The following is a 57,671-nucleotide window of genomic DNA, read 5'->3' as shown; positions in this document are numbered from 1 at the left end:
ATGCGGACATTGAGGCGCACGACTACATGTTGTTGGTTGGCGCGAACAATGCGGGCAAAAGTACAATCCTTAATGCTCTGCGCGCGTTTTACGATGACGCCAAATGGACGGCAGATGATTTTCCGAAGGCCGGTGCAACCGACAACGAGTCATGGGTGCAGTTGAAATTTCGCCTTAATGACGATGAGTGGGCGGGGCTTGCGGACGAGTACAAAGAAGATGTGGCCGATCAGAGCCTTACCGTGCGCCGGTACTTTAAGTCCGATAACAAGGCTCGGGTTCAGAAGGATCAAAGCAATATTTTTGGCTTCACTAAAGGACAGCTTAGTGATGCCTTGTTCTATGGCGCGAAGAATGTAGGAACCGCTAAGGTCGGGCAAGTACTTTATGTACCAGCGCTGACTACGCCGGCCGAACAGACTAAGATGAGCGGGCCGTCTCCGCTGCGTAATATGCTCAACTTTTTGCTGAAAAAGGTGGTGTCTAAGAGCGAGGCCTACAAAGAAATCACTACAGCGTTCGAGAAGCTGAATCACGAGGCCCGCAAGGATGATGGGTTTTTGAGTGAGATTTCTAGGCCTCTTAATACGGCAATATCAAGTTGGAGCATCAAAATTGATCTATCCGTGAATTCGGTAGCGCCGGAGGATATCTCGAAGTCACTGGTAAAATTCGCCTTCGTCGATTCGTCACTCGGCGACGTTGGTTTTGATCTTGAGCGCTATGGGCACGGCTTTCAGCGCTCGGTTATCTACGAATTGATACGCTTGGCGCCGACCTTCAAAGACGAGAAGAAGGCTGACAAAAAGGAATTCAACCCGTCTTTCAACCTTGTATTGTTCGAAGAGCCGGAGGCATTTTTGCATCCGAGTCAGCAGGAAAGCATGGCCTTCCATTTACGTCGCCTTGGCGCAGAAGAAGGGCAGCAAGTTATTATCACAACACATTCGCCTACATTTGCAGGAAAAGCTGCCGAACAGATTGGGCAAATTGTACGGGTGCAGCGCTCTAATGGGGCAACGCTGACGTTCCAGCCTAAAGGGGCCAAAATCACTGAATTGTTCGAGCAAGGTGGCGACTTATTGAAGGCACTTCAAGCTTTCGTTGCCGATGTAGGTATCCCGGAGGACCGGAAAAAGAACGCTAAAAAGATGATTGCCAACCCGCCGCAGGGAGACATCGGAGCGCAAGAGGAGCAGTTTCGCTTCCAGCTCTGGCTCGATGGTGAGCGTGCATCGCTGTTTTTCGCTGATAAGGTACTCCTATTAGAGGGCGCTACCGAGCGGGGGCTGTTTAACTATCTTCTGGCTAACGACTGGCACGACCTTGGCACGCAGCGAATCTGTCTGGTTGATGTTCTGGGTAAGTACAACTTCCATCGATATATGGCGCTAATGGAGGCCTTTGGCATTCCACACGGGGTCATGCTGGATGATGACAATGGTAAAGAACACCAAAGTGCAGTGAATGACCTCGTAGAAGCGTCCGTAAACGGCCATAGCCTCGCCGCACCTGTAAAATTTGCGGATTGCTTGGAGACATTCTTGGGTCTGCCGGTCCCAGCAAAGGACAGGAAGCCTATAGAGATTCTCAAGGCTGTCACTGGTGGGCAAATTGCAGCCGATAAACTGGAAGCATTGCGGACAGCCTTTTGCAAGGCTTTAGCAATCGCCTGACAGCAACACGGTTGTGCCAGTCTTTCAAGGCCAGCTTTGGTTTGCACAATCCAAAACGCGCTATGACGGATTGTTTTCTATCCATATACGGATGGTTGAAAATCCGTAGTGCGGATGCCTTCCTATCCACAGCACCTATGACGCGCTGAAATTATCTTGGATTGCTACATGCTTTATCGTGACTGGAGAAAGGAGGACGGCAACAAATGAAAGACAGATCGCATGACACGGCGATGGCCGAGCACTTCCGCTCCGATCCGACCTATGCAGCGGAGCTGCTTGCCGAAGTCCGCCGCGACGGCACCCCGACCGAGTTGGCCATTTGTAATTGCCCAGAACCGATAATTGGTTTTTTATTAATGGCCAATTCACAGCCAACTGGGAGAGGCTAGACGGCTCTGTGCCGCCGCTTATGGCTTGTCTGATCTTTGATGCTGGCTGCCAGCGCGACGAGGCGCTGCGGGTCGCGTGTTTCGCACTCCCAAATTACCAAGGCTGTCCATCCAGCGGCGGCCAGCTCGACCATGTGGCGTGCGTCACGCGCCACGTTCCCATCCAGCTTCCGATTCCAATAGTCCGGCCGGGACTTGGGCCGGTCGGCCGCCTTGCAGCCGGGATGCTGATGCCAGAAACACCCATGCACGAACAGCGCCACGCGGCGGCTTGGAAACACCAGATCAGGAACGCCAGGAAGGTGCCGGTCATGGAGCCGGAAGCGCAGACCGGCGGCGTGGAGGAAACGCCGCACGACCATTTCCGGGCCGGTGTCGCGGGAACGCACAGCCCGCATAGTGCGGCTACGCTGCTCCGGCGTCTCGCTCATTGGCGAAATTCGATTTTCAGGCTTGGGTCCGTTTCGACTTCTTCCACGATCTCGTTATAGCGCGTTACCACGTCGCCCACGGCCACGCGTCGGCCTTCGGCCGCGAACTTGCCCAGCTCGTAGAGGTTCAGGGCTACGAACTGTTCAACCTCGAAAACGTCGATGCGTTCGCCCAAGCCGGCATTCTCGGCCAGCCCTTCGGCAACCGTCAGCCCTCGTGCTGTCGTGACGATGATTGGTCGGTGGCCGTTGTCGATGTTGTCGCGGCAGCGGCCAATGACCGCCTCGCCGGGTGCCGTGGTGACGTGGATAGCCACATCGCCAATGAAGAAGTCGCCATTGCGCCCGGATTGGGCGTCAGACGTGGAAAAGCTGTTGTGCTCGAAGTTGCCGACGCCAAGGGCGCAATCGAGTTTGGCCCCTACCAAGTGTTGCAACACTGCGCCAGCATACTGCATCCCTGGCGTGTTACGCTGCCGTTCTTCGGCTTGGGCAATCATGTCGCGCACCAGCGTTCGCAGGCTGCGCGAGGCGTCCAGGCGAATCTTGAAGGGCTTGGCCGAAAAGAACTCATGCACGCGCTCAATCCAGAACGCTTCCACGGCATCGAGATCGACCGCGCCGCCGGCGGCCAGTCCGTTGAGGAAGGCCACATATTCGCGCATGTTGCTGATGCTGCCTCGACTGGTGCGGCCGCCTTCAGCGGCTAAAACGCGGGTGATGCCGTGGCGGTTCAGAACCGCTTGCACCGCGCCACGGCCCAGGCCGAGAACCTGGCCGCCTGCTTCGGTCAGCAGCTCGTCCTGGTTGAGCGGCAGACCCTTCCGGGCATGCTGCGTGACGACCAGCGCAACGCATAGCGGGCCTTTGCGGTTGAACTTCCGATCTTTGTTGAAGTCCCTCAGAGCCGTTACCAAATCCGTCATTACGCTGCCTTCTTCTCGACCGCAAGGGCCGCCGCTAACAGCGGTTCGAGGATGTGTTCGGCCAGGAAGCGCACGACCGGCACGGCCACTCCATCGCCAGCCAGGTGATAAGCGTCGTTGTAGTTCTTGGGCAGCGCGTAGGTGTCCGGCAGGCCCATGAGGCGGGCCGCTTCACGCGGCGATAGCAGACGCGAACGAACGCGCTTGCCCTCGATCACCATAATGGTTTGGCGGCTTGAACCGCCGGTAGGCGTTCGCAGGCAACCGGCCACGTCATCGAAACGAATTTCAGCGCGTTGCACCTTTTCGCCGTTCGGGCCATCGGCGCGGGTACGCTTGTAGATCGTGCCCACCTGGCGGCCGCCGGCTTTCTTGGCTGCCTCGACTTTTGCCAGGTTGAGCGGGTTCATCATGCCGAGCAGCTTCTTCGTTTCGGCGGTCGTGTGCCAGGTGACGCCGTGCGGCTCATCTTCCACGAGGTCGGCAAAGATCGACGAGCGGGCCGGTGGTGCCGGCAGGTGCCACCACTCCCAGGAGCTTTGCGCACGCTTGGAGAGCTTGCCGTAAGCCTCGACCAGGGCGGAAGGATGCCATTCCCCTTCCGGGCCGTTGGCGATCAGGGCGCGGGGAATCGGCAAGGATTTGCGCACGGCGATGATGAACAGACGCGGGCGGGACTGTGGCAGGAAATGAACGGCGTTGATGACCACGGCACCGAACCGATAGCCGTTGTTCGACAGGGCCGAACTGATCGCGGCAAAGTCCTTGCCATCGTGCGAGCTAAGGGCACCGCACACGTTTTCCAGCACGACCAGGCGCGGCGCTCGATCTTCATCACCCAAGGCTCTGATCAGCTTCCAGAACGGCCAGAAGGTGCCAGAGCGGTCGCCCTTGAGACCGGCACCGGCACCGGCCAGGGAAAGGTCTTGGCAAGGGAACGAGGCCCAGGCCAGATCAGCGCCGGCTGGCAGGTCGGCAGTAGTCAGCGCAGCGACGTCGCCCACGCGCAGATGATCGCCCCCCCAATTCGCGGCGTAGCTGGCCGCCTTCTTCGGGTCGAAGTCGTTGGCGAACAGGCATTGCCAGTCAGGGCCAAGACCGGCGCGGGCCATGCCGCCGCCGGCGAAAAATTCGTAGAAATCAGCCATTGGCTCCCCCTGCGCCTTGCGGGCGCGATAACGAAGCGAGACGCGTCAAGCGTTCCGTCACGGCTTCGGTAATCCAAGTATTGCGAGATACGTTGCCGGCCCTGCGCGAGCATTCGGCATCAATGGCTTCCAGCACCTCAGGAGAGAGGCGCAGATTGATGCGCTCTAGCGCACTAGAACGCGAATCTTTGCGGTCGGCTTTCATAGGCGCCATTGTGGTGCCATCTTGGCGCACAGCCAAGAGCATTTTATGCCATTTTTGGATTGTGCAATCCAACAACGTTCCTGCGGCAGAAGTTCTACAGTGGATAGGGCGGCAAAGAGTGACGGATAAGGCGCTATCCGCATACGGATAGGTGAGCATCCGATGCACGGATGCTTTTGTATCCGCAGCTCATGGCCGCGCTGAAATTGTCTTGGAATCGCACATATTCTATGGTGCTACCAGCAAGGAGGACGGTGCCAAATGAAAGATAGATTGCATGATGCGGCGATGGCCGAGCACTTCCGCGCCGATCCTACCTATGCAGCGGAGCTGCTGGCCGAAGTCCGCCGCGACGGCAATCCGGCCGAGCTGGCCATTCTGTTGCGGCAGATGGCCACGGCCTCGGCAGGTGATGAGAGGTCGGATGACGCCGATACAGAGCGCGGTCTACCCCTCTGATTTGAGCATGGTATTTTTCATGGTTCGGCAAATAGGCATGGTGTCAAGACACTGATTTATATGGGGTTTTTCAGGTGGTTTACAATTGAGTGGGAATGATCCCGCGTCCGGCATAGGCCTGCACCGGAGAACATCGAGATACATCTAAGCCCGCGTGATTGCGGGCTTTTTCTATTCTTGGACATTGTCTGAAGCGCTTCGAGTCGCTAAGCGGGACTTTCCGAAATCGGTATAAATATCGGCTCTTGTTTGAGGTACGGCGGAAATGCCGCGTTTGCGTTTTGAAGCCACAGTCTGGTTGATCTGGACGGTGCCGCGCTCGAATGCCAGCGAACAACCCGCAAGATACAGCAGCCAGAGACGCGCTTTCGGATAGCCGATTTCAGCGACGGCCTTATCGAAATTGCTATAGAGACGCTCGCACCATAACCGGCATGTCATGCCATAGTGTTCGCGCAGATTCTCGATGTCGTGGACTTCGAAGCCATGTCCTTCCAGGTTTTCTACCGTCATTCCCAGATGATCGAGTTCTCCTCCCGGGAAAATGTACTTCACCAGTGCTTTGTGCTCGGCGCTTTTGCGTTTGAAGGATTTCTTGTCCTTTTTCATGCGTCGCGTGATTGCATGATGCATGTAAAGCCCACCGGGGCGTAGAAGCCGGTTCACAGCGCTGAAATAGCTGTCGTAATTGGCGATACCGACATGCTCGAACATTCCCACAGAGGAAATCTTGTCGAACTGACCGTCAAGCTCGGCATAGGATTTGACGTGGATGGTAATCCTGTCTTCCAGTGCTGCTTCTCTGATCCTTTCGCGCGCCAGCGCCGTCTGGGCTTCCGACAATGAAACGCCGGTGCCAATGACGCCAAAATTCTGTACCGCATAGATCAGAAGAGCGCCCCAACCGCAGCCAATATCCAGAAGACGGTCACCCGGCTTCAATCGTAGTTTTCGGCAGATGAGCTCCAGCTTGTCCTTCTGGGCCTGGTCGATATCATTTGCCCAATCCGTGAAGTAGCCACACGTGTAAACCATCCGCTCGTCCAGGAATAAGCGGTAAAACTCATTGGAGACATCGTAGTGATGCGTGATCGCCTCCTTGCTTGATCCGCTGACGAAAGGTTCCTTGCCGTCGAGAACTTCGCGCCCACTGGCTTTACCAGCAAAAAGAAGAGCTGGAAGGTCCTTGAGTAGTTGCCATTTTGGCAACTCCTTCAACCTGTTCTTTACGCTTCCGTTGGTTTTTGCTTTGGCGAGATCGAAGATTGTACCATTGCTGATATCCACCCGACCTGAGGTCCAGATATCGATCAGTGAATCGTAGTTCGGTTTGAGAAGGAGTTGCCGAACGATCGTCGGATCATTGATCACCAGGGACGGACCGTCGAATGCACCTATGCGCGTACCGTCCCATAACTCCACATTGAACTGTGGGCGCAGCGTTTCAACAACTGTCCGAATGATGCGAACAGATCTGGCTTCAACGGTCATGCCATGCCTCTCTATTGAGGTTTCCGACGGTGATCTTCCCACGCCGACCCTATCCTAAGGTGCTAGCGATTGCAGTCATAAAATCGTGACAGTTCCTGCCATGCCTTCAGCGAGAACAGCGTGTGATAGGAAGGATTGCCTGCATGTCGCATTTCGGTCAAAAGAGCGGCGTTAACTTGCGATTCAGGAAAAGAACAGGCGATGGATAAACGTTCAAAGACAAGTCGATGGCTTGCAATATTCTTGATCGCAGGCTGTGTTCTGAGTTTTCCGGCTGACTTGCATGCCCAACAAGCTGCGGGTGCAGAGGTTTCAGTAGGCACTGAAGAGACATCGCACCATCCTGCACCGGCAACTGCTACCTTTGGCCAGACGCAGTTCGTTCTAAGCGGCGATCCCATCGTCCCTCCGCGCGATTATGCAAAAGGGTCGGAGATACCGAATCCTGATGAATACGATCCCAACGAGTCCGGAACGATTTTTGATATCGTTTATTTGGGCATTGTCGATGGCAGGATGCGTTTTGAAATCCGTGGTTACACCGCCAGGGATCTGCAAACCCCGAATACGGGGCAGATATTGGATTTCCCGCCTGACCAACATGCCATCGAAATCAGAAATATCCGGATCGACGTGGAGGCTGCTGACCCGGGAAGCCTGACCTATAAGGCAAACAGGTTTTCTGACGGTACGGGTAAGTAGCTGGTGTACCCAGTCGATATATCTACGGGCTGGCACTTTTTGTTCATTCAATTCGGCGTTGTTGAGAAGTGTCTGAGAAGTGTCTGACACGTCGAACTATGAAACGATATAAAAACGGCGCGTACAAATTTGTGATTCGACGAGCGGAAATTGCTGCGCAATGGAGCACTTTAAAAGGCAGAGGGCATGGAATTTCCCCGTGACATCGTAGATACGGCCAGCAATTTGTGGCTCGAAGTCTCAGAGGCCGACGAAAAAATAGCACCTGTTGACGCAATCGCGCTTGCTATACTCAGGGAAAGGCAGCGATGCGCGACGATTGCGCTTTGCGTGTTTGACGATGAAGAATGGTCAGACGATTATCGCATGGCTGGCGGGTTGGCCGCAGATGCTATACTTGCAGGCAACAGCAATGTTGCAGATTAGAATGATCGAATCACGGTCGAAACCTGTCGCGCACGGAAACGGAATGAAATGGTAATCGAACGTTTAGGGGCAGGGATCGTTTGCCTGGTGTCCATGATCGTAGTTGGATGCACGACTGCACCGCAGAATTATGCGGCCACTCTCTCGCCGCACGACCCGAAATGGGTTTCGCCACAATGCGAGGAAATTCGTGCAGAGGCCGTGAATTATCAGGCGAGAGAAAAGAAAGCCTCCGATTTAGCACCGGGGCTTCTCATAGGTCCCTACGGGCTGGCTATTGCTGCGGCTATAAAAGAGAACGATGAGAAGAAACGAAAACTGTTCGTTCGCGAGATGCATCTCCGCTGTTCCAGTGCGCCTCTGCCCAAGGAACTCGAAAGTACGCCAAGCGTAACGAACCGGTCAAAACAGGCGGATACATTTCGATAGATCGCAAGGTTCTTCAAGTTGTTCGACTTTGATAGTCTCTTCAATAGTGAGTTCAGATGTCTAAATTCGTACCTGTAATCGCGCTGCATGGCGGCGCCGGAACCATTCTCAAAGCCAATATGACGCCGGAGAAGGAAGCGGCCTATCACGCCAGCCTGCGCGAATGCCTGCAGGCCGGGTTGGATGTGTTGCGGGGTGGCGGGAAAGCGCTCGACGCCGTGACGGCATCCGTCATTGCCCTGGAAGAAAATCCGTTGTTCAACGCCGGTCGCGGGGCTGTTTTCACGACGGATGAAACGCATGAGATGGATGCCGCCATCATGGATGGTGCAACACGTGCATGCGGCGCGATTTCGGGAATTTGTGGGCCGCGCAATCCCGTTCTTGCGGCACGTGCTGTAATGGAACAGACCGAGCATGTATTCTTTGCAGGGGAAGGGGCGAGACGGTTTTGTGAAACTGCGGGTCTCGAAATGATGGCTCCAGAATGGTTCTCGACGGAGCAGCGCCGCAAGGCGCTTCATGACGAAATGGAGCGCCGCCGCAGCGGTGCCGCGGACGACGGAGACCCTGCCCGTAAGCATGGGACGGTTGGCGCGGTAGCATTAGACAGCTTCGGGCATCTGGCTGCGGCCACCTCCACGGGTGGCATGACCGCCAAGACACCGGGACGCGTTGGTGATAGTCCGGTTATAGGCGCTGGAACGTGGGCAGATGACCAGACGGTTGCGCTGTCGGCCACCGGCCATGGCGAATATTTCATTCGCTGGGCCGTGGGCCATGAAGTGGATGCGCGCATGCGCTGGGCAGGGCAATCGCTCAATGAAGCGGCTGGCGCTGTCGTCCGGGAACTTGGCGAAATCGGCGGTTCAGGCGGTCTTGTCGCTGTGGATCGCAATGGGAACGTCAGCCTGCCCTTCAACAGTCCGGGCATGTACCGCGCGTGGTGCGGTCTGGACGGTGAGGTTCACACTGGAATCTATCGGTAGCGCCGAAAGAACTTCCTGACCCTCGCGGAGGCAGGTTCAACGAGCATCGACTCGGCCTCCTATATTGATCGACAATATTGGTCTCGCTGGCGCTGCGGGACCAATGTCATATGACGATCCAAAAACAGGTGGCCGAAAATTTCAAGCGGCCGTTTTATCTCGCTATTCCAAATTGGAATGGCAAGTCTAAATTTGCATTGGCCAAACCCCAAAATTGCTGCCTATAAATTTCAAATAATAAAAAAGACAGTCAAGAGAGATTGCTCGCCGGGTTTTCTTCAAGCTCTTGAAAAGGCAAGAAGATCTGCTTCGGGCAATGTTGGCTGGCGCGCATTTCCAACGAGCGCAAAAATGGGGAAAATGAATGACGGAAGCCAAGCGCGTTCCGGAGGGAGAGGTTTATCCTTCCGCCAAAAATGCGCAGCAATTCAAAGGCTTGAATCCAATCGAACTCGGTGGAGCGGAGGCCGTCGTTCTTCCGACGCACGAATTCCGTTTACGGGTTAGCGATCTGCATGAGCTTTCCGTTCTGGAATATGGCAATCCCCGGGGCATCCCCGCGGTGTTCCTGCATGGCGGCCCCGGTGCGGGCGTTTCGGCCAGTCAGGTCGCCAGTTTCGATCTCGATACCTATCGCGTCATTACCTTCGATCAGCGCGGCGCGGGACGTTCCACCCCTGTCGCAGAAATTGCTGAAAACACCACGCAGCATCTGATCGCGGATATAGAAGCCCTGCGCGAAAAACTGGGTATCGAGCGCTGGTTGGTAGCCGGCGGCTCCTGGGGATCGTGTCTCTCGCTTGCCTATGGCATTGCGCATCCGCAACGCTGCCTCGGCTTTCGGCTGCATGGCATATTTCTAGGCGGACAGGAGGATATCGACTGGTGGTTCCACGGCTGCCGCGCCATCTTCCCCGATCACTGGCAGGAATTTGCCGAATTTATACCGGTGAGCGAGCGCGGCGATCTGCTGGCCGCTTATTATAAGCGTCTCACCTCGGGCGGTCCGGCACAGGAGCATGAAGCGGCCCAGAGCCTGCGTGGATTTTCGGCACGCACACAGACCTTCGAACCGAACACGGATCACGTTTCCAAACTTCTGAAGCCGGAAGCGGCCTTGGCTGTATCGCGCATTTTCACCCATTATTGCGTCAACCGCGCTTTCTTGCCGGAGAATTATCTCATCGAGAATATCGACCGTATTCGTCACTTGCCCGCGGAAATCGTACAGGCGCGCTACGATACGGTGACGCCGATGATGACGGCGTGGAAGCTCAAGGAAGCTTGGCCGCAGGCCGGTTTCACCATCGTCACCCTTGCCAATCATCAGTCGACAATCGGTCCGATGGCCGATGCACTGAGCGCCGCATCGGCCCGGCTGGCAGGACAGTTGGCGTGACCCCATTCATCAATCTCTGGAATTGAGGAAAGTTCGATGTTCGATACAACGACCGCCGACATATCGCTTTCGATGACGCACTACATCGATATCTGCAAGGCGGTGAAGCCCGCTGTCTCCCCGGACGGCGAGCTTCTGGCCTATCTCAGCGACGAAAGCGGCACGGCACAGGTCTGGACGCGCCCACTTGCCGGCGGCACGCCGCGCCAGCTCACCAATCTGCCGGAGCCGGTCGGCAATCTTGCCTTCAATCCCAAAAGCCGTGACCTGCTCATTACCACCGACTGGGGCGGTGACGAACGCCACCAGCTCTGGCTGATCGAAAACGCCGAAGGCGAACCGCGTCTTCTCACCACCGATACGACGGTGGTTCATGCCTGGGGTTGCTGGTCGCCTGACGGCACACAGATCGCCTATGGCGCCAATTATCGCGACCGTTCGCATATGGACATCCATGTCATGACCGTCGCCACTGGCGAGACGAAATGCATTTACAAGGGCATCGGCTGGCGCACGCCTGCCGCTTTTGCGCCCGATGGCAAGTCGCTTCTCGTCAATGATTGCCAGCGCGCCATGACGGATCAGGATTTCTGCCGCCTCGATCTCGAAACCGGCGCTTATGAGAATATCCTGCCTCATGAAGGCCGGGCGCTCTATCAGGCGCCGAAATTCTTCAAGGACGGCTCCGGCATTGTGATGATTGCCGACCAGCAACGCGAATATCTCTCGGTCATGGTCAAGCCGGATGATGCGTCGACCTTGACCGAGCTTGCCGCCTTTGACGGCCAAGATGTGGAAGCGCTCGCCATATCGCCGGATCAGAGCAGGATAGTGCTCATCCTCAATCGTCAGGGCTGGAACGATCTGGTGCTGATCGGCCGTGATGGCGCGGTGCTGAAAGAGTTTGAATTGCCGTTTGCTGCGGTGGTGGCTTCGGTCGCATGGACGCCGGACGGCACATCGCTGATCATGCCGATGGAGGGTGCTGCGACGCCGGGGGATATCTGGCGCTGCGACGTGGAAAGCGGCGTCTTCACCCGCCTGACCGATGCGCCGAAGGCCAAGGTCAGATTACCGGCGTTCCTCGAACCGACGGTAACGAGCGTTGCAGGTTTCGACGGTCTGGACATTCCCTATTTCATCTACAAGCCAGAGCGTACGCCGGGTCCGAATGGCTATCCGGTGATGATCATCGTGCATGGCGGCCCCGAAGCCCAGTGGAAGCCGGATTTCCGGGCGGACATCCAGCACATGCTGGCGCACGGCATTATGGTCATCGCGCCGAATATTCGCGGCAGCACCGGTTATGGCCGCGCCTATCAGCATCTGGATGATCGCGAATTGCGCATGGACAGCGTTGCCGATCTCAAGGCAGTGCGCATGGCGGTCGCGGCGCGCAGCGATGTGGATGAGAACCGTATCGGCGTGTTTGGCCGCTCCTATGGCGGGTTCATGGTCTTGTCGGCCATGACTGAATATCCCGATCTCTGGAAGCTGGGCGTCGAATATTACGGGATCGCCAATTTCCTCACCCTGTTGCAGACCACTGGGCCGTGGCGCAAGGAACTGCGCGCCATCGAATATGGCCATGCTGAAACCATGCGTGAGGAACTGGAGCGGTTCTCGCCCATCAACCGCATCGGCAATATCGCAGCGCCGCTGATGATCGCCCACGGGCTGGAAGACCCGCGCGTCACGCCATGCGAGAGCGAGATGGTCTATTCGTGTCTGCGCGGCCTTGGCAAGCCCGTCGAATATCTGCGTGTGCCGCATGAGGGCCATGGCTTTGCGCGCATCGAAAATCGTCGCCGTGTGTTCGGTGCGCTGGCCCGTTTCATTGACGAGAACCTTTAAAAGCATTGTTGGGAGAGTACGCCGTGAAGAATGGTGAAGAGATCTGGGATCTGGTGGACGCGAAGAAGGCTGATTTCGAAGCCTTGAGCGATCGTGTCTGGGGCATGCCCGAGATCGCCTATACCGAATACAAGTCCTGCGCCGAACATACCGGAATGTTGAAGGAGCAAGGTTTCCGCATCACCGAAAATGTGGCTGGTATCCCGACCGCCGTGATGGGCGAAGCGGGCGAGGATGGGCCAGTTATCGCCATCCTGGGTGAATATGACGCTTTGCCGGGCTTAAGCCAGGAAGCGGGCATTGCCGAACCGCGTCCGATCCCCGGCACGGGACATGGCCATGGCTGCGGCCACAATCTTCTGGGCTCCGCCGCTATTCTGGCGGCGACAGCCGTCAAGGACTGGCTGGAGAAAACCGGCAAGAAAGGGCGCGTGCGCTATTATGGTTGTCCGGCAGAAGAAGGCGGTGCGGCCAAGTCGTTCATGGCGCGCGCAGGCGCTTTCGATGATGTCGACATTGCGATCTGCTGGCATCCGGCTTCGTTTACGCAGGTCGATGACGCGCAGTCGCTTGCCAATACCCGCATGGATTTCGAATTCACCGGACGGGCCTCCCATGCCGCCGCGGCACCGCATCTGGGGCGTTCGGCTCTGGATGCGGTGGAGCTGATGAGCGTCGGCTGCAATTATCTGCGCGAACACATCCCTTCCGATTGCCGTCTCCACTACGCCTATCTCAATGCGGGCGGCATCGCGCCGAATGTCGTACAGGCCAAGGCCAAGGTGCGTTATGCCATCCGCGCCACCGACCTGCCCGGCATGTTTGCCCTTAATGAGCGCGTCAAGAAAGTTGCACACGGCGCTGCAATGATGACGGAAACGACTGTCGATATTTCCATCATGAGCGCAGTTTCGAACCTGCTCGGCAATACACCGCTCGAAATCGCGATGCACTCCAACATGGAGCGTCTGGGCGGGGTGCCGTTCGATGATGCGGATCGTGCCTTTGCGGCCAAGATTCAGGCGACGCTTTCAAAGGAGGACATCGAGACCGATTATCTGCGTGTCGGCCAGCCTTTGGCGGAAAATGAGCCGCTTTGCGACTATGTCCTGCCGCGCGAACAGAAGGGTGTGCCGATGATCGGCTCCACCGATCTGGGCGATGTAAGCTGGGTCGTGCCGACTGTTCAGGCTCGCGTGGCGACGCATGCAATCGGCTCGCCCGGCCATTCCTGGCAGATCACCGCGCAAGGCAAGATGCCGGCCGCGCATAAGGGCATGGTCTATGCCGCCAAGGTAATGGCCGGCACCGCGCTCGATGTTCTACAGGACGAGAAAATCCTGAACGACGCCAAGGCCGATCACAAGGCCCGCACGGCGAAGACACCCTATACCTGCCCGATCCCGCCTGAAGTCAACCCGCCGCTCCAGCCGCGCCCGGTTGATTGACCGAAAGCCGTTCGTGCCGCGCGTTCGCGCGCGGCGCCTCTTGTAAAAGTCTAATCATAAAAGGGGATAAAAATGCCAAGACAGAAGACATCCATCCTGCGCCGCACCACAGCGCTAGCACTTGCTGCCGGTATGGGCGCTATGACGTTCACGGCTGAAGCCGCATCACCGCCCAATGCGCTCGTCATGGCTTGGAATATCGACGCTATCAGCACTTTCGATCCGGCACAGATCGGCGAAGCCGCAACCAATGAAATTATCCAGAACATCTGCGACCCTCTGGTTGATTTCGATCCGGCTGACGAAACCAAGATCGTGCCGCAGCTGGCAAAAAGCTGGGACGTTTCGCAAGATGGCTTGCAGATCACGTTCCACATGCGCGACGACCTGAAGTTCGACAATGGCGACAAAGCGACGGCGGGCGACATGGCCTGGTCGCTCCAGCGCGCGGTCAAGCTCGGTTTCGGAAATGCCGCAACGCTGACGGAATATGGTTTCACCAAGGACAATGTGGATCAGACCATCTCGGCACCGGACGACAACACGGTCGTTTTCAAGCTGGACAAGCCTTACCCGGTCAATCTCATTCTGGCAGCAATCGCCGCCAACCGTGTCGCCAGTCTTCTGAACCAGAAAGTGCTGATGCAGAATCAGGTCGATAACGACATGGGCAACAAATATCTGGCCACCCGCTCGGAATGCGTTGGCCCTTACAAGCTGATGCGCTGGAACCCGGCTGAAGTGGTTATCCTTCAGGCGACGGACAATTACTGGGGCGAAGCGCCGAAGCTCAAGCAGGTGCTGATCCGCCATGTCTCGGAAGCGGGAACCCAGCGACTGCTGCTTGAAAAAGGTGACATCGATATTGCCCGCGATCTGACGCCGGAAGACCTGCGCGATCTGGAAACGCAGGACAAGGTAACTGCTTCCCGTTCGCTGAAACCATCGCTGTTCTACTGGAACTTCAACAATGCCGATCCGATTTTTGCCAATGAGAAGGTGCGCCTCGCGATGCGCTATCTCATCGACTATGAGGGTCTCGGCAAGACGGTCATCAATAATGTCGGCGTGCCGCGTGCGAGCTTCGTGCAGCTCGGCGCCTTCGGCGCGCTGGACGAAAAGGAAGGTCAGCCTTTCAAGCTCGACGTGGAAAAGGCCCGCGAATTGCTGAAGGAAGCCGGTTACGAGAAGGGCTTCGAAACGACGATGTTCATCAGCACCGCGCCTTATGCGGCTCCGATTGCCCAGAGCATTCAGGATGCAGCTGCCAAGGTGGGTGTGAAGATCAAGATCGAGCGCATGGCCAATGCGCAATTGTTCAGCCGAATTCGCGGTCGCGAGTTCCAGACCTCGCTGATGGGTTGGCAGACCACCGTTCCGGATGCGCATGGCAATGCTTCGCGCCAGATTTTCAACCCCGACAACCGGGCTGAAGCCAAGCAGACCATGTATCCGAGCTGGCGCGCAAGCTATTTCAATGAGGCCGTGAACAGGCAAGTCGACGCTGCCCTGTTCGAGAAGGACGAGGCCAAGCGCAAGCAGATGTATATCGATCTGCAAAAAGAGATGATGGAGAAGGGGCCGCACGCCTTCATTTTCCAGATCTACAATGTCGCTGGCGTCAACAAGGCCATGAAGAACTGGAGCTGGAACGGCTTCCGCGTCTACTACGATCTCGCCGCGAAATAACGAGAATGGTACTCCCGGTGGCTTCCCTCGAAGCTGCCGGGACCTGTTTCGACGGATGACCATATGGCCGCTTGCTTCGCTACTTTGGCCCGGCATCCCGTTTTTCTCTTTCCGGGAATTTGCAGATGACGACGCACGAAATCATGGAAGATGTGGAGGAGGCCGACCGTAATGGGGAAGCCGGACCTGTGCTTCTGTTTCTCGCCGCCACCGCGCGTCTGATCGTTTCAGTGGCAATTACGCTTCTGGGACTGGTCACGCTGACCTTTTTCATCAGCCGTCTTTTGCCGCTCGATCCGGTCATTGCCATGCTGGGAGACAATGTTTCCCAGGAAGCCTATGACACGATGTATCGCAAGCTGGGGCTCGACCAGCCGTTGATCGTACAATACGGCCTGTATCTTAAGAACGCGCTGCTGTTCGATTTCGGCAACGCACTGACTTCCGGCCGTCCGGTGCTGGAGGATATCGGTCGCGTTTTTCCCGCCACCATTGAACTTGCGACTGTAGCCATCGTCATCGGCACCACGCTCGGCATTCCGCTCGGCGTTTTCTCAGCCATGTATCGCAATTCGTCGCTGGACCATGCCGTGCGCATGGTTAGTCTGCTCGGTTATTCTACGCCGAATTTCTGGCTGGGCCTGATGGCTCTGCTGATTTTCTACGCCACACTCGGCTGGATCGGTGGGCCGGGCCGGATCGATTTTATCTATGAATATTCCGTTGAACCCACCACCGGTTTTCTGCTTCTCGACAGCGCGATGCAGGGCCAGTGGGATGCGTTCTGGAACGCGGTAAGCCATATCATCATGCCCGCGCTGATCCTCGCATTCGGTTCGATGGCCTATATCAGCCGCATGACGCGCGGCTTCATGATCGAGCAGCTCAATCAGGAATATATCATCACCGCTCGCGTCAAAGGACTGTCCTGGGCGCGCACCGTCTGGGGCCATGCTTTCCGTAATGTCGCGGTTCAGGTCGTGACGGTCGTGGCGCTATCCTATGCGTTCCTGCTGGAAGGCGCGGTGCTGACCGAAACGGTGTTCGCATGGCCGGGCTTCGGGCGCTACCTCACCAATGCGCTTCTGGCGGGCGACATGAACGCGGTGGTCGGCTGCACGCTTATCGTCGGCATTCTGTTCGTCGGCATCAATCTGATCAGCGATCTTCTGTATCGCGTTTTCGATCCCCGCACACGATAGGAAACAGCCGATGAGCACGCACACCAGCACATCGCCGGCGCAAGCTTCCGGTTCCCTGCGGGACTGGCTGACCGCCCCCGTACCCACGTCTGCCTTTCAGGCCAATATACAGCAGTTGCGCCGCTCCTGGTTCAAGCTGATGGCCAACACATCTGCCGTCTTCGGTCTGGCAGTGATCGTGCTTCTGGTGTTGGTGGCCATTTTTGCGCCCCTCATCGCCACGCACGATATCGGCGCCAATAATCTCGCCAATCGGCTGCAACCGCCGTCATGGGAACATTTTTTCGGTACGGACGAACTGGGGCGCGATATTTTCAGCCGCCTTGTTTATGGCTCGCGCATCACACTTTATATCGTGACGCTGACCGCCATCATCGCGGCCCCCATTGGTCTCGTCGTCGGTACGACTGCGGGCTATATGGGCGGCTGGGTTGATACGGCGCTGATGCGCATTGTCGATATTTTCCTTGCCTTTCCCAGTCTCGTGCTGGCACTGGCCTTTGCCGCAGCGCTCGGGCCGGGCATCGAGAACGCAGTCATTGCCATTTCACTCGCCGCATGGCCGCCGATCGCACGCCTTGCTCGTGCCGAAACATTGACCATTCGCTCATCCGATTATGTGGCCGCTATTCGCCTGCAAGGGGCTTCCACCATGCGGGTGATTGCGAAACATGTCGTGCCGATGTGCATCCCCTCTGTGGTGATCCGCATCACGCTCAACATGTCGTCGATCATTCTCACCGCCGCCGGTCTTGGTTTTCTCGGACTTGGCGCGCAGCCGCCAAGCCCGGAATGGGGAGCGATGCTTTCCAGCGGTCGCGAATTCATGATGACCTCGTGGTGGCTTGCCGCTGTGCCAGGCACCGCGATCCTGCTGGCGAGCCTTGCCTTCAACCTGTTCGGCGACGGCTTGCGTGACGTCCTCGACCCCAGAAACGGATAAGATCAATGACAAAACCATTGCTTGAAGTCGACGATCTGTGGGTGTCGTTTCCCGGTACGGACCGCAGCATCGATGTCGTTCGCGGCATCAGCTTTTCCATCGGACGCGAAAAGGTCGGCATCGTAGGCGAATCCGGCTCCGGCAAATCGATGACCGGGCGCTCGATCCTCAAGCTGACGCCAAAGGCGGCACAGATCCGCGCTAGGACTTTGCGTTTCGGCGAGATTGACCTGCTGTCGGCCAGCGAGCGCCAGATGCGCAGTGTGCGCGGCAACCGGATTTCGATGATCCTTCAAGACCCGAAATATTCACTCAACCCGCTGATCCGTATCGGCGATCAGATCATGGAAGCCTATCGTCTGCACCATCGGGTGAAACCGGCGGAAGCACGGCAGAAAACGCTTGCCATGCTGGAGGCTGTGCATATTCGCGATCCCGAACGTGTCATGCGTCTGTTCCCGCACGAGATTTCCGGCGGCATGGGCCAGCGTGTGATGATCGCCATGATGCTGATCCCCGAACCGGACATGATCATTGCCGACGAACCGACTTCCGCGCTCGATGTGACGGTACGGCGCCAAGTTCTGACCGTGCTCGACGAACTGGTCAGCCGTTCGGGCACCGGGCTGATGTTCATCAGCCACGATCTCAATCTGGTGGCGGATTTCTGCGACCGGGTGCTGGTCATGTATGCGGGGCGCATCATGGAAGACCTGCCCGCGAAGGATCTGCATAAAGCGCGCCACCCCTATACACAGGCGCTGCTGGCCAGCCTTCCGCGGCTCGACCATCCGGTCGATATGCTCAAGGTGCCCGAACGCGACAAAAGCTGGCTGACCGAGCCGACGCTGGTGGGAGAAAACGCATGACACAGGCAGCCAATTCCCCATTCGTGGATGTTTCGGATCTCTCCATCAGCTTCGGCAAAGGACGCAAGCGCGCCACCGTCGTCAGGAAGGTGAAGTTTCATATCGAACGCGGCGGAGCTTACGGTCTGATCGGTGAATCCGGTTGCGGTAAATCCACGATCCTGCGCGCTTTGGCCGGTCTCATCCCGGATTATCAAGGCAATTTCGTCTTTGATGGACAGAAGATGGGCGGCGGGCGCGACAAGGCATTTTTCCGCCGCGTGCAGATGGTGTTTCAGGATCCTTATGCATCGCTGCATCCGCGCAAGCAGGTGCACAAGGTGCTGGCGGAATCGCTTGCCATTCACGGCATGGATCGCAGGGACGAGCGTATTCGCGACATATTGCAGGCGGTCGGGCTCGGCCCGAGTTTCCTCTATCGCTATCCGCATGAACTGTCTGGCGGCCAGCGCCAGCGCGTCGCCATAGCGCGTGCCTTGATCATCGAGCCGGATGTGCTGCTTCTCGATGAACCGACTTCCGCGCTCGACGTTTCCGTGCAGGCGGAAATTCTCAATCTGCTCAAGGTGCTGCGCCGCGAGCGCAATCTCACCTACCTCATGGTTTCGCACGATCTCGCGGTGGTGGCGCATATCTGCGAGCGTGTGGGTGTCATGCACAAGGGCATCATTCTGGAAGAATTGACGGCGGACGATCTGCGTCATTCGCGCGCCAAGGCTGAATATACGCAGGAATTCCTGCAAGCCAGCGTGGAAGCCGTCGCACATAATCAGACTAGGGAAATACGGGTATGAACTATCATGCAGTGGCCAATCCGGGACAGGAATGGGAGCGTCTGAAGAGCCCCGCTGCGGCGGGCTGGTCGGAAGCCGGACTTCGTGCCGTTGACGCCTGCGCGGACGGGCAGGAAACCGATGCCCTGATGATCGTCCAGGGCAACAAGATCGTCCATACATATGGCGACATCACGCATAAATATCTTTGCCACTCCATTCGCAAGAGCATCCTTGCCGCGCTGATGGGCCAAGATGTGGCCGACGGCACCATTGATCTCAGCCTGACGCTGGAACAGCTCGGTATTGACGATAATGAAGGCTTGAGCGACGTCGAAAGACAGGCGACGGTCTACGATCTTCTGACTGCGCGTTCGGGCATCTACCATCCGGCAGGCTACGAGACGCCATGGATGCGGATGATCAAGGAGAAACGCCATTCCCATGCGCCAGGCACCTTCTGGTGCTACAACAACTGGGATTTCAACGCGCTTGGCACCATTTTCGAGCAGTTGACCGGCAAATCCGTGCATCAGGCTTTTGACGAACGCATCGCAAAGCCGCTTGGGCTTGAAGATTTCGCACTTGGCGGCGACAAGCCGGACGGCTGGCACGATCGCTTTACAGAGAGCCGGCACGCCGCCTATCCGTTTCGCCTCTCAACCCGCGATCTGGCGCGTTTTAGCCAGCTTTATCTGCGCGACGGACGCTGGAATGGCGAAGCCATATTGCCGGATGGCTGGGTGCGGGAATGTGTCATGCCGTATTCCCACGCCGGTGCGCGGGGAGCTTATGGGTATATGTGGTGGCTGGAGCGGGATGGTGTGTTTTTTCCCGGCGTGGTGACGCCGAAAGGCAGTTATGCGGGCTTTGGCGCCGGCGGTCATTTCTGCATTGTGCTGCCTGCGCTCGACATGGTGATCGTGCATCGTGTGGACACGGACATCGCCGGACGCCAGTTGAACCGGCACAAGTTCGGGCGTCTCCTCAAGCTCATTCTCGATGCATTTAAAGGGTGACCCCATGCTGCGAGAGGAGATGACCGTCGCAACCGCGATCGCTTCGGCATGCGCGAGGCCTGCAACGAGCGACAAAGCGCGTGAACTGGCACGCGATGCCATTCTGGACACTCTGGCCTGCATGGTGGCAGGCCGCGACGATGACAGCACACAGAGCGTGGCCATGGCTTTTGCCGGTCACAACATGGGCGGCGATGCGCCGCTGATCACCGGAGGCAAGGCCAGCCCGATGCTTGCGGCACTCGTCAACGGCACCGCGGCGCATGCGCTCGACTTCGATGATAATTTCCTGCCGGGTATGAGCCACGCCTCGGCGGTCATTGTACCCGCAATCATGGCTCTTGCCGAACTGGACAAGACGACGGGCGCTCGCCTGATTGATGCCTATCTGGCGGGCTTACAGGCACAGGCGCTTGTGGGCGAAGGACTGGGGCAGGCCCATTATACGGCTGGCTGGCATGGCACCTCGACGGTGGGCAGTATAGGCACAGCTGTTGCTACCGCCCATATGCTTGGGCTCGACATTATGGCGACGGCACAGGCGATTACCATTGCAGCCAGCTTCGCTTCCGGCACCAAGGGCCAGTTTGGTACGCTGATCAAGCCGTTCCATGCCGGTATGGCGGCGCGCAACGCTGTTGAGGCTGCCTTGCTCGCAAAGGCGGGAATGCAGGCTCGACCGGACATTCTGGAAGGCGAGCAGGGCATTCGAGAACTGTTCGCGGGTGATCCGCGTCTCGGCTGGAACATAGAAGAAATCCTCACCGACAAACCGCATGTGATTGAAACGACAGGCGTGATGCCGAAACGGCATCCCTGTTGTGGCTCCACGCATATGATCGTCGACGGGTTGCTTGATCTGCAAGCCGAGCACAAATTCGCCGCAGACGATGTTGCAGCAGTCGATGCGCTGGTCGGGATCGCGAACTATCGCAATCTCGCCTATACGCAGCCGACCGATCAGATGCAGGCACGCTTCTCCATGCAATATTGCGTGGCTCGCGCCCTGCGACAAGGGTATCTCGCGCTGGCGGATTTCACGCCGCAGGCGGTTCAGGCTTTCGCGGGCGACCCGCTTTCCGGCGTTGTCGTCATGCGCAGCTATCCGGAGGAGGAGGAACGGGCATCGGCGGAAAAACTACCGCATGTCGCCACCGTCACGCTGAAGGACGGTCGCGTGCTGCGTACATCGCGCGGCTTTGCCGTCGGCACTTTGCAACAACCATTCAGCGCAGACGATCGCATGCGCAAGTTCCTTGACTGCTGCTCGGCGCTTCCCGCCGCAAGCCAGATCTATGCGGACTTGCAGCGCCTTGACGGTGTCTCCGACCTAAAAGCCGTAGCCGCGCTCTTTCCGCTGGGGTGAGCCGTTCAGCCCGGCTCCCGCGCGGGGTTTTCGGCAGCGTGCCCGCTTTTCTGGGAAACCAGCAGCGAGGCACGTCGCCAGAAAAGCTCCGCCTGCTTGTTTCTGAACTGGGGCGTTCGATAAACGCGAATATCAATCAACAGGTCGGTATTCGTTTCGCCTGCCCGTACCAGAACGCCGCGCTTCATTTCATCGTCGACGAGGCTCGCCGGCAGCCATGCCACCCCGTAGCCCGAGACTGCCATTGCCTTCAACGCAACAGACATTCCGTTTTCGTAAACGGTATTCAATTGAAAACCGTGCTTTTCGAACAGCCAGGGCAAGGCAAGGGAAAAGAACGAATTTCCACGGTAGCTGAGGAAGTCTGTAGGCCGTGATTTGTCCTTGAGATTGTGCAGCGCCAGCCCCTGCGGTGTGGGGGCGGATACCGGAATGACCGTCTCGGTTCCCAACGGCAGAAACGGATAACTTCCAAGATCGTCCATCTGGGGAACGGCCGGATGCGCATAGGTTAGAAAGAAGTCGCAATGCCCGCTGACGAGCGTCGAAATATTGCCGACGAACGATGAATGTGGATCGGCAAAACGGGTGCGGAACGAAGCGCCGGAGGCTTCGATCCGGGCCATCCAACGCGGGAAGAAGGTGAGCGACAACGTATTTAGAGTTGCGAAGGAAATGATTTCCCAAGTGGCACTATAGCCGTCACTGACACTCTTGCGGGCGCTGAGCAGCACTTCGAGGGCATCCTGGGCTCGCGGAAGAAAACTTTCTCCCGCCTTTGTCAGGCCTATCGGATTTGACGAGCGGTCAACCAGTGGGAGGCCAACCCAGTCTTCAAGCTGCTTGATGCGTTTGCTGAGCGCAGATTGCGTAATATTGCGGTCTCCAGCCGCGCGGGAGTAGCTCCTGTGCTCGGCGAGACTGACGAAATCTTCAAGCCATTTCAGTTCCATAGTCCGTACCGATGCATGAGATAACCACAAGTGAGCCCGTTCCGGTTATAACGCGATCCGGCTCGGTTGAGGTAGACCTCATCTGATGTTTTGGATCAAACGGTAATCTGGCTGAGAGCGGCGAATATCAGCATGGCGCTGGACCGCAGTTTCGCCAGCCCATTTTATGCGACATTATGGTGGCGGAGGGCTTTCCGTTTCGGCTACAAATCGTGACTACTCGCACCGCATTCCGCCTAGCGGCGATGACCCAGACCAAGGACTGTTTCAATGACGACGATTTTCGATGCGCCGGAAGAGTTTGCCTCGACCGCTCTTGCCGGGTTTGCCAGTCTCTATAGGCGCTATGTTCGTCACGTGCGTGGTGGCGTTGTTCGCTCGACAAAGGTGCCTCAAGGCAAGGTTGCTGTGGTCGTGGGAGGCGGCTCCGGTCATTATCCGGCGTTTGCGGGGTATGTGGGGCCGGGCCTTGCGGACGCCGCTGTTGCTGGTGACGTATTCGCCTCACCGTCCACAGCGGCAGTGGCCCGCGTGTGCCGCCAAGCGCATAGGGGCGGTGGTATTCTTCTGGGCTTTGGCAATTATGCAGGCGATGTTCTCAATTTCGGCGTTGCTGCTGAGCGCCTGCGTGCCGAGGGGGTCGACGTACGCATCGTTCCCGTGACCGATGACGTGGCCAGTGCCCCGGCGGATATGCACGAGAAACGGCGCGGTATCGCTGGTGATCTGGTTGTGTTCAAGATTGCAGGTGCCGCTGCTGAGGCCGGTCTGTCGCTGGACGAGGTTGAACGGCTTTCACGTCACGCGAATGCGAACACCGTGTCTTTCGGCGTTGCTTTCAAAGGCTGCACCTTGCCCGGCGCTCCACGCCCACTCTTTACCGTACCGGAAGGTCAGATGGCTCTGGGTCTCGGCATTCATGGTGAACCGGGGATCAAGGAAGAGGCGATCCTGCCTGCCTCCGGTCTGGCGAGCCTGCTGGTGGAGAAGCTACTGGCGGAACGCCCCAAAGGAACGCAAAAAGTCGGCGTTGTCCTGAACGGCCTCGGCGCGACCAAATACGAAGAACTGTTTGTTTTGTGGACGGCGATTGCGTCGCTTCTGGAAAATGCCGGGCTTGATATCGTAGCTCCGGAGGCGGGCGAATTTGTTACCAGCCTTGATATGCAAGGCTGTTCGTTGACCCTTCTATGGCTTGATGACGAACTGGAGCGCTACTGGACGGCTGCTTGCGATACGCCGGTTCTGCGGCGCGGGGAAGCAATTGCAGTCGAGCCTGCGGACGATCTCGTTACCAATGAGGACGCAGTTCCTGATGTTGCTCAAGCGGATGAAGCAGGCCGCGCAGGCGGTTTGTGTGTTCAGGGCATTCTGAACGCTGTCGCTGACACGCTGGTCGAGGCCGAAGAAGAGCTTGGGCGCATCGATGCCTATGCGGGCGACGGCGATCACGGTCAGGGTATGCGGCGTGGTTCCGCTGCTGCAAAAGATGCCGCCGATCATGCGGTCAAGGCTGGAGCCGGGGCTGCAAGTGTGTTGGCTGTTGCGGGTGATGCATGGGCGGACCGGGCTGGAGGAACGTCCGGAGCGCTATGGGGACTTCTGCTGCGCTCATGGAGCGCAGAACTGTCCGACAATGGCAGCATCGATGATGGTGCAGTCGTTTGCGGCGGCAGGCGCGCGCTTGATGCCGTGACAAGTCTTGGTGGGGCGAAACCCGGTGACAAGACATTGGTCGATGCTTTCGTGCCTTTTGTGGAAACTCTCGAAAGCGAATTTGCATCAGGTGTGCCGCTGGCCGACGCATGGAATAAAGCTGCGGCGGCAGCGAAGGCAGCAGCCGAAGCGACAGCACCGCTTGTTCCGAAACTCGGTCGGGCAAGACCGCTGGCGGAAAAGAGCATCGGCCATCCCGATGCCGGCGCCATTTCACTGGCGCTGGTTGCGGAAACCATCGGCAAGACGCTGAAGAACTGATTGGGCGATTCAGGGGGCTGGCTTAAACTCAGCTCCCTGATGTGAGGCAATTGCTTGAATAGCGGTCAAGCCGGGAGGATTTGGTAGAAACTATCAAGTTTTCCCGGTTTCGAGTGAGCTACCAGCATGGTCAGTTTTTCCTGATCGAAAACGCGAAACCAGTCTTCCCACTCTACGATTTCAAGCCCGCCAGCGTCCAATGGCCGTTCGACGTCAGCAACAAATTCCGGCTCAAATACAATTCGCAGGACCGGAGCAGCATCGGGGTCTGTGGAGGTGTTGATAAAAGCCGGATTCCCGTTGCGAGCGGCCACCCAGTCCCGAATGGCTTCATGTGTGTCGAGGGTGATCGTTTCACTCATGGGAACGGTCCTCCGGTTGCAATTGTTGAAGATATACTTGGGTCGGTTGACCAGTGATTCACATGCGAGCTTGTTATTTGCCATCGTAGTCAGATAGGCGGCTGCGGTGTTCTGAAAAGACGTTGCTTCGTTCACTTTCTTCGTGAATCTGCAATCGGGATAAAATCTTTCAGTTCGTCCTGTTGACGACGGCTTTGCGTTCATTCATGTCGTAAACCGACTATTTGCTGTTACAGCCTGGAAATCCCCAAATGACCGAACGTCTCTCCCTCGCACGCGACCGCATCAATGTTCTTCTGCTGGAAGGCATCAGCCAAACGGCGGTCGATTACTTCAAGGCCTCCGGTTACACCAATGTCACGCATCTGCCGAAGGCGCTGGATAAGGCTGACCTGATCGAAGCAATTTCGTCAGCACATATTGTCGGTATTCGCTCCCGGACGCAGTTGACCGAAGAAATCTTTGCTGCGGCTAACCGTTTGATCGCGGTCGGTTGCTTTTCGGTCGGGACCAACCAGGTTGAACTGAAAGCCGCACGCAAGCGTGGTATTCCGGTCTTCAATGCGCCATTTTCGAACACCCGCTCGGTGGCGGAACTGGTGATTGGCGAAATCATCATGCTGATGCGCCGTATTTTCCCGCGTTCCGTATCGGCCCATGCAGGCGGTTGGGACAAGACGGCAACTGGCAGCCGCGAAGTGCGCGGCAAGACGCTCGGTATTGTCGGCTACGGCAACATCGGTTCGCAGGTCGGCAATCTGGCCGAGAGCCTCGGCATGACGGTCCGCTATTTCGACACTTCCGACAAGCTGCAATATGGCAATGTCAAACCGGCTGCGAGCCTTGATGAATTGCTCAAGACTTCGGACGTTGTCAGCTTGCACGTGCCGTCCAACAAGTCGACTTCAAAGCTCATTACAGAAGCAAAACTGCGCAAGATGAAGAAAGGCGCTTTCCTCATCAATAATGCGCGCGGTACGGTTGTCGATCTGGAAGCGCTGGCAAAGGTCCTGCAGGAGGGGCATCTCGCAGGTGCCGCCATCGATGTTTTCCCGGTTGAGCCGGCTTCCAACAACGACAAGTTCGTCTCGCCGATTCAGGGACTGGAGAATGTCATCCTGACGCCGCATATCGGCGGATCGACGGAAGAAGCTCAGGAACGGATTGGCACGGAAGTCACCCGCAAACTGGTCGAATATTCCGATGTCGGCTCGACCTTGGGCGCCGTCAACTTCCCGCAGGTGCAGTTGCCGCCGCGCCCGACGGGTACGCGTTTCATGCACGTGCATGAAAACCGCCCGGGCATTCTCAACAGCCTCGTGAATGTTTTCTCGACACATAACATCAATATCGCCAGCCAGTTTCTGCAGACAGATGGTGAGGTGGGTTATCTTGTTATGGAAGCTGACGGCGTCGGTGATGCCAGCGAAACGGTCTTGCAGGCCATTCGCGAAATTCCTGGCACCATCCGTGCCCGTTTGCTCTATTGAGCTTATTCGCAGCGCCAATTATCTTTGGCGCTGCAATTTCTCATAACGCTTGATGAGACGGTCGCGGCGCAATCGCGAAAGGCGCTGTATCCAGAAAATACCGTCGAGCTGGTCTATTTCGTGCTGGTGGCATACGGCGAGCAAGCCATCCGAGTCCTCGGTTTGTTCGTTCCCATCAAGGTCCTGATAGCGGATTTTGATACGGGCGTGGCGCTCGACGTCATCGACAACACCGGGCATCGAAACGCTGCCTTCCTGATGATGGATTTTATCGTCTGAGGCCCAGGTAATTTCAGGGTTCACGTAGAATTTCGGCTCCGATTCAGGTAGTTCCAGAACCACGAGACGCTTAGCGATACCGATATGCGGCGCGGTGATCCCGATGCCGGGCGCAGCCCACATCGTGTCGAGGAGATCGTTTCCCAGTTCCTGCAAAGCGCTGTCGAACAGGGTGACAGGTTCGGCTACGGTGCGCAGTCGTTTATCCGGATAGCTTACAATCGGGCGAACAGTCATCGGACCTCACATTTTGCTGCGGATATTTGCTTATCCACACGCTGTCTTTGGCCGATTTTCATTGTGACTTGCAAACATTATTGCAGGGGACGATCACAATCCCCGCGCAATAACGAGACGCTGTACGTCGCTGGTGCCTTCATAGATCTGGCAGACGCGAACATCGCGATAAATGCGCTCAACCGGATAGTCAGCCAGATAACCGTAGCCGCCGTGAATTTGGATGGCGGCGGAGCAGACTTGTTCGGCCATTTCGGACGCGACGAGTTTGGCCATTGAGGCTTCCGTCAAGCAGGGTTTGCCTGCCTCACGCAATGCAGCTGCATGCAGCACCATCTGCCGGGCCGCCTCAATTTTTGTTGCCATGTCCGCGAGACGGAACGCGACTGCCTGATGCTCGATGATTGGCTTGCCGAATGTAACGCGTTCCTTGGCGTAAGCACATGCGGCTTCAAACGCTGCGCGCGCCATGCCGACTGATTGCGCAGCAATGCCGATGCGCCCGCCTTCCAGATTGGCAAGTGCTATCTTGTAGCCTTCACCCTCTTCGCCCAGCCGATTTTCCGCTGGAATGCGCATGTTGGTGAAAGCGAGCGCACATGTATCGGACGAATGCTGGCCCAGCTTGTGTTCGACTGAAACAACCTCGTAACCCGGCGTATCGGTCGGCACAATGAAAGCCGAAATGCCTTTCTTTCCTGCCGTTGGATCGGTAACGGCAAACACAATCACGACGTTGCCGTTCTTGCCCGATGTGATGAACTGTTTGGAGCCGTCAATCACATAATGATCACCATCGCGGCGCGCACGCGTTTTGAGCGCGGAGGCATCCGAGCCTGCCTGCGGCTCCGTCAATGCAAACCCGCCGATCCATTCGCCAGAGGCCATCTTGGGCAGAAATCGCTGTTTCTGCTCTTCGGTGCCGAAACGCAGGATCGGAGCACAGCCAACGGATGAATGGACCGACACGATGGTAGAACACGCTCCGTCGCCAGCCGCTATCTCTTCCAGCGCCAGCGCATAGGCAACCGTCCCGAGATCGGAGCCGCCCCATTCTTCCGGCACAAGCATTCCAAGAAAGCCAAGCTCTCCCATTTCGGTGAGTTCTGCGCGCGGAAAAGCGTGTTCCCTGTCGCGTATGGCAGCTCCCGGCGCAAGCCGTTCCTGTGCGAATTGTCGGACGGCCTCGCGAATCTGCTCCTGCGTATCGTTCAAGAGCATCAAACGATCCTTTCTATGCCGACAGCGGTCGCTTCGCCACCGCCAAGGCAAATGCCGGCTACACCGCGCTTCAATCCATGGGTTTCAAGAGCCGAGAGCAAGGTGACAAGAATGCGGGCACCCGACGCGCCGATTGGATGGCCCAGCGCGCATGCGCCACCATGAATATTGACCTTGTCGTGCGGCAGATCGAGATCGCGCATGGCGGCCATGGCAACGACTGCAAAAGCTTCATTGATCTCAAAGAGATCGACATCACTGAGATTCCAGCCGATTTTCTCGGAAAGCTTGCTTATCGCCCCAATAGGAGCGGTGGGATAAAGGTTCGGCTTGTCGGCATGGGTTGCATGGCCGACCAAAACCGCACGCGGCGTAAGTCCGCGCTTTTCCGCCTCTGATGCGCGCATGAGGACGAGTGCAGCCGCTCCATCCGAGATTGAGGAGGAGTTGGCCGCCGTCACAGTGCCACCCTCGCGAAATGCCGGGCGAAGGGTCGGAATCTTGTCCAGCTTTGCCTTGCCGGGTTGTTCGTCGATCGAAACTTCAACGTCGTTGCGCCCGGTCCTTACGGTAACGGGCGTGATTTCGGCGGCGAAAAGACCGTCCTTGATAGCATTCTGCGCACGCGTCAGCGAGGCAATGGCGAATTCATCCTGGGCTTCACGGGTGAACTGATAGGCTTCCGCGCAATCTTCGGCAAATGTGCCCATCAGTCGGCCTTTTTCATAGGCATCCTCCAGCCCGTCGAGGAACATATGGTCGATAATCTGGCCATGCCCCATGCGATATCCGCCGCGCGCCTTGGGCAGCAAATAGGGGGAATTGGTCATGCTTTCCATGCCGCCCGAAACGATCACATTGGCGGAGCCAGCCAATAGCAGATCATGTGCCAGCATAGTGGCCTTCATGCCCGAGCCGCACATCTTGTTGACGGTCGTCGCGCCGGTGGAAACAGGTATTCCGGCCTTGATCGAAGCCTGACGCGCTGGAGCCTGTCCCTGACCGGCAGGCAGAACGCAGCCCATATAGACGTCTTCGACCGCTTCCGGTGCAAGGCCCGCGCCTGCAAGTGCGCCACGAATGGCGGCGGCACCAAGATCGATTGCCTGGGCATTGGCGAAATCGCCTTGAAAACCGCCCATGGGAGTACGGGAAGCACCGACAATGACAATAGGATCGCTGTTGGACATGATGGTTCCTCGCTGGTTCTTTCTGGATGCAATTCTGGATGGAAAACCGGTTTCCACTTTTCCTGGAATTGCTTTATTTCGCTGCCATGCGCAGTGCGCCGTCCAAACGGATGACTTCACCGTTGAGCATCTGGTTTTCCACGATATGGCGGGCAAGTGCCGCATATTCCTCCGGGCGTCCAAGGCGCGGCGGGAAGGGCACGGAGGCGCCGAGCGCATCCTGCACTTCCTGCGGCATGCCGGCCATCATCGGTGTGGCAAAAATTCCGGGCGCAATGGTCACGACGCGGATGCCGTGACGCGCAAGTTCGCGGGCGACCGGCAACGTCATTGCAGCAACGCCCCCCTTGGAAGCGGAATAGGCAGCTTGGCCGATCTGGCCGTCAAAGGCTGCAACTGAGGCGGTATTGATGATGACGCCGCGCTCCCCACCTTCACCGGGTTCGTTCCTTGCCATGGCTTCGGCGGCAAGGCGCAGCATATTGAACGTACCGATCAGATTGATCGAAATTGCGCGCGCGAAGCTTTCCAGTTTATGCGCGCCGTCGCGACCGAGAACCTTTTCGCCGGGCGCCACACCGGCACAATTGACGAGCACATCGACGCGCCCGAAAGCCTCAAGTGCGGCGGCAACAGCTGCTTTGCCATCCGCGTCGCTGGTAACATCGGTGCGGTGAAACTTTGCAGCCGCACCAAGTGCTTTGGCTTGGGTATCTCCTGCTTCCGCATTCACATCAAGAAGCACGACCTTGCTGCCTGCATCGACAGCCATTTTCGCAACCGCGGCACCGAGGCCAGAACCGGCGCCGGTAATCAGAAATACCTGATCCTTAATCTGCATATTCTTGTCCTCAGGCCTTCGTTTGTTGCTGTTTGTCGATTTCTGCCTTGCGCAGGAGAAACCGTTGAATTTTTCCACTTGGCGTCTTGGGAAGTTCGCTCAGAAAGTCAATTTCACGCGGATAGGCATGGGCGGAGAGCCGTTTCTTTACATGTGATGCCAGCTCATCCTTCAGTTCCTGCGTACCTTCGAAACCAGGCGCAAGGATAACGAATGCCTTCACAATTTCCGTTCGTTGCGGATCCGGTACACCCACGACGGCCGCTTCATTGACGGCTGCATGTTCGAGAAGGGCGCTTTCCACGTCGAATGGTCCAATGCGATAACCGGAAGATGTTATAACGTCATCAGCACGACCGATGAAGCTGATGGAACCATCCGGCTCGAATTCCACGGTGTCTCCAGTGCGATAGTAACCGCCCGCAATGGCTGGCGTTTCTTGGCGGTAATAACCGGAAAACCAGAGAAGCGGCGATTTTGCTATATCGACGGCAAGAATGCCGGGCTGGTTTGGGCCAAGTTCATTGCTCTGTTCGTCCAGAACCGCGATGCGATAACCCGGCATGGCGTAACCAGCAGAACCGTGTCGAACGGCGTGCTCTAGGCCATGATGATTGTTCACGACCATGCCGAGTTCGGTCTGGCCGTAATGATCATAAATAGGTGCATCAAGATGTGCATCGAACCAGCGAATAACCTCCGGGTTAAGTGGTTCTCCAGCACTCGAAACGACGCGCAATCGGCCTTTGACGCGCTTGGCTGCTTCCGGTCCTTCCGCCATCAGCAGCCGGAAAGCCGTCGGCGATCCAGCAAGGCTCGTAACACCGAGGCGCTCAATAATGTCGTAGGTGCTTTCCGCCGTAAAGCCGCCTTCATATAGTGTGGTTGCCATGCCAAGCTGTAATGGACCGGTCACGGCATAATAAAGACCATATGCCCAGCCCGGGTCGGCAATATTCCAGAAAACATCGTCAGAACGCAGACCAATGGCATCGCGCATATAGGCGGCGAATGCCATCAGCGCATAAAGCGGGACTGGCACGCCTTTTGGAAGACCAGCCGTACCCGAGGTCGACATCATCATGAACAGATCGCTGCCAGTACGAAGTACCGGGGGGCAGTCAACCGAAGCGGACGCAGTCGCTTCGCGAAAATCGATGTCACCGGCTGGCAGGCTTTCACCGGCTGCGAGGACGGTAGCGACGTTGGGGCAGTTTTCGATTTCTGAAAGCTTGGCGCGATTGGCCGTGTTGGTGACGACCAGTTTTGCACTGCTGGTTTTCAGTCGGTGTTCGATCGCTTTCGGGCCAAAGGCAGTGAAAAGCGGCTGATAGACAGCGCCGATACGCCACGCGCCGAGAATGGTTGCGATGAGTTCTGGCGTGCGCGGCAACAGACCCGCGACGACATCGCCAGCGCCGACACCTGCATCTTTCAACATGTTGCCGACACGAGCGGCCATGTCGCGCAACTGTTCGAAGGTGAATTCGGAAAGTTCGCCATTGGCTGCAATAGCGCGCAGAGCTACCCGGTTGTCGCCAGTATGCCGATCGCAGCATTCAACACAGGCATTGATGCCGGTTTCAGGATTGCCGTGAAGCTTTGCGATAGCATCTTCAATACGAAACTGCGCAACGGCGTCATCATAACGCGCCAGTCGCGCTGAAACGGGCGTTTCAGTCATCCAGTACAACCTCCCTGACCGCCACCTCCTCGTGGCCAACCATGCCTAGAGGTTAATCCGTTAGGCATTGCAAACAATGACATTAGATGCATTAATGTGTGATCGATTTTACAATGGGAGCCCGCATGGAACGCCATAATATTGCGCCGGGCTTTGTTGAGGATGCGCTGGAAAGCGTGCGTATCCGGGGGATAGATACAGCTCCCTTGATGGCAAAGATCGGTCTTCCGGAAACAGTGACCGAACCTGTAACCAATGTGGAATACGGTCGCCTGTGGTGGCTGATTGCCGAAACTATCGATGACGAATTCTTTGGCCTTGCGGCCAGGCCCATGCGTCCCGGCAGCTTCAATCTTCTTTGTCATGCCGTATTGCATGCAGGCACGCTAGAACGTGCCTTGCGACGGGCCTTGCAGTTTCTCAATGTCGTACTGGATGATCCGCATGGCGAATTGCGCATTCGCGACGGTATGGCCCATATCGTGCTGACCGATGCAGGCCCCCCGCGACCGGCCTTTGCCTATCGTGCCTATTGGCTGATCCTGATGGGGATGGCCTGCTGGCTGATCGGACGGCGCATTCCATTGCGGACGCTTGATTTTGCTTGTCCAGCGCCGGTTCATCGGCAGGACTATCATAAGTTTTTCGGGGCGCCGGTCCTGTTCGACCAGCCGGTGACGCGACTGGTTTTTTCTTCGTCCTATCTGTCGCTGCCGATCATTCGCAGCGATGTGGCGCTGGAAAGTTTTCTGCGTGAGGCTCCAGCCAATATTTTGATCCGTTATCGCCACGATAACGATCTGTCAGCCAGGGTGCGCGCGCAGCTGAGTGCCTTGCCAATTGCAGACTGGCCGTCCTTCAAAGAACTTGCAGCCGGGCTGGGCATGTCTGTACCGACCTTGCGGCGCAGGCTGCGGGGGGAGGGGCAAAGTTTCGGCACGATCAAGGATGAGTTGCGCTTCGTGACTGCCGAAAGGCTTCTGCAGGAAAATCGCTTAAGTGTAGCGGAAGTTGCCGCCGAACTCGGATACAGTGAACCGAGCGCCTTTTATCGCGCATTTCATAAATGGATGGGGCAAAGCCCGGGGCGGTTTCGAACCATACAGCAGGAAGAATAAAAAATGCCGGGCGCAAGGCCCGGCATCTCTTTGCCTGGGAGGCTGTATCAGTCTTCCCTGATCATGCTGTCCTTGCTGGTATCGCGCATGCGCAGGTACACAATCAGGGATATGCCGATCATGACGGTGACATACCAGTAAAAGCCGCGTTCCCAACCGCCATTCTTGAAGCTCAGCGCAACGTATTCGGCAGTCCCACCGAAGAGGGTATTGGCCAGCGCATAGGGCAGCGCCACGCCGAGTGCACGAATGTGGGCCGGGAAAAGTTCCGCCTTCACCACAGCGTTGATGGAAGTGTAGCCGGTGACGATGATCAGTGCGCCCATGACCAGCAAACCGGCCGTGATCGGGTCGCGGGTCTGTTCGAGCGTCGTGAAGATCGGGTAGGTGAATAGAACACCGGCCGCGCCGAAAGCAATCATCAGCGGCTTGCGGCCGATCTTGTCCGACAAAGCGCCGGCGACGGGCTGCAGACACATGAAGACGAACAATGTGACGGCGTTGATCTGGCTTGCCACTTCACGGCTGAACCCGGAGGTGTTCACCAGAAACTTCTGCATGTAGATCGAATATGCGTAGAAGGCGAGCGTACCGCCAGCGGTCAGAAGCATGACGAGAGCGGTTTCCTTGGGATGGTGCTTGATAAGCGTCCAGAAACCGGATTTTGGTGCGTCCTTGGCTTTTGCATTCTTGAAGCTCTCGGTTTCCGCAAGGCCGCGACGCAGCCAAAACACCACAACCGCGAGCAGTGCGCCGATGAAGAACGGAATTCGCCAGCCCCAGGACTCCAGCGCCGAAGTTTCCATGGTCGACTGAAGCACGATCAGAAGCAGGATTGCGAGAAGCTGTCCCGAAATGAGCGTGACATACTGGAAGGAAGAGAAGAAGCCGCGACGATCCTTGCCTGCCATCTCCGAGAGATAGGTGGCGCTTGCGCCGTATTCACCGCCGACCGACAGGCCCTGCATCAAACGTGCGAGCACGAGGAGGGCAGGGGCTGCAAGGCCAATGGTCTGGTAGTCCGGCGTTAGTGCGATAATCAGCGAGCCTGCACACATCAGCGTCACAGACAACGCCAACCCTGCCTTGCGGCCCTTGCGATCTGCATAAATGCCCATGATCCAAGCACCGATAGGGCGCATGACGAAACCGACTGCAAAGACTGCGGCCGCGCTCATGAGCTGGGCGGTCTGGTTATCGGACGGGAAGAAGTGCGGTGCAAAATAGAGCGCAAATGCTGCATAGACATACCAGTCGAACCATTCGACCAGATTGCCGGTCGAGCCGCCGATGATAGATTTCAGCCGTCCGTTGGTGCTTCGCACGTCACTCCGTTCGTTTGTAATTGAGACCATGGTTGCTCCTTCAAATCTCTCGATTTTTGAATTTCACCCTTTGTTTGGAAACCGGATCGGCGAAACGGTTTCGGGGTGTTTTTCCATCGCCTCAACTCGTCTCTGCACTCTTTTTTAGATCGTGAGAGAAGGGCTGTACGGCGCTGGTGAATATTCTCAGTCGGCGCTCCGCTTAAGCTTCGAACACGCAATATCAGCGATCCGGTCGATAAGGGGGGTCCCGGAAATTGATTGCGGTGTTGGTGCTGTGTTGAAGTTGGTCACGGCTAAATTCCTCCCTTCGAAACTCCCTATTTCGAAGTGGCGTTAACATGCTGCAGGGGAGGAAACATCGCCAGATAGAAGGGCTAAAAATTTTAAACAATTGAAATCAAATGAAGTTTTCCAATTCTCGTCATAATTTCCCGGAAAGTCTGTGCAAGATTTTGCGTGACTCTTCGTTCATGTTTGCATAAATCGGCACAAATGAAGACGCTGCCGAAGATCGCAAAGCTCACTTTGGTTGCCCTCGCTTTCTTGCTGTCACTTGGCGTGTGGTTTTCCGCCGGGCTGTGGGCTGAACGCGGGGCGTTTGATCGTCTTCGTGAGGATGCGACGCTTATAGCGCGTCAACAGACCCGTCTGATCGACAGCGAACTGGCGAAGTTCCGGTTGCTGCCCGTCGTTTTGAAGGAATACAGCGATCTGCGCGATGTGCTCGCCGGTGGCTCGCAGGATGCCACCAAGCGTCTCAATCAGAAACTGGAGCTGGTGGCTCATCAGATCGGGTCACCAATCATCTATGTCATAGCGCGGGATGGTACTGTTATCGCATCCTCGAACGCCGACACACCAGAGAGTTTCGTAGGACGTAATTATGATTTCCGCCCTTATTTCAAGGGCGCGATGGCGGCGGGCTCAGCTGAATATTATGCCATAGGCGACTTGAGCGGGCGCTTTGGTCTGTTCTTGGCGCGGCGTATTGGCGATGAGGCTGATCCTGTCGGTGTGGTCGTGATAAAATTCGAGTTTCACAGGCTGGTTCAGACATGGTCCAACGATCCCGGGCAAACCTTCGTTGTCGATCCCCGCGGCATCATACTCGCCTCTACGGATAAGTTCGAAGATTTGCGTTCGTTTCAGCCGATATCAACCACAGAACGCACGCGGATCATTGAAAGCGGGCAGTTCAATGCTGCGGATATGAAACCGAGCAGTTATCGCTTTGCACCGGAAGGAATGATGATCGGGCCTTCAGGCGCGCATTCAATCGCTGTCAATGAACCTATTGCAGGAACGGCGCTGAAACTGGTCCATATAGAACCGACGGGACCAGCATTGCGCGCCGCAAACGATCTTGCGCGTCTGGTGACGGTGGCGGCGGTGCTCGTTTTCGTCATATTAGCCGGGAGCATTTATTGGCGGATAAGCCGCGCGGCGCGTGCTGCGGCTTATCGCTACGAGCTCGAAAGTGCGGTTGAGGAGCGCACGGCGGCATTAAGTGCAGAAATGGCGGAACGGGAGCTGGCCGACAAGCGCTTTCGCGATGCCCGGGAAGAGCTTGCCCAGGCGAACCGGCTCGCCTCACTTGGATCAATCACCGCAGGGCTGGTGCATGAAATCAACCAGCCGGTGGCGACCATTCGGACACTTGCGGAAAACGCGCAGCATCATCTGGCGAACGGGAAGCTCGACAAGGTTGCCAGCAACCTTAATACGTCCGTGGAGCTCACGGCTCGTATAGGCATCATTACGCAGGAAATGCGTCGGTTTGCCCGCCGCCGGAGCGGTATTGTTCGCCCACTTCCGCTGAACGAGCTGGTGGATGGCACAATGCTGCTGATGGGAGACAAATTCCGGAACGCCAATGTCAGACTGGATATACCCGAGCGGTCCGACATGGTGATACTTGCCTGCCGCATCCGATCCGAGCAGGTGCTGGTAAACCTGTTGCAGAATGCATTGGATGCGGTGGCGACCAGCCAAAATCCTCACGTTGCATTCAGCATCCGGGAGGAAGGGGACCAAATTTCCCTTGTCGTGGACGATAATGGCAAGGGGATTGAGCCCGAGTTGGCGGATGAGATCTTCAGCCCCTTTGTAACCGGAAAAGCGGATGGGCTTGGCCTGGGACTGGGCATTGCAAGAGACCTCATGACTGAAATGGAAGGCACATTGCATGTCGTTCCATCACAGCTTGGCGGGGCGGCTTTTTCCGCCACTTTGAAGCGGGCAAAGAAGGAGGGACACTGTGACGGAAAGTGAGCCTTTGCGGGTGATGCTGGTCGACGATGATGCGGCATTTCGTACGGCCCTGGCAGATTCTTTTGAGATCGCAGGTCTCGATATCGAGGCGTATGGTGACGGGCAGTCGGCTTTGAGCAGTCTGACGCCCGATTATCCGGGGATCGTCGTGACCGATATTCGCATGCCGCGCGTCGATGGACATGCGGTGATGGAAGCATTGCTGGCACGCGACCCGGAACTGCCGGTCATTTTGATGACCGGGCACGGCGACATTGGAATGGCCGTGGCATCTCTCAAAAAGGGTGCGTTCGATTTTATCGCCAAGCCGTTCGCCGCCGATCATCTCATATCGAGCGTGCGCCGCGCACTGGAAATGCGCCGGCTGGTATTGGAAAATCGTCGCCTCCGCCGGGCGGCGGCAGATGCCGAGCAGGATTATCCCTTGCTTGGCGAAACGCCGGTAATGATGCGGTTGCGCGATACGACCCGCCAGCTTGCCAGCGTCGATGTCGACGTGTTGATCGAAGGCGAAACCGGTACAGGCAAGGAACTGGTGGCCCGCCTTTTGCACCGCTGGAGTGCGCGCCATGCACGCGGTTTCGTAGCCATCGATTGTGCGGCTTTGCCTGATGCAATAGCAGACGAAGTGCTGTTCGGCAGTCGCATCCAGCGTGGAAGAATAGCTGATGCGGACCGGGGCACGTTGTTTCTTGACGAGATAGACAGCATGTCGCCAGCTGTTCAAGGTAAGCTCCTCCGGGTTGTAGAAGAGCGTGAACTGCCCTCGCTTTCGGGTGAGCCGCGTGCAGTGAATCTAAGGATCATCGCGGCTGCGAAGGGAAATCTGGAAGAAGCTGTGGCCTCCGGTCGCTTTCGTTCGGACCTGTTCTATCGCCTTGAAACGGTGAGACTCCGTGTTCCACCGCTGCGTGAGCGGCGGAAGGATATCGGTTTGCTTTTCTCCTATTTTCTTGATGAAGCAGCAACCCGGTTTGGCCGACCGCGACCGCCCATCGATGCAGCGATGGAAGCAAAGCTCAATTCAGACGAATGGTCAGGAAATGTCCGCGAGTTGCGCAACTACGCCAAACAAGTCGTGCTGGGACTGCGTCACGATCCTATCGCGGAACCCAACCCGCCTTCATTGTCGGAGCAGATGGATCGTTTTGAGGAAAGTGTCATTCGTGCGACGCTGGATCGTTTCAGCGGGGACGTTGGCGCCGCAGCCGAGCTGTTGCGATTGCCGCGCCGAAGCCTCTATGCCCGCCTGCAAAAGCTTGCCATTGATGCATCGACTTTCAGGAAGCGCGATTGAAATTTCGTGTAGTCGTTCAGACAACACGTCGCTACTGCCGCTTTCCGAATGCCGAGCTGAATAGATCTAATGTGTCGCGACTGAACGTTGGCGGCTGATCCATGCAGCGCCGATATTTCCGTGCAGAAAGCCGTTCGAGAGCGGTACGTCGGGATAGATTTTTCGCAGGCGCACGGCCCCTTCATCTGGACTTATTAGCTGTTTCAGGACCTCGTCATGGATGCGGGCCACTGCCACCATATCGCAATCCTGGGGTGACAATCTAAAACGCTTGATCCCTGCATCTTGAAGTTGGGGCAGATCCTCAATCAACGACTGACAGGTATGAGAGAGCGTTTGCACACCGTTGAGAGCCAGGAAGGGTTGGCTGTCCAGCGTCTTGACTGGCAGCCCGTCCGGTTCTTCACCGCATACGAATTGACAATTGTCCTTTATATGCCCCTTGGACCGGGCATGCGCGCAACGGGCTGAAATGGCGAGCGGCACGCGTCCGAAGGTGAATATCTCGAAAGCAATATCCGGTGCAGCTTTGACAATCTCCCGGATAGAGCTGATCGGTAACTCGGGCGGAAGACAAATCGACTGCGCGCCGCGGGCGGCGAGAACCTTGGCGGTTGCTGCATTATAAACATTGACCAGCGGACCGACCATGTGCGGCACACCTGACAACAGTCCCAACGCAGACAGATCGTTCGCCTCAACAGGCAATGTCGCTTCCCTGATTGTTTGACGGACCTGTTTTGCTTCGCGCTCAAGCATGACCAGAGCCAGCGAACCCAGGCTCACTATCTTTCCTGCCCGCTGCAGCCGCTCTGTCACTGCGTCCATATAAGGCGTGAGGAAATGGAACCGCTTGGAACAGACGATTTCACCGACCGTCACATTGGTAATTGGCGCTTCGTCGGCGATACGGAAGTAAAAATCGCGCCATTTCGGGCCATCCCACAGAAAGAGAACGGGGCCGAGGCTAAGGCTCGCTGCTGACATGTCTATCTCCAGCGTTTGTCGTAAGCGCCTGAAGTCGTCTGCTGGCCTTCGCTCAGCAGTCGCAGGCGCGAAAGCAAGGCTGCGCGGCTTTCGGGAGACGCAGCAAGTGTCTGACGCAGCGTGGATACGACCTCGCCAACATAAGCCTTGCCGCGCTGGCGTCCTTCAATCTTGAGCGCCGAGACACCTGCCGCCCGCAACTCGTCAATATGGTTCATGACGTCGAGTGAAACGGGGTCTTCGAAAGCATAGCCTTGCTCATCTGCAATGTTGAACCGACCCTTGCAAAGCGTCGGGTAGCCGGTGGGTTCCCCCACTGGAAAACGATTGATCGTGTATTCGCCGAGTTCGGAAACGAGTTCCTGTCCATCCTGCCGGTAGCGGACATGGCTGGCCGGCGAACAAACGCCGTTCATGTTGGGTGATCTGCCCGTTGCATAAGAAGACAGTGAGCAGCGCCCTTCTGCCATCACGCACAATCCGCCAAATACGAAGACCTCCATCTCGCAAGCGATCTTGCGGCCCAGCTTCGCAATGTCGGGGATTGTCAGAACGCGGGGCAGCACCACACGCTTTGCCTTGAACGCATCCACGAGAAACTGGATTGCGTCTGCATTGGAAGCGGAAGCCTGTACGGATACATGAAGCCGCTGCGTGGGATGTTTCTCGGCCGTATAGGCCATCAGTCCAAAATCAGCGAGGATTACAGCATCGGCGCCGAGAGCCGAGGCATCGTCAACGGCCCGATACCAGATGTGTTCATCGCCCGCGCGCATGAACGTGTTGATGGCAACGAAGACCTGCGTTTTGCGGGAATGGGCGAACTGGATTGCGTCTCTTAGCTCATCGCGATTGAAGTTAAGGCCGGGAAAATTACGCGCATTCGTTTCGTCGCGAAAACCACAATAAACGGCATCTGCGCCAGCACCTACCGCTTCGCGTAAGGCCGACGGCGTGCCTGCAGGGCAGATCAGTTCCATCCGGCAGTTTCCTCGCCCAAGGCTTTGCTTCGCACATAATTTGCGATTCCGCGCACCATCGGCGCAAATGGCCCCGCGCTTGTGCCGAGATCGGACGGAAGATCGATGTTGCAATCATCCAGCGCGTTGCGAAGCGCGAGCATGGCTTCCATGTCGCCCGTCACGGTAATATCCCGCGAGAAGAACAGCGCGTCCCCATCCAGTTTGCCCTCCAGGAGCGCAAGCAACATAACCAGCGGCCCTTCGATGCCCGCATCGGCCAATGTCGCCTCATCATCGCGCACGATCGTGATGCGCGGCTTGTCCGGCTCGATCACAAAAGCGAACGGTATGTCGGACGGGTGAAAACGGAAACGCTTCGTCGCATAATCCCCGAGACGTTCGAAGAGACCGGGGTGGGCGCGCATCACGTGAAAGAAAATGCGCGAGACAAACGGGGCGATCAGAAACGGCGGAACAAGCCGGGCTGGAACAGCCACAGCCGAGGGTATTTTCATCATCATCCAGCTCCGGTGAGCCTTACAAGGTGCAACCAGAACTAGGCGATTCATTACAAGGACAGTTTGATCCAGATCAAAGACGGCGAAAGAATTCGATATTCAAGAATGGGCTATGAAAATATCCCAATCCTTTCCCCCTTATTACGACTGCCTGCAAAGCTTCTTGTTGGAGCTTGAACGACGCAACGATCTGGTCAGGATCAGGCGTCCGGTATCGCTCGTCCAAGAGATAACAGAAATCCATAAACGAGTGCTTGAGAATGATGGTCCGGCGTTGCTTTTCGAGAAGCCCGTCGAAGCAGATGGGCGCCAGCACTCGATACCTTTGGTAGCTAACCTTTTTGGCTCCAGGCGGCGTATTGCCTTGGGGCTTGGCCGTTCTGCCGAAGAGATTCCCGACCTTGCCGAGATGCTTGCGGAACTGCGCGCGCCCAAAGCGCCGCGTTCGGCAGGCGAAATATGGAGCAAGCTGCCTTTGGCGAAGGCCGCATTGAACATGCGCCCCCGTCATGTCCGACATGCGCCGGCACAGGAAAAGATACTGGAAGGCGAAGCCGCCAATCTTGATCTGCTGCCGATCCAGTGGTGTTGGGCGGGCGAGCCCGCACCGCTTGTAACTTGGCCGCTGGTCATCACACAGGCACCGGACGATCCATCCGATGTCAATGTCGGAATTTATCGAATGCAGAAGCTTGGACATGACAAGCTCATCATGCGCTGGCTTGCCCATCGGGGCGGCGCACGCCATCACCGCATGTGGCAACGTCGCGGCGAGGATATGCCCGTTGCCGTGGCCATCGGGGCCGACCCGGCGACAATCCTTGCAGCCGTCATGCCCTTGCCTGAAGGGATGAGCGAGCTTGCCTTTTCAGGCCTGCTTGCCGGACGGAGGCCCTCCATGGTCGATGCGCGTACCGTGCCGCTTTGCGTGCCCGCCTATGCCGAGATCATTCTAGAGGGACGGGTTTCCACATCTGCAACCGCTCCGGAGGGGCCTTATGGGGATCACACCGGCTACTACAACAGTGTCGAGGAATTTCCGATCATGCAGGTGACGGCGATCACTATGCGGAAGAATCCCGTCTATCTTTCGACCTACACGGGCCGCCCGCCAGATGAGCCCTCAAGGCTTGGCGAAGTGATGAACGAACTGTTCGTGCCGATTGTGCGAAAACAATTCCCGGAAATCGTCGATCTGTGGCTTCCCCCGGCAGCATGTTCATATCGCGCAATGGTGGTTTCGATCGACAAGCGCTATCCCGGTCAGGCGCGGCGCGTCATGATGGGACTTTGGTCCATGCTGCCGCAGTTCAGCTACACGAAGCTCATAATCGCGGTCGATCCCGATATAAACATCCGCAATTGGGATGACGTCATGTGGGCGCTTGCCACTCGTTTCGATGCTAGCCGCGACGTCGTTACGTTGACCGACACGCCAGTGGATTATCTCGACTTCGCATCGCCGCGTTCGGGTCTGGGCGGAAAGCTTGGACTTGATGCGACCAACAAGATTGGCGCTGAAACCGAACGGGAATGGGGCGCAGTGCTGAAGATGGGCGATGATGTGATTGCTCGCGTGGATGCGATGTGGAGCGAGCTGGGATTGGATAAGGAAAACATGCGGTGAAACGGGTTGTTGTTGGCATTTCCGGCGCATCGGGCGCTCTCATCCCGCTCAAGCTGCTTGAGCAGCTTTCAGTCTTAAGCGATGTCGAGACCCATTTGGTAGTGTCGGACGCTGCTCAGCAGACTTTGCGGCACGAGTTGGGTCCTGATGGTTATGCGCTTTTGCACAGGCTTGCGAACAGAAGCTATTCTGTCGGAGACATAGGTGCTCTGATCGCGAGTGGATCAGTCGCAACCGCTGGTATGATCGTCGCGCCGTGCTCCATGCGGACACTCGCAGCGATCGCAACGGGGCACAGCGACAGCCTGTTAACCCGCGCCGCCGACGTTCATCTGAAGGAACGACGCAAGCTGGTGCTCATCGCACGAGAAACTCCGCTGCATCTGGTCCATCTGCGCAATATGTGCACGGTGACTGAATTGGGGGCGATTGTGATGCCGCCGGTTCCAGCCTTTTACTTCAAACCACAATCGGTCGACGAGGTGGCCGATCAGATCGCGGCGCGCGCCATCGATCTGATCGGTATTGGTGAAAAGAAATCGGGAAGCTGGGCGGGTATACCAGCCGTCCGATAACAGCGTGTGCAGATCTATGCGAAAGGTTCCGTTGGGCTTTTCGCTGGCTGGGTGAACCATTTCGGTCCGGTTGCCATCATATGGATATGGTCTTCCAGACGGACGCCGAACTGGTTCGGGACCACGATCATCGGCTCGTTGGAGAAGCACATGCCTTCAGCAAGCTGAAGTGAATTGCCGCGAACGATATAAGGAGCTTCGTGAATTTCCAAGCCAAGGCCGTGACCGGCGCGATGCGGAAGGCCCGGCAATGCGTAATCTGGTCCCAGTCCGTGTTTGATGAGCGTGGCGCGAGCTGCATCATCAAGGGTGGAACAGGCTGCACCGAGCTTCGCCGCGTCGAAAACGGCTTGCTGCGCTTCACGTTCGATTGCCCATATACGTGAGAATTCGGGAGTTGCCTCTTCGAGCATGTAGGTACGCGTGAGATCGGAATGATAGCCATCAATGCGGCAGCCGGTATCAACGAGAATAACATCGCCTGGCTGATAGAATTGTTCTCCATCTGCGCCATGCGGCAGCGACGTCGCAGTTCCAAAGGAAACGATACAGAAGGTCGAGCCGCCAGTAGCGCCGAGGGCACGGTGCTGTTCATCGATAAAACGCACTACTTCGCTTGCGGCGATACCGGGTTTGATGAGCGCGTGGGCGCGGCGATGGACTTCAAGTGTCAGATCCATCGCGTACTGGATGATCGCGATTTCTTTGGCTGACTTGCGGATACGTTGTTCACGGATCAGTTCGCCGCCGTCGAGCAGCCGGTCCGGCTGGATTTCTTGCCGGAGAGCGTTATAGAAAAACAGCGGGATAGCATCATCGACTGCAAGTTTAGCACCTGCCGGGAGGAGCGATGAGATCAACGCTGCGGGGCTTTCTTCTTCCTGCCAGATGTGGATTTCCCCCGTCAGATGCGGCAGGCTCTCGACCCGGCTCCGTTCGAAACCGGGAACGATATAAATAACTTCCGAAGGGGTAACGATCGCGCCCAGAAAACGTTCGCTGATGTGCCAGACGAGCCCGGTATAATAACGCAAGCTTGCCGTTGGGCCCAGCAAAAGCGCGCCAATTCCGCGTTCTCTCAGTTTGCCTTGCAACAATGTTATTCGTTCAAGATACTCTTCCTGTCCGATGCGTGGAAGAGACGACGGTGAAGTCATAATGCATACCTTTATGATTTATCTGGCAAAGCCTTCGCCTGGGCGCTGCTTTCTGACCGACAGATATATCACGGCTTTCATCATCTGAAAGCTGTCTCTCCAGCCTTGTATCCAAAAGCTGTTGCTTTGATCGTCGGCCACATTGCATGCCAGATCGAAAAACAATAAATGGGGCACACTGTGGTAGTGAAATTTCGGTAAAAATGGTGCAGTATCAAGAATAGGTCAGCGTCTGTGAGGTGTCATGCGTGAATTGTGGCAATGGGTTTCTGCCCTTGGTTTTTCGTTTGTTATCATCGTAGCGGCTCTCGTCTATCTCAACATGTCAAATCGGGAGACACCGGGTGACACGTTTAACCTTTTCACGAAAGTCGGTGCTGTTGCAGCCGCATGCGTCGCCGCTTTTGCAAGCTTTGCCGCTGCAGCAATTATTGATTGATTTCTACTACTTATAGCTTCAGCGAAGAAACTGCTGCTTCGCTTTTATGCACGTAATCAATGGCATCTTGTTGTCGCTGAAACAGCAGAATGAAGAGCAGGTCCGTCAGCACCAGTTGTGCATCACGTGCTGTAATTGACGATGACCGTACACGTTCTTCGTCAGCAACCGTGTACAGGCGAATATCAGCGATTTCATTCAGCGGGTTTTTGTTGAGGCCCGTAACAGCAATCACTGTCGCGCTCCACTTCCTAGCTTGTTCAGCGATGCGAAGGGTTTCGACGCTCGTCCCGGAATAGGATAGGGCAAACAGCACATCGCCCTCATGCAATGTGGAAACATTGGCCATTTGTATGTGGCTGTCGCTGTCATGCATCACATTACGGCCGAGCTTCATCAGCTTGTAGGAAAAGTCACGCGCGACAAGGGATGACGCACCGACGCCGGCAAGGTGAATACGCCGGGCGCTGATCAAGGCTTGCAATGCGCAGTCAATGTCTTGTTCATTGTTGGCGGAAATCGTCTGCTGCATCGATTGCAGCTTGCTGCCGATCAGTTTTTGCAGGACCGTAATATAATTGTCGCCGGTTTCAATCGTGCCATGCACCACGCCTGCGGGAACCTGCCACTCCTTGGCCCGAGCCTCACTGACGGCGAGTTTGAGTTCCTGATAGCCGTCAAAGCCGAATTTCTGGCTGAATTTGACAACGCTCGACTGGCTGCGTCCGGTTGCTGCTGCCAGGGCGGAAGAGGAAAGCTTCAATACCTGTTCCGGATGATCGACGATAAACTGGCCGATCTTTCGATCCGCAACGGTCAGTTCGTTCAGTTTGGCGCTGATCTTTTGTAGAATCGACATGTGCAATTATTCCCCATTCCGGTGTCGGAAGGTTCGATATTCGATAACCTTGGTTCGTAAGACAATTTGCATTGCTTTGGAATATAAAATTCCAACATGAAAAATTATGAGGAATTATCTCACGGTATGTATTCGAGTACGTGGCAGCACTTTGGCGAGCATATCACGGTAGATTCACGGATGGACCCGGAGGTCACCTTCCAGCATGGATTGAATAAATTATTCCATTATCAAGTTGACGAGAAGAATTTTTAATCCTAGCTTATTAACCATAAGGCGGCGCGCTTTGAACGTCGCTCGACAGGTAGGCAGGGGCATGACAGAGCAGGCATTATTATCTGAACTGGATAAGCTGGTTTCAGAAGAGCGCAATCCGCGCACCATGGATATCGATCTCCTGGCCAGTCTTGCTATCGTGCGCCGCATTAACGACGAGGACCATCTGGTACCTGTCGCCGTTGAAAAAGTTCTGCCTCAGGTCGCGCAGGCTGTCGACAGAATTGTGAACGCCTTTCGGAGTGGCGGTCGGCTTATTTATTTGGGTGCCGGGACCAGTGGGCGTCTTGGTGTTCTCGATGCATCGGAATGCCCGCCGACATTCAGCGTGTCGGAAGACATGGTGATCGGGCTGATTGCGGGTGGCGCGGACGCATTGCAACATGCAATCGAAGGCGCGGAGGATGATCCATCCCAGGGAGAAGCCGATCTGCGCAATATAGGGCTGGCGTCGAACGACGTCGTTGTAGGAATCGCGGTCAGTGGGCGCACGCCCTATGTAATAGGGGGGCTGGCTTACGCGGCATCAATTGGTGCTACGACTGTAGCGCTTTCCTGCAACCCTAACTCCACGATTGCGGCTATGGCTGAAATCGCAATATCGCCGGTTGTCGGACCAGAAATACTGACGGGCTCGACACGGCTCAAATCCGGCACAGCGCAGAAGCTGGTGCTCAATATGCTGACGACGGCGAGCATGATCCGAATAGGGAAAACATACGAGAATCTCATGGTGGATGTCAGCGCCACCAACAACAAGCTTATTGCGCGTGCGTCGCGAATTGTCATGCAGGCAACAGGCTGCGGAGCGGAGGAGGCGAAACGCGTCCTCGCCCTCACGGATAATGACGTCAAGCTCGCGATTCTTATCACCGTCACCGGAATGCCGGTGGATGAAGCAAGAAAAGCATTAAAGAATGCTGGGGGATTTCTTAGACAGGCGATAAATGCCAATAAAGCGTGAGCCGAAGCGGGGAAGCGGTCGGACATTTGCATTGCAGTGATTTGCGAGGGAAGAAAAAATGGGAGCGAGTTTCAAGAAAAGCCTTATTGCGGGCGCGGCCGCAATGGTATTGGGCATTGGAAGTTTTGGGGGATTGGGTGTTTCCACGGCTTTCGCCGCGACGCTACGAATGGCCTGGTCGCAGGATGCCACCGGCCTTGATCCGCACAAGCAGCCTGCATTTTCGTCGATTCGCCTGCTGGAGCTGATCTATGAGCCGCTTGTTCGTCTCGGTGCCGATCTTCAAATTGCGCCTGCCATTGCAAAGAGCTGGGAATTTTCCGACGGCGGCAAGGTTCTCACATTCAAGCTCGACACAAATGCGAAGTTCCAGAACGGCCAACCGGTAACGCCGGCCGATGTGAAAGCATCCTTCGAACGTATTCTGGATGAAAAAACAGGCGCAGTGGCGCGTGCGAATTTCGGTTCCATCGCGGCCATTGAAACTCCGGACGCCGAAACGGTTGTCTTCAAACTCTCTCAGCCCGACGTCCCGCTATTGGCTGCCATTGCCAGCATCAATGCGGCGGTCCTTCCTGAAAGTGAGATCAAGGTCGGTAATATCGGCACAAAAACCGTTGGATCAGGCCCGTTCATTCTTGAGCGTTGGGAACCGAATTCCAAGGAAGTGTTGAAAGCCAATCCTGATTGGGCTGGCGGCAAAGTAGTGGTGGACGGGATCGACATCAGTGTTCTGCCGGATGAAACAGCAATTCTCGCAGCGCTTCGCGCCAAACAGATTGATTTTGCGTTCCTCAACGATCCGCTTGTTGCAACCATGGTGCCGAACGAAAGTGCTCTCGAACTGGTGCGCACTCCGGCTCTTGCCTACCATGTCCTGCAATTGAACCCGTCGCGCAAGCCTATGACGGAATTGGCTGTGCGGCAGGCGATTTCCTGTGCTGTTGACCGTCAGGATGTGCTCGACACTGCATTGCTTGGCGAAGGCAAGGTGACGGGTCCGCTGACAATGCCCGCCTATGCCAGCGACCCCAACACGCTCTTCTGCTACAAGCGCGACGTCGAAAAGGCGAAGAAGCTGATGGCGGATGCCGGTCATGCAGATGGCTTTTCAGCAACAATCATTGCTGCAAATGGGGAGCCTGCAACCGCTGCCGCCGAAGCCCAGGTGCTCCAGTCGCAACTCGCCGAAATCGGCATCAAGCTCGATATCCGCATGATGGAATTGAACGTCTATGTCGATACATGGTTGAAGGGCGATTTCGATATGGCGGTGGCGCTCAATGGCGGTTCGGCTGATCCCTATACGATGTATGGCCGTTACTGGACCAAGGCGGGCAACCTTCAGAAAGTCGCTCAATATATCGACGATACGCTTGACGATCTGATGCAGAAGGGACGAGCCGAAACGGACCCTGAAAAGCGCAAGGTGATTTTTGCCGACTTCGAAAAGCATATAACGGAAGTTTCTCCGTGGATTTGGCTCTATACGGCCAACAATTACGTTGCTCATCAGAAGAACATTACCGGTTTTGAGCCTCGCGCCACGGGATCGCTATTCGGCGTAACCAAGCTGCAGATCGGGCAGTGATGTCCTGAAATCCGCCACGTCTTCATTGTGGAGGCGTGGCTTTCGAGCGCCTTCTCGAACGGTGGCCCGTGAGTAATCTGACATGAATTATCTGACACGTCGGCTGCTGACATTTCCTCTGGTCATGCTGGGGGTGTCGATCCTTGTTTTCGTCTCGATCCGTATGGTTCCGGGTGATTCCATCACGGCGATGCTCGGAACCGAGGCAGGGTTGCTGACGCCGGAACAACGCCAGTCCCTCGCGCAATATTTTGGCATCGATCAAAGCTGGACCACACAGTACTGGCGCTGGCTGGGTGACGTGCTGCAGGGTAATCTGGGTGTGTCGGTCACATTCGGAAAGCCGGTGCTAACAGTCATCCTGGAGCGTTTTCCGCTGACTCTGCAACTGGCAGTGATGTCGATGATTATCGCATTGCTCGTTGGCCTGCCTGCCGGAGTTTATGCGGCAACGCGCAGCGAAAAAATGTCCGATCTGGCGGTGCGCATTTTTGCAATGATCGGCCAGTCAACCCCGAGTTTCGTTCTTGGTCTTCTCTTTATTTACATTCTGTCGGCAGGGTTTGGCGTGTTGCCCACCATGGGAGAGTTTACGCCATTGTGGGTAAATCCGTGGCAGAACTTTTTGCAGATGATTTTACCCGCCGTAACGCTCGGCTTTGCATTTGCGGCGTCGGTAACACGCATATCGCGGTCAGCCATGCTCGATGTTCTCCGCGATGATTATGTCCGCACAGCCCGCAGCAAAGGCGCTTCGGCCCGTTCTGTTATCTGGCGGCACGCATTGCCCAATGCACTTATCCCGGTTGTGACATTGAGCGGAGTGGAATTCGGTTATCTTCTGGGCGGGGCTGTACTGGTTGAACAGATTTATGCCCTCCCAGGGTTGGGGCGCATGGTGCTCGATGCGATTTTGCAGCGTGATTATGCGCTGGTGCAGGGCAGCATCCTCTTCATTGCCTTCAACTTCATGATCGTCAATCTGCTGGTTGACCTTCTCTACGTTGCGCTTGATCCGCGCATTCGGTTGGGGGAAAACTGATGCAGATACTGCGTTCCGTTTTTGCTCACCCGAGTGGCCGTATCGGTGGGTTCATCGTATTGATCTATCTGATTGTAGCCTGTCTTGGCTATTTCGGTCTCACGCCGGATGATCCGTTGATGCAATACCGGATAGACAGGCTGCGTCCTCCAAGTAGCGCCCACTGGATGGGAACCGACCTCTTCGGACGCGACGTCATGAGCCGCCTGATGGCAGGCATCGCGCAATCCTTCATCGTAGGCTTTTCTGCAGTCGGCATTGCTGCCTTTGCGGGAACCGTTCTGGGATTGACTGCGGCATGGTTCGGGCGCTGGTGGGACGGTACCGTCATGCGCATCATGGATGTGCTTCTGGCGTTCCCGGCAATCTTGCTCGCGCTTCTTATCATTGCCGTTGTTGGACCGGGGACAGGAACAAGCATCGCCGCCATCGCCATCGTCTACACCCCGATTTTCACGCGGGTTGTGCGTGGTCCGGCCTTGTCGATCAAAACACGCGAATTCGTTGACGCGGCCCGTACGTTCCACAGCAGCAACCGTTATATCCTGTCCCGCCATCTGCTGCTTAATCTGGTAGCCCCTTTGACTGTGCAGATCACATTGGCGCTCGCCTGGTCGCTGTTGACTGAGGCGGGCTTGAGCTTTCTGGGGCTCGGCACACAGCCACCCGCTTCGTCGCTTGGTCTCATGCTGGCCGATGCGCGCAATCTCATGGAAACCGCGCCATGGCTGCTGGCATTTCCGGGACTGGCTATCATGATCGGTATTCTCGGCTTCAACCTTCTGGGCGATGCTCTGCGCGATATTCTCGATCCTAGAATGCGGAGGGTCGAAGCATGAACAAGCTTTTGTCCGTCTCGAATCTGCGCGTGGGGTTCGGCCGCAATCCCGAAGCCAACGAGATCGTGCGCGGTGTGAGTTTCGATCTCGCCGCCGGAGAAACGCTGGCGATTGTCGGAGAAAGCGGCTCCGGTAAATCTGTAACGGCTCTGTCGATCAATCGACTTGTGGATTTTGGTGGTGGCCGCATCATCGACGGGACGATCAAGCTGAATCGCGCCGATGGCACCATGATTGATCTAGCCACTGCGAAAGAAGCCGAGCTGACGAAAATCCGCGGTGCCGAAATTGGCATGATCTTTCAGGAGCCGATGACATCGCTCAATCCGGTGCTGACGATAGGTACGCAGATCGAGGAATCGTTCCGTCTCCATCGCGGGCTGACCGGAAGGCAGGCCGCTGCTGCTGCCAAGGACGCGCTTGATCGCGTGCGTATTCCCGATGCCGCACGACGGCTTAAATACTGTCCGAACCAGCTTTCCGGTGGCATGTTACAGCGGGTGATGATTGCAACGGCGCTTGCCTGCAATCCGCGTCTCATGATCGCAGACGAGCCAACCACTGCGCTCGATGTTACCGTACAGGCGCAAATCATGGCTCTGCTCGCAGAACTGAAACGCGAAACCGGCATGGCAATGATCTTCATCACGCATGACATTGGTCTGGTCGCCGGAATGGCCGACAAGGTCATGGTGATGCAGCATGGCAAGGCGGTTGAACAGGGACAGCTGAGCGCTGTTCTTGACCGTCCTCAGCATCCCTACACACAACATCTCCTGAAGGCTGTACCGCATTTTGAAAGCGGGAAAGCGGTGCGAAACGATAGCGTGCGCACAACGCTATCGGGAGCAAAACCGATCCTGTCGGTGGAAGGATTGACGGTCCGTTTTCCGGTCAAAGGTGGTTTTCTGGGTCGCAGGCTGGGGGCAGTGCATGCGGTGGAGAACGTCGATCTTGATCTCATTCCCGGTGAAACGCTGGCGATTGTGGGGGAGAGCGGTTCTGGAAAATCGACAACGGCGCGAGCCATTCTCGGACTTGTCAGAGCTTCACGTGGGAAGCTTGAAATCGGCGCAACTGGCACCAGCGATGCCCGGGACACATCTTCGATACAGATGGTTTTCCAAAACCCCTATGCATCGCTCAATCCGCGTCTGCGCATAGAGACTATCCTTGCCGAGCCGGTTATCGCGGCTGGCGGGCGCGACGGGCCGGAGACGCGGCAGAAGATGCTGCAATTGCTTGAACGCGTTGGTCTGCCCGCCAACAGCTTGGATCGCTACCCACATGAGTTCTCGGGCGGGCAACGCCAGCGGCTCTGTATCGCTCGGGCATTGATGCTCAATCCTTCCGTGGTGGTGCTGGACGAGGCTGTTTCAGCCCTCGATGTTTCAGTGCAGGCCAAAGTTCTGGAATTGCTGATCGATCTCCAGAAAGAGCGTGGTCTTGCTTACTTGTTCGTGTCGCATGACATGGCAGTGGTGGAACGCATCGCCCACCGGATTGCTGTCGTCTATGCCGGGCAGATCGTGGAAATCGGCGATGCCGGAGCAATCCTTTCTGCGCCGAAACACTCCTATACGAAGCGGCTGATTTCTGCTGTTCCAAGTATTGATCGTCGCAATCAACATTTCAGCCTGGACACACGGCAAGTGCCGTCGCTCGTTCGCCCCTTGGGTTATGAGCCGGCTCCGGCACAGTGGCAGACATACGGCCATGACCATATGGCCCGAACCGAGGCGTAGTCACATGGCAGAATCAATAAGTGGCCTTCCTGTCGATACGGCCTTCACGGCTCGTTTCGAAAGAGCTTTCGCTTTGCTGATGGAAGCATGTCGTTCCGGTCGTATTCCCGGCGGGGTTCTTGGGATGGTCGATCTCTCCGGAAACCGGGCTGTCCGGGCGACAGGTCATGCCCAGCTTATCCCGGCCCAGCGCGCGATGACAACGGATACCTGGTTCGATCTTGCATCGCTGACAAAAGTGATTTTCACCACTCCCCGCATTCTGGCGTTAGCCGAGGAAGGCGCCATTGATCTTGATGCGCCATTGACAACGTTGCTTCCTGATCTTCGTCAATATGACAACGACGCGTGGGAGCGCAGGGTCACGTTCCGCGAATGCCTTGGTCATCAGACGCCCTTTCCGTCAGTCGAACCGATATATACCTACGGGCGCGATCCGGACCTGTTGCGTGCATTCGTTCTGCAGCGCGAGTGGCGCAAATGCGAACCGGTTTATTCGGATATCAATTTCATCTTGCTTGGCTTTGCGTTGGAGAGGCTCTACGGCAAGACCATTCGCGAGATGGATCCCGGCGAAGGCTTTGCATTTTCGGCGGAGCCGGAAGTAAGTGCAGCAACTGAAAATTGCACCTGGCGGAATCGGGTGCTGTGTGGCGAGGTACACGACGATAATTGTTCGGCGCTGCAGGGGGCGGCTCACGCGGGTCTGTTCGGGACCGCGGCCTCCATACTTGACTTTGCGCTTGGTTTGCTTGATGGCAGCGGCGCGTCGCGAAACGTTATCGAACAGATGCGCCAGCCACTATCGGCTACCCGGACACATGGCTGGGAACGGCCTTATGACGGCTGGTCGGGCGGCAATTTCAATTCAAAGGACACGATCGGCCATACCGGTTTCACGGGAACGGGCTTGTGGATCGATTTTGAAGCGGGCAGGGCATGGACCCTGCTCACGAACCGCATTCACCCGACGCGCCATTTCGACAGCGGTATTCTTTCGCTGCGGCAGAGCGTCGGCGACGCAATTTCATTGGGATAGGAGACGTCTATGCAACCAATATGGGCCGTAGGTCTTATGACCGGCACCGTTCTCGATGGGAACATTGATGTTGCCCTCCTGAAAACCGACGGTGAAACCATCGCTGAATTTGGCGCCTACGCGTTGAAACCTTATTCGCGCTCGATTCGCGATCTTCTGGAACAGGCGCAGGCCGAAGCCCGCCTCTGGAATTTCGAAGGTCCGGAGCCTGCCGTGTTTGCCGAGGCTGAAGAAGCGCTGACGCGCGCGCAGTCTGCAGCGGTGCGTGAATTGGTAGAGGAGAGCGGGCTGTCGATGACGGAAATCGGCGTTGTTGGTTTTCACGGCCAAACGGTGCTGCACCGTGCGCCGCAAGGAGACCGGTTGGGCGATACCCGGCAACTTGGCGATGGAAAGCTAATGAGCAAATTGTTGGGAACAAAGGTCGCTTATGATTTCCGGACAGCAGATATTCGTGCTGGTGGGCAAGGTGCGCCGCTCGCTGCGGTATATCATGCTGCCTTGCTGCGCAGTGCCGATGACAGCGGGAATACCGCGATTCTTAATCTGGGCGGCGTCGGTAACATTACCTGGTGGGACGGTGGTGACACGCTGGTGGCATTCGACACCGGTCCAGCCAACGCACCTCTTAACGACTTTATGAAGTCGCGCGGATTGGGTGAGATGGACCGGGACGGAGCGTTGGCAGCAAAAGGTTCGGTAGACGAGGCCCGGCTGGCCCGATTGCTCCAGCATCCTTATCTTACAGCGCCATATCCCAAATCTCTCGACCGGTTCGATTTTACCGATGCGATGGCGGATGGCCTGAATGATGCAGATGGCGCGGCGACATTGACTGCGTTCACAACCTCAGCAGTGGGCAAGGCGCTGGATATACTGCCGCGTCGGCCGCGACGGCTGGCTGTGAGCGGAGGAGGCCGCCGCAATCCGACGATGATGCGCATGCTGGTCGAGCGTGCGAAAGTGGAACTCGTTCCTGTTGAAACGCTTGGCTGGCGGGGGGATGCCGTGGAAGCGGAGTGTTTTGCATTTCTCGCGGTCCGGGTTCTGCGCGGACTACCCATCAGCTTTCCAAGCACAACGGGTGTGCCGAAGCCAATGACAGGGGGAAAAATGGCAGGCTGAATTAGGGATTCCGGTCGGCTATTTTCTACAGGGCAACGTCATTACGTTGCCCTGTTTGGTTAGGGCGGACATTCGAACCTCAACTGATTATCAGGCATGGCATGTTAAACGTGGCTATTATATAAAAGATATCTAATATTTGCGAGGGTCGCCTACTGCGGCCATACGAAGTTACGTTGCATCATGGGCGCTTTTGATATTTCAATTTATTGCAGATAAGCATGAAAAGGTACAAATTCCGTGCAATCTTCACGTTGATTTAGGCATTTCTATTTAATGGTTTAATTTAACATGGAGAATGCAATGAAACTCATCCGGGCCCTTTTCTGTCTGGTCTTGCCCCTCGCCTGGTTGTCCGGGGCAGCCGCCGACCCCCTGGCGAAGCCGGCGGGTAAACCGATTCTCGTCATATCCGGCAAAATCTCGAATACGAATGTTGGCGATACGGCCCAATTTGATCGGGACATGCTGGAATCAGTTGGCTTGGTGACCGTGGAAACGGCAAATCCCTGGTATGACGGTCGCGTACGTTTCGAAGGCGTATCGATGGACAAGCTTATGTCGCTTGTCGGCGCCAAGGGAACGAAGGTGACCGCTGTTGCTTTGAACGACTACGTCAGCTCGTTGCCGTTGGACGACTTCAAAAGATTCAATGTCATTCTTGCCATGAAGCGGGATGGGAATTACATGCCGGTTCGCGACAAAGGACCATTGTTTATAATCTACCCTTATGACAGCGACCCACAGCTCCAAACTCAGACCTATTACACACGTTCTGCCTGGCAAGTTGCCAAGCTGATAGTTGAATAGAGGCAAGTGTGAGACGGATTCTAGGCGTCATTATCTGTTGTTTTGTAGTGGCGACGGCGTATATCGCCTATGTCATTGCCGAACGGCAGACAGCGCTTCAGAAATTCTCCCGTTATAACGACTCCTGGGCCATAGGGCAGACGGTGTCTGAATATATGCGGCTCGAGCACGTTCTGGCTGGGTATGCCCTGAATATGAACGAAGAAAGCCGCGACGAATTACGGCTTCGTCTTGATATCATGTTGGGTCGGCTGGAATTGCTGCAACAGGGCAATCTGCGATCTTTCATTCAGAACGACCCGGAACATCGCGTTTTGTTTTTGAAACTAAGCGATGTTCTGCATGCGCTTGATAGTCAGCTGGACAAGTTGGATGTAGACGGCATCAAAACGATCCTGCAATCAATGAGTATGCTTGATGGACCGATGACAGCGCTTGCATCAACGGCCGTCGAATACGACGTAGGGCTTATCGATGCTGCACAGGCCGAAGTTCGCCAGCTACATCTCATTTACACGGGTTTAGCGGCTGGCCTCATACTCTGCGGCGTGGTGCTGGTTATTCTTCTGCTTCGCCATAACAAGCTGCTTGATCGGGCGCATGGCAGCATGCAACGCCTGACCAGCGACCTCCGGCTGGCGACAGGTGAACTTCAATCTCAGAATTTCCGGCTCGAGCACGATGCTCATCATGATGCTTTGACCGGTTTGCCCAATCGCGTTCTCTTCCGGCAGGATTTGCAGAAAAGGCTTGAGGCTGCGCAATCTGGCGGTCCATCGGCGATTATTCTTCTTCTGGATCTCGATGGCTTCAAAGACGTCAACGACACACTTGGGCACGATGTCGGGGATGCACTGCTGCAGGCGGTCGCCGGGCGCCTCACCAAGCTCGGCGAACGGGGCGATATGGTATGCCGGTTGGGGGGAGACGAATTTGCTCTCCTTTCGACAGGGCTGCGGGGTGAAGCAGCCCTGGAGCTTGCAGACCGGCTGATGAAAGCCATCAGCCAGCCTTATCATGTAGGCGAGCTGGAGATAAAAATCGGAACTTGTGTCGGTGTCGCAATCTCTCAGGGCGAGCCGGATACGGAAGAGCTTTTCAAGCATGCCGATCTTGCGCTTTACGAAGCAAAGGCGCTCGGGCCTGGCCATGCAAGTGTGTTCGAGACGCAGATGCAAACACGTTTGCGGGAAAAGAAGTCATTCGAAGCCGATCTTCAGAAAGCGTTGGAGAACGGTGAGATGGAAGTTTATTATCAGCCGCAGGCTTGCACCATAACACGGGAGATATGCGGTTATGAGGCCTTGCTCCGCTGGACCCACCCGATCCGAGGTTCTGTTTCGCCCATCGACTTTATCCCCGTTGCCGAAAAGATCGGCTTTATTCATGCTCTTGGAGACTGGGTGCTGAAGACTGCCTGTCTGGAAGCTGCCCATTGGAACAAGCCGCTCAAGATCGCCGTCAATCTGTCTCCCGTTCAGTTTCGCAGTCTGAACCTTATTCAGAGCGTCATTGATGCGCTGGAGAAAAGCGGACTTGGCGCGAATAGGCTGGAACTTGAAATCACGGAATCAGTTTTGCTGGACAAAAACGAGCAGACCTTGAGTACGCTACGCCAGTTGAAAACACTCGGCATCCAGATCGCGATGGACGATTTCGGAACGGGCTATTCATCGCTTGGCAGTCTCAGCGGCTTCCCCTTTGACAAGATCAAGATTGATCGCACTTTCGTGCGCGATGTGACAACCCGACCAGATGCACTTGCGATTGTCGAACTGGTAACCGGGGTAGGGCGCAGCCTCAGAATGATAACAATTGCGGAAGGCATCGAAACCGAGGAGCAGTTCGAATGCCTCAAACGGTTGGGATGCGATCAGGTCCAAGGTTACCTGATAGGCAAGCCGATGCCGGCATCAAAGCTCAGGCATCTTCACGGTCGCGGTCGGCAGCACGTGAAGCCAGTCGACCTGGTCTCACATCGTGGATGATAGCTTCGCATGGAACTGGCTTCGAAGACGCAAATCAGTTTATGCTCATACTTAATCGCATCGCAATCTGTTCGTTCGAACATAATGTTCTGATGTTGGGGAATTGGGGCTTAGGAATTGCTGGAAGTACACGGGATAAACGTACCGATTACGTCAGACGAGGTTTCGCCGGTTATTTGGCAGGCTTTGACGAGCGGCAGCTATGAGGCCAAGGAAGCGCGGTCGATTTTCAAGGCGGTGAAGCCGGGAGATCGTGTTCTTGAGCTTGGATCTGGCATTGGGATCATCACGTCTATCATAGCCAAGATTTCAGACGTGACAGTTTGGGCGTTCGAGGCTAATCCGTCCACTGCGGCGCTCGCCCGACGTGTCATTGATGCTAATGATCTCGACAACGTCGTCCTCTCGCAAGGTATTCTCACTGCGGGGGAGCCTTGCTCGTTCCGTTTTTATGTACGGCGCGACCTGTGGATGTCATCCATGGATGAGAGCCAAGGGCCATATGAACATGTCATAGAGCTGTCCTCGGCTAACATTGATGAATTCATTGCTCGCTACAGTATCAATGTCTTGGTCATGGATATTGAAGGTGCTGAGTGCGATCTGCTCCAAAAAGCGGATTTGACAGGCGTGGAGCGTATCTTCCTCGAACTGCACGACCATCTTTATGGCTTGGCGGGTATCCGGGATATCACGCAAGCGCTTGCTGGCAAGGGTTATGCATATGATCCTCGTGGCTCCCAGGGCGCATGCGTATTGTTTTCCAAGGATGACGGTATACGCGAATACGAACCTGAATAGCGCGTCGCACCCTCAACCTTCTGTTTTTGAATGAGCCGCCCAGAGCGGCTTATTTTGTTTGTTGGCCTGTGGAAAGAAATTTTGAAAAAAGTTATGATTGGTCGTTGACAGTTTTGCTTGGTGGGGTCTATATGGCGCCACAACGAGGGCGGCGGCGCCGCAAGCGGCAGGCTGATGCGTCCTTGGAGTTGGTTGAAAGAGTTGGGCAGCGATGTTTGATTTGAGTAGGCTGGCGGCGTTGAC

At 56.4% G+C, this 57,671-nt stretch carries 54 protein-coding genes (1 of these 54 running past the window's edge); 35 read left to right on the top strand and 19 right to left on the bottom strand.

The features are described 5' to 3' along the window. Positions 1-1,676, top strand: the 3' portion of a protein-coding gene (locus tag AC0TOF_RS10320) for an ATP-dependent nuclease (RefSeq protein WP_473768167.1). Its footprint begins 46 nt before the window's first position; 1,676 of the gene's 1,722 nt are visible here — the last part of the coding sequence; its start codon lies beyond the left edge, outside the window; its stop codon occupies positions 1,674-1,676. 206 nt (positions 1,677-1,882) lie between these two features. After that, complete coding sequence (locus tag AC0TOF_RS10315) at positions 1,883-2,068, top strand: hypothetical protein (protein ID WP_473768166.1); 186 nt, start codon at positions 1,883-1,885, stop codon at positions 2,066-2,068. On the opposite strand, the gene AC0TOF_RS10310 is transcribed toward AC0TOF_RS10315, so the two are convergent. Genes AC0TOF_RS10310 through AC0TOF_RS10295 form a run of 4 tightly spaced genes read right to left on the bottom strand, consistent with a single transcriptional unit; the run spans position 2,065 to position 4,787 of the window. Continuing rightward, positions 2,065-2,499: a very short patch repair endonuclease gene (locus AC0TOF_RS10310; RefSeq protein ID WP_473768165.1), complete on the bottom strand. Its 435-nt coding sequence runs from the start codon at positions 2,497-2,499 to the stop codon at positions 2,065-2,067. The genes AC0TOF_RS10315 and AC0TOF_RS10310 overlap by 4 nt on opposite strands. Then, positions 2,496-3,425 (bottom strand): DUF4928 family protein, encoded by a 930-nt coding sequence (locus AC0TOF_RS10305; protein WP_034062130.1) that lies wholly within the window; start codon positions 3,423-3,425, stop codon positions 2,496-2,498. The genes AC0TOF_RS10310 and AC0TOF_RS10305 overlap by 4 nt, the downstream gene beginning before the upstream one ends. Beyond that, entirely contained in the window at positions 3,425-4,573 is a 1,149-nt protein-coding gene (locus AC0TOF_RS10300; RefSeq protein ID WP_473768164.1) for a DNA cytosine methyltransferase, read from the bottom strand. Before AC0TOF_RS10300 ends, AC0TOF_RS10305 begins: the two co-directional genes overlap by 1 nt. Then, positions 4,566-4,787, bottom strand: coding sequence for a hypothetical protein (locus AC0TOF_RS10295; protein ID WP_162841062.1), 222 nt, complete (start codon positions 4,785-4,787; stop codon positions 4,566-4,568). Before AC0TOF_RS10295 ends, AC0TOF_RS10300 begins: the two co-directional genes overlap by 8 nt. 252 nt (positions 4,788-5,039) lie before the next feature. On the opposite strand from AC0TOF_RS10295, the gene AC0TOF_RS10290 reads away from it, so the two are divergent. Further along, complete coding sequence (locus AC0TOF_RS10290; protein ID WP_473768163.1) at positions 5,040-5,237, top strand: addiction module antidote protein; 198 nt, start codon at positions 5,040-5,042, stop codon at positions 5,235-5,237. A 171-nt stretch (positions 5,238-5,408) separates the two neighbouring features. On the opposite strand, the gene AC0TOF_RS10285 is transcribed toward AC0TOF_RS10290, so the two are convergent. Beyond that, positions 5,409-6,728, bottom strand: a complete 1,320-nt coding sequence (locus AC0TOF_RS10285) for a class I SAM-dependent methyltransferase (RefSeq protein ID WP_473768162.1) — start codon at positions 6,726-6,728, stop codon at positions 5,409-5,411. Between the two features lie 201 nt (positions 6,729-6,929). Between AC0TOF_RS10285 and AC0TOF_RS10280 the strand changes: the two genes are divergently transcribed. The 14 genes from AC0TOF_RS10280 (at position 6,930) to AC0TOF_RS10215 (ending at position 21,836) form a co-directional block, all read left to right on the top strand. Beyond that, positions 6,930-7,430: a hypothetical protein gene (locus AC0TOF_RS10280; RefSeq protein ID WP_473768161.1), complete on the top strand. Its 501-nt coding sequence runs from the start codon at positions 6,930-6,932 to the stop codon at positions 7,428-7,430. 186 nt (positions 7,431-7,616) lie between these two features. Further along, the gene (locus AC0TOF_RS10275) at positions 7,617-7,856 is read left to right on the top strand and encodes a hypothetical protein (protein ID WP_473768160.1); all 240 of its coding nucleotides are present in this window, start codon (positions 7,617-7,619) and stop codon (positions 7,854-7,856) included. A gap of 48 nt (positions 7,857-7,904) precedes the next feature. Beyond that, positions 7,905-8,285, top strand: coding sequence for a hypothetical protein (locus AC0TOF_RS10270; protein WP_473768159.1), 381 nt, complete (start codon positions 7,905-7,907; stop codon positions 8,283-8,285). Positions 8,286-8,341: 56 nt separating this feature from the next. After that, complete coding sequence (locus tag AC0TOF_RS10265; RefSeq protein WP_473768158.1) at positions 8,342-9,274, top strand: isoaspartyl peptidase/L-asparaginase family protein; 933 nt, start codon at positions 8,342-8,344, stop codon at positions 9,272-9,274. Between the two features lie 364 nt (positions 9,275-9,638). Beyond that, positions 9,639-10,673 carry a prolyl aminopeptidase gene (pip, locus tag AC0TOF_RS10260; protein ID WP_473768157.1) on the top strand — a complete coding sequence of 345 codons (1,035 nt, stop codon included), beginning with the start codon at positions 9,639-9,641 and terminating at the stop codon, positions 10,671-10,673. Positions 10,674-10,709: 36 nt separating this feature from the next. Further along, positions 10,710-12,527, top strand: coding sequence for a S9 family peptidase (locus AC0TOF_RS10255; protein ID WP_473768156.1), 1,818 nt, complete (start codon positions 10,710-10,712; stop codon positions 12,525-12,527). Between the two features lie 23 nt (positions 12,528-12,550). Then, a complete protein-coding gene (locus AC0TOF_RS10250) occupies positions 12,551-13,975 on the top strand; it encodes a M20 family metallopeptidase (RefSeq protein ID WP_473768155.1) in 1,425 nt (474 codons plus the stop codon). 72 nt (positions 13,976-14,047) lie between these two features. Next, positions 14,048-15,664 carry an ABC transporter substrate-binding protein gene (locus tag AC0TOF_RS10245; protein ID WP_473768154.1) on the top strand — a complete coding sequence of 539 codons (1,617 nt, stop codon included), beginning with the start codon at positions 14,048-14,050 and terminating at the stop codon, positions 15,662-15,664. Positions 15,665-15,789: 125 nt separating this feature from the next. Next, on the top strand, positions 15,790-16,866 hold the full coding sequence (locus AC0TOF_RS10240) for an ABC transporter permease (protein ID WP_473768153.1): 1,077 nt from the start codon (positions 15,790-15,792) through the stop codon (positions 16,864-16,866). A 10-nt stretch (positions 16,867-16,876) separates the two neighbouring features. Further along, on the top strand, positions 16,877-17,809 hold the full coding sequence (nikC, locus tag AC0TOF_RS10235) for a nickel transporter permease (RefSeq protein WP_473768152.1): 933 nt from the start codon (positions 16,877-16,879) through the stop codon (positions 17,807-17,809). 5 nt (positions 17,810-17,814) lie between these two features. Further along, positions 17,815-18,678 carry an ABC transporter ATP-binding protein gene (locus AC0TOF_RS10230; protein WP_473768151.1) on the top strand — a complete coding sequence of 288 codons (864 nt, stop codon included), beginning with the start codon at positions 17,815-17,817 and terminating at the stop codon, positions 18,676-18,678. Next, positions 18,675-19,472 carry an ABC transporter ATP-binding protein gene (locus AC0TOF_RS10225; RefSeq protein ID WP_473768150.1) on the top strand — a complete coding sequence of 266 codons (798 nt, stop codon included), beginning with the start codon at positions 18,675-18,677 and terminating at the stop codon, positions 19,470-19,472. Before AC0TOF_RS10230 ends, AC0TOF_RS10225 begins: the two co-directional genes overlap by 4 nt. Further along, on the top strand, positions 19,469-20,470 hold the full coding sequence (locus tag AC0TOF_RS10220) for a serine hydrolase domain-containing protein (protein ID WP_473768149.1): 1,002 nt from the start codon (positions 19,469-19,471) through the stop codon (positions 20,468-20,470). Before AC0TOF_RS10225 ends, AC0TOF_RS10220 begins: the two co-directional genes overlap by 4 nt. 19 nt (positions 20,471-20,489) lie before the next feature. Continuing rightward, a complete protein-coding gene (locus AC0TOF_RS10215) occupies positions 20,490-21,836 on the top strand; it encodes an MmgE/PrpD family protein (protein WP_473768148.1) in 1,347 nt (448 codons plus the stop codon). A gap of 5 nt (positions 21,837-21,841) precedes the next feature. On the opposite strand, the gene AC0TOF_RS10210 is transcribed toward AC0TOF_RS10215, so the two are convergent. Continuing rightward, positions 21,842-22,789, bottom strand: a complete 948-nt coding sequence (locus AC0TOF_RS10210; protein ID WP_473768147.1) for a LysR family transcriptional regulator — start codon at positions 22,787-22,789, stop codon at positions 21,842-21,844. Positions 22,790-23,059: 270 nt separating this feature from the next. Here AC0TOF_RS10210 and AC0TOF_RS10205 point away from each other — a divergent pair, with 270 nt between their 5' ends. Then, positions 23,060-24,766, top strand: coding sequence for a dihydroxyacetone kinase family protein (locus AC0TOF_RS10205; RefSeq protein ID WP_473768146.1), 1,707 nt, complete (start codon positions 23,060-23,062; stop codon positions 24,764-24,766). 65 nt (positions 24,767-24,831) lie between these two features. Here the strand turns inward: AC0TOF_RS10205 and AC0TOF_RS10200 are convergent, their stop codons facing one another. Further along, positions 24,832-25,128, bottom strand: a complete 297-nt coding sequence (locus tag AC0TOF_RS10200) for a hypothetical protein (RefSeq protein ID WP_473768145.1) — start codon at positions 25,126-25,128, stop codon at positions 24,832-24,834. A 251-nt stretch (positions 25,129-25,379) separates the two neighbouring features. Here AC0TOF_RS10200 and serA point away from each other — a divergent pair, with 251 nt between their 5' ends. Then, entirely contained in the window at positions 25,380-26,618 is a 1,239-nt protein-coding gene (serA, locus tag AC0TOF_RS10195) for a phosphoglycerate dehydrogenase (RefSeq protein ID WP_122001035.1), read from the top strand. Between the two features lie 18 nt (positions 26,619-26,636). Here serA and AC0TOF_RS10190 read toward each other — a convergent pair whose 3' ends face one another. From AC0TOF_RS10190 to AC0TOF_RS10170, 5 genes are all read right to left on the bottom strand, one after another. Beyond that, a complete protein-coding gene (locus AC0TOF_RS10190) occupies positions 26,637-27,134 on the bottom strand; it encodes a peptide deformylase (RefSeq protein ID WP_473768144.1) in 498 nt (165 codons plus the stop codon). Between the two features lie 93 nt (positions 27,135-27,227). Continuing rightward, positions 27,228-28,355 carry an acyl-CoA dehydrogenase family protein gene (locus tag AC0TOF_RS10185; RefSeq protein WP_473768143.1) on the bottom strand — a complete coding sequence of 376 codons (1,128 nt, stop codon included), beginning with the start codon at positions 28,353-28,355 and terminating at the stop codon, positions 27,228-27,230. Further along, positions 28,355-29,545 (bottom strand): acetyl-CoA C-acyltransferase, encoded by a 1,191-nt coding sequence (locus AC0TOF_RS10180; RefSeq protein ID WP_473768142.1) that lies wholly within the window; start codon positions 29,543-29,545, stop codon positions 28,355-28,357. Before AC0TOF_RS10180 ends, AC0TOF_RS10185 begins: the two co-directional genes overlap by 1 nt. Before the next feature lie 73 nt (positions 29,546-29,618). After that, entirely contained in the window at positions 29,619-30,386 is a 768-nt protein-coding gene (locus AC0TOF_RS10175; protein ID WP_473768141.1) for a 3-hydroxyacyl-CoA dehydrogenase, read from the bottom strand. A 10-nt stretch (positions 30,387-30,396) separates the two neighbouring features. After that, positions 30,397-32,070, bottom strand: a complete 1,674-nt coding sequence (locus AC0TOF_RS10170; protein WP_473768140.1) for an acyl-CoA synthetase — start codon at positions 32,068-32,070, stop codon at positions 30,397-30,399. A 125-nt stretch (positions 32,071-32,195) separates the two neighbouring features. Between AC0TOF_RS10170 and AC0TOF_RS10165 the strand changes: the two genes are divergently transcribed. Then, positions 32,196-33,188 carry an AraC family transcriptional regulator gene (locus tag AC0TOF_RS10165; RefSeq protein WP_473768139.1) on the top strand — a complete coding sequence of 331 codons (993 nt, stop codon included), beginning with the start codon at positions 32,196-32,198 and terminating at the stop codon, positions 33,186-33,188. A 47-nt stretch (positions 33,189-33,235) separates the two neighbouring features. Here the strand turns inward: AC0TOF_RS10165 and AC0TOF_RS10160 are convergent, their stop codons facing one another. Continuing rightward, a complete protein-coding gene (locus AC0TOF_RS10160) occupies positions 33,236-34,543 on the bottom strand; it encodes an MFS transporter (RefSeq protein WP_122001029.1) in 1,308 nt (435 codons plus the stop codon). A gap of 465 nt (positions 34,544-35,008) precedes the next feature. On the opposite strand from AC0TOF_RS10160, the gene AC0TOF_RS10155 reads away from it, so the two are divergent. Next, a complete protein-coding gene (locus tag AC0TOF_RS10155; RefSeq protein WP_473768138.1) occupies positions 35,009-36,787 on the top strand; it encodes a sensor histidine kinase in 1,779 nt (592 codons plus the stop codon). Then, entirely contained in the window at positions 36,774-38,084 is a 1,311-nt protein-coding gene (locus AC0TOF_RS10150; protein WP_473768137.1) for a sigma-54-dependent transcriptional regulator, read from the top strand. The genes AC0TOF_RS10155 and AC0TOF_RS10150 overlap by 14 nt, the downstream gene beginning before the upstream one ends. Before the next feature lie 66 nt (positions 38,085-38,150). On the opposite strand, the gene AC0TOF_RS10145 is transcribed toward AC0TOF_RS10150, so the two are convergent. From AC0TOF_RS10145 to ubiT, 3 genes are read right to left on the bottom strand one after another with little or no spacing between them, the layout of a single operon-like run. Continuing rightward, a complete protein-coding gene (locus AC0TOF_RS10145; RefSeq protein WP_473768136.1) occupies positions 38,151-39,071 on the bottom strand; it encodes a U32 family peptidase in 921 nt (306 codons plus the stop codon). A gap of 2 nt (positions 39,072-39,073) precedes the next feature. Further along, positions 39,074-40,051, bottom strand: a complete 978-nt coding sequence (ubiU, locus tag AC0TOF_RS10140) for a ubiquinone anaerobic biosynthesis protein UbiU (RefSeq protein WP_122001025.1) — start codon at positions 40,049-40,051, stop codon at positions 39,074-39,076. Then, entirely contained in the window at positions 40,042-40,551 is a 510-nt protein-coding gene (ubiT, locus tag AC0TOF_RS10135) for a ubiquinone anaerobic biosynthesis accessory factor UbiT (RefSeq protein ID WP_473768300.1), read from the bottom strand. The genes ubiU and ubiT overlap by 10 nt, the downstream gene beginning before the upstream one ends. 112 nt (positions 40,552-40,663) lie before the next feature. Here ubiT and AC0TOF_RS10130 point away from each other — a divergent pair, with 112 nt between their 5' ends. Beyond that, positions 40,664-42,178 (top strand): UbiD family decarboxylase, encoded by a 1,515-nt coding sequence (locus tag AC0TOF_RS10130; RefSeq protein WP_473768135.1) that lies wholly within the window; start codon positions 40,664-40,666, stop codon positions 42,176-42,178. Further along, positions 42,175-42,753 carry a UbiX family flavin prenyltransferase gene (locus AC0TOF_RS10125; protein WP_473768134.1) on the top strand — a complete coding sequence of 193 codons (579 nt, stop codon included), beginning with the start codon at positions 42,175-42,177 and terminating at the stop codon, positions 42,751-42,753. Before AC0TOF_RS10130 ends, AC0TOF_RS10125 begins: the two co-directional genes overlap by 4 nt. A 14-nt stretch (positions 42,754-42,767) precedes the next feature. Here the strand turns inward: AC0TOF_RS10125 and AC0TOF_RS10120 are convergent, their stop codons facing one another. Then, entirely contained in the window at positions 42,768-43,910 is a 1,143-nt protein-coding gene (locus AC0TOF_RS10120; protein ID WP_473768133.1) for a M24 family metallopeptidase, read from the bottom strand. A 244-nt stretch (positions 43,911-44,154) separates the two neighbouring features. On the opposite strand from AC0TOF_RS10120, the gene AC0TOF_RS10115 reads away from it, so the two are divergent. Beyond that, entirely contained in the window at positions 44,155-44,349 is a 195-nt protein-coding gene (locus AC0TOF_RS10115) for a hypothetical protein (RefSeq protein ID WP_122001020.1), read from the top strand. Positions 44,350-44,359: 10 nt separating this feature from the next. Here the strand turns inward: AC0TOF_RS10115 and AC0TOF_RS10110 are convergent, their stop codons facing one another. Continuing rightward, positions 44,360-45,208 (bottom strand): MurR/RpiR family transcriptional regulator, encoded by an 849-nt coding sequence (locus AC0TOF_RS10110; RefSeq protein ID WP_473768132.1) that lies wholly within the window; start codon positions 45,206-45,208, stop codon positions 44,360-44,362. A gap of 316 nt (positions 45,209-45,524) precedes the next feature. Between AC0TOF_RS10110 and murQ the strand changes: the two genes are divergently transcribed. From murQ to AC0TOF_RS10060, 10 genes are all read left to right on the top strand, one after another. Next, a complete protein-coding gene (gene murQ, locus AC0TOF_RS10105) occupies positions 45,525-46,448 on the top strand; it encodes an N-acetylmuramic acid 6-phosphate etherase (RefSeq protein ID WP_473768131.1) in 924 nt (307 codons plus the stop codon). A 58-nt stretch (positions 46,449-46,506) separates the two neighbouring features. Further along, the gene (locus AC0TOF_RS10100) at positions 46,507-48,039 is read left to right on the top strand and encodes an ABC transporter substrate-binding protein (RefSeq protein WP_473768130.1); all 1,533 of its coding nucleotides are present in this window, start codon (positions 46,507-46,509) and stop codon (positions 48,037-48,039) included. Between the two features lie 82 nt (positions 48,040-48,121). Then, positions 48,122-49,081: an ABC transporter permease gene (locus tag AC0TOF_RS10095; RefSeq protein ID WP_473768129.1), complete on the top strand. Its 960-nt coding sequence runs from the start codon at positions 48,122-48,124 to the stop codon at positions 49,079-49,081. After that, a complete protein-coding gene (locus AC0TOF_RS10090) occupies positions 49,081-49,920 on the top strand; it encodes an ABC transporter permease (RefSeq protein WP_473768128.1) in 840 nt (279 codons plus the stop codon). Before AC0TOF_RS10095 ends, AC0TOF_RS10090 begins: the two co-directional genes overlap by 1 nt. Then, positions 49,917-51,665 carry an ABC transporter ATP-binding protein gene (locus AC0TOF_RS10085; protein ID WP_473768127.1) on the top strand — a complete coding sequence of 583 codons (1,749 nt, stop codon included), beginning with the start codon at positions 49,917-49,919 and terminating at the stop codon, positions 51,663-51,665. The genes AC0TOF_RS10090 and AC0TOF_RS10085 overlap by 4 nt, the downstream gene beginning before the upstream one ends. A 4-nt stretch (positions 51,666-51,669) precedes the next feature. Further along, a complete protein-coding gene (locus tag AC0TOF_RS10080; RefSeq protein WP_473768126.1) occupies positions 51,670-52,704 on the top strand; it encodes a serine hydrolase domain-containing protein in 1,035 nt (344 codons plus the stop codon). Between the two features lie 9 nt (positions 52,705-52,713). Further along, entirely contained in the window at positions 52,714-53,829 is a 1,116-nt protein-coding gene (locus tag AC0TOF_RS10075; protein ID WP_122001012.1) for an anhydro-N-acetylmuramic acid kinase, read from the top strand. 303 nt (positions 53,830-54,132) lie between these two features. Then, complete coding sequence (locus AC0TOF_RS10070; protein WP_473768125.1) at positions 54,133-54,639, top strand: putative pterin-binding protein; 507 nt, start codon at positions 54,133-54,135, stop codon at positions 54,637-54,639. An 8-nt stretch (positions 54,640-54,647) separates the two neighbouring features. Then, complete coding sequence (locus tag AC0TOF_RS10065; protein ID WP_473768124.1) at positions 54,648-56,627, top strand: putative bifunctional diguanylate cyclase/phosphodiesterase; 1,980 nt, start codon at positions 54,648-54,650, stop codon at positions 56,625-56,627. Positions 56,628-56,744: 117 nt separating this feature from the next. Continuing rightward, entirely contained in the window at positions 56,745-57,428 is a 684-nt protein-coding gene (locus AC0TOF_RS10060) for an FkbM family methyltransferase (RefSeq protein WP_473768123.1), read from the top strand. Between the two features lie 12 nt (positions 57,429-57,440). Here the strand turns inward: AC0TOF_RS10060 and AC0TOF_RS10055 are convergent. Beyond that, positions 57,441-57,671: hypothetical protein (locus AC0TOF_RS10055; protein ID WP_473768122.1), on the bottom strand; the 231-nt coding region annotated here is incomplete at its 5' end.

It is taken from the genome of Ochrobactrum sp. PL_is501 (assembly GCF_055816895.1).
Note: the sequence above shows the minus strand (reverse complement) of the source record. Positions and strands in the feature narration are given on the sequence as shown.

Coding starts and splice junctions, on each gene's coding strand:
- AC0TOF_RS10315 (WP_473768166.1), top strand. CDS start 1,883: ATGAAAGACAGATCGCATGACACGGCGATGGCCGAGCACTTCCGCTCC.
- AC0TOF_RS10310 (WP_473768165.1), bottom strand. CDS start 2,499: ATGAGCGAGACGCCGGAGCAGCGTAGCCGCACTATGCGGGCTGTGCGT.
- AC0TOF_RS10305 (WP_034062130.1), bottom strand. CDS start 3,425: ATGACGGATTTGGTAACGGCTCTGAGGGACTTCAACAAAGATCGGAAG.
- AC0TOF_RS10300 (WP_473768164.1), bottom strand. CDS start 4,573: ATGGCTGATTTCTACGAATTTTTCGCCGGCGGCGGCATGGCCCGCGCC.
- AC0TOF_RS10295 (WP_162841062.1), bottom strand. CDS start 4,787: ATGGCGCCTATGAAAGCCGACCGCAAAGATTCGCGTTCTAGTGCGCTA.
- AC0TOF_RS10290 (WP_473768163.1), top strand. CDS start 5,040: ATGAAAGATAGATTGCATGATGCGGCGATGGCCGAGCACTTCCGCGCC.
- AC0TOF_RS10285 (WP_473768162.1), bottom strand. CDS start 6,728: ATGACCGTTGAAGCCAGATCTGTTCGCATCATTCGGACAGTTGTTGAA.
- AC0TOF_RS10280 (WP_473768161.1), top strand. CDS start 6,930: ATGGATAAACGTTCAAAGACAAGTCGATGGCTTGCAATATTCTTGATC.
- AC0TOF_RS10275 (WP_473768160.1), top strand. CDS start 7,617: ATGGAATTTCCCCGTGACATCGTAGATACGGCCAGCAATTTGTGGCTC.
- AC0TOF_RS10270 (WP_473768159.1), top strand. CDS start 7,905: ATGGTAATCGAACGTTTAGGGGCAGGGATCGTTTGCCTGGTGTCCATG.
- AC0TOF_RS10265 (WP_473768158.1), top strand. CDS start 8,342: ATGTCTAAATTCGTACCTGTAATCGCGCTGCATGGCGGCGCCGGAACC.
- pip (WP_473768157.1), top strand. CDS start 9,639: ATGACGGAAGCCAAGCGCGTTCCGGAGGGAGAGGTTTATCCTTCCGCC.
- AC0TOF_RS10255 (WP_473768156.1), top strand. CDS start 10,710: ATGTTCGATACAACGACCGCCGACATATCGCTTTCGATGACGCACTAC.
- AC0TOF_RS10245 (WP_473768154.1), top strand. CDS start 14,048: ATGCCAAGACAGAAGACATCCATCCTGCGCCGCACCACAGCGCTAGCA.
- AC0TOF_RS10240 (WP_473768153.1), top strand. CDS start 15,790: ATGACGACGCACGAAATCATGGAAGATGTGGAGGAGGCCGACCGTAAT.
- nikC (WP_473768152.1), top strand. CDS start 16,877: ATGAGCACGCACACCAGCACATCGCCGGCGCAAGCTTCCGGTTCCCTG.
- AC0TOF_RS10230 (WP_473768151.1), top strand. CDS start 17,815: ATGACAAAACCATTGCTTGAAGTCGACGATCTGTGGGTGTCGTTTCCC.
- AC0TOF_RS10225 (WP_473768150.1), top strand. CDS start 18,675: ATGACACAGGCAGCCAATTCCCCATTCGTGGATGTTTCGGATCTCTCC.
- AC0TOF_RS10220 (WP_473768149.1), top strand. CDS start 19,469: ATGAACTATCATGCAGTGGCCAATCCGGGACAGGAATGGGAGCGTCTG.
- AC0TOF_RS10215 (WP_473768148.1), top strand. CDS start 20,490: ATGACCGTCGCAACCGCGATCGCTTCGGCATGCGCGAGGCCTGCAACG.
- AC0TOF_RS10210 (WP_473768147.1), bottom strand. CDS start 22,789: ATGGAACTGAAATGGCTTGAAGATTTCGTCAGTCTCGCCGAGCACAGG.
- AC0TOF_RS10205 (WP_473768146.1), top strand. CDS start 23,060: ATGACGACGATTTTCGATGCGCCGGAAGAGTTTGCCTCGACCGCTCTT.
- AC0TOF_RS10200 (WP_473768145.1), bottom strand. CDS start 25,128: ATGAGTGAAACGATCACCCTCGACACACATGAAGCCATTCGGGACTGG.
- serA (WP_122001035.1), top strand. CDS start 25,380: ATGACCGAACGTCTCTCCCTCGCACGCGACCGCATCAATGTTCTTCTG.
- AC0TOF_RS10190 (WP_473768144.1), bottom strand. CDS start 27,134: ATGACTGTTCGCCCGATTGTAAGCTATCCGGATAAACGACTGCGCACC.
- AC0TOF_RS10185 (WP_473768143.1), bottom strand. CDS start 28,355: ATGCTCTTGAACGATACGCAGGAGCAGATTCGCGAGGCCGTCCGACAA.
- AC0TOF_RS10180 (WP_473768142.1), bottom strand. CDS start 29,545: ATGTCCAACAGCGATCCTATTGTCATTGTCGGTGCTTCCCGTACTCCC.
- AC0TOF_RS10175 (WP_473768141.1), bottom strand. CDS start 30,386: ATGCAGATTAAGGATCAGGTATTTCTGATTACCGGCGCCGGTTCTGGC.
- AC0TOF_RS10170 (WP_473768140.1), bottom strand. CDS start 32,070: ATGACTGAAACGCCCGTTTCAGCGCGACTGGCGCGTTATGATGACGCC.
- AC0TOF_RS10165 (WP_473768139.1), top strand. CDS start 32,196: ATGGAACGCCATAATATTGCGCCGGGCTTTGTTGAGGATGCGCTGGAA.
- AC0TOF_RS10160 (WP_122001029.1), bottom strand. CDS start 34,543: ATGGTCTCAATTACAAACGAACGGAGTGACGTGCGAAGCACCAACGGA.
- AC0TOF_RS10155 (WP_473768138.1), top strand. CDS start 35,009: ATGAAGACGCTGCCGAAGATCGCAAAGCTCACTTTGGTTGCCCTCGCT.
- AC0TOF_RS10145 (WP_473768136.1), bottom strand. CDS start 39,071: ATGTCAGCAGCGAGCCTTAGCCTCGGCCCCGTTCTCTTTCTGTGGGAT.
- ubiU (WP_122001025.1), bottom strand. CDS start 40,051: ATGGAACTGATCTGCCCTGCAGGCACGCCGTCGGCCTTACGCGAAGCG.
- ubiT (WP_473768300.1), bottom strand. CDS start 40,551: ATGATGAAAATACCCTCGGCTGTGGCTGTTCCAGCCCGGCTTGTTCCG.
- AC0TOF_RS10130 (WP_473768135.1), top strand. CDS start 40,664: ATGAAAATATCCCAATCCTTTCCCCCTTATTACGACTGCCTGCAAAGC.
- AC0TOF_RS10120 (WP_473768133.1), bottom strand. CDS start 43,910: ATGACTTCACCGTCGTCTCTTCCACGCATCGGACAGGAAGAGTATCTT.
- AC0TOF_RS10115 (WP_122001020.1), top strand. CDS start 44,155: ATGCGTGAATTGTGGCAATGGGTTTCTGCCCTTGGTTTTTCGTTTGTT.
- AC0TOF_RS10110 (WP_473768132.1), bottom strand. CDS start 45,208: ATGTCGATTCTACAAAAGATCAGCGCCAAACTGAACGAACTGACCGTT.
- murQ (WP_473768131.1), top strand. CDS start 45,525: ATGACAGAGCAGGCATTATTATCTGAACTGGATAAGCTGGTTTCAGAA.
- AC0TOF_RS10100 (WP_473768130.1), top strand. CDS start 46,507: ATGGGAGCGAGTTTCAAGAAAAGCCTTATTGCGGGCGCGGCCGCAATG.
- AC0TOF_RS10095 (WP_473768129.1), top strand. CDS start 48,122: ATGAATTATCTGACACGTCGGCTGCTGACATTTCCTCTGGTCATGCTG.
- AC0TOF_RS10090 (WP_473768128.1), top strand. CDS start 49,081: ATGCAGATACTGCGTTCCGTTTTTGCTCACCCGAGTGGCCGTATCGGT.
- AC0TOF_RS10085 (WP_473768127.1), top strand. CDS start 49,917: ATGAACAAGCTTTTGTCCGTCTCGAATCTGCGCGTGGGGTTCGGCCGC.
- AC0TOF_RS10080 (WP_473768126.1), top strand. CDS start 51,670: ATGGCAGAATCAATAAGTGGCCTTCCTGTCGATACGGCCTTCACGGCT.
- AC0TOF_RS10075 (WP_122001012.1), top strand. CDS start 52,714: ATGCAACCAATATGGGCCGTAGGTCTTATGACCGGCACCGTTCTCGAT.
- AC0TOF_RS10070 (WP_473768125.1), top strand. CDS start 54,133: ATGAAACTCATCCGGGCCCTTTTCTGTCTGGTCTTGCCCCTCGCCTGG.